The organism is Emticicia fluvialis, assembly GCF_024793945.1.
Lineage (GTDB): Bacteria > Bacteroidota > Bacteroidia > Cytophagales > Spirosomataceae > Emticicia > Emticicia fluvialis.
In genome coordinates, this window is sequence record NZ_JANUSD010000005.1 from 245,245 (window position 1) to 302,915 (window position 57,671).

A 57,671-nucleotide genomic window follows, 5' to 3' on the forward strand; every position below is an offset into this window, starting at 1 on the left:
ACTTTGAATAATCTGGGGAATTTACATAGTGCTAAAAATGAGTTAGAAGACGCTGAGAAGGAATACCAGGAGGCCTTAGAGATAAGAAGAAACTTAGCTAAAACCAATCCACAAGTCTATCAGATTTCTTTGGCTGAAACGCTTAATAATTACGCGTTTTTTTATCTATACAGTAAACCTGAAAAAGAAAAATCATTAGGTTTATCTTCTGAAGGGTTTTTAAATGCTTACTCATACCAAGAGCAAGTACCTTATGCTTTTAATCTTTGCCAGATGTCTATTCAAATCTGGGAAGCATGGGGAGAAGATTTAATAAAATACCTAACTGAAAATCAGAGTACTGAAACTAACTGATAAGTAAATTCATTTCTATATTCCCACAAATTTTCAATAAATTGCTACACGAAAATTTAACAAGTATGATATCCAAACCTGTTATATCATGCCATTCAAAGTCGAAAAGGTAACGCTGGGGGAGATTCTGCCGTATCGCCATTTGTTTTTGCAGGAAATAAACCGGCAGGTAAGATACAATGCCACCCATGAACGCCGCTGGTCAGACGCATACCTGCTTTATGCTGACCATACCATGATTGGCTACGCCTCAGTAAAAGGGCAGGAGATACCCGACCGCGACACCCTCTTTGAGTTTTACCTGCTGCCTATGTATCAGCATCTGGCCAGCAGGGTGTTTCCATACTTATTGTCGGCTTCGGGCGTTCAATATATAGAAACCCAAAGCAATGCGCTGTTGCTTACCACCATGCTGTATGAGTTTGCCGTTAATATACATGCCCTTGTTATTTTGTTTGAAGACGGCCCGCATGCCAATCTGCCAGCACCCGCAGGGGTAACTTTTCAGACCAGACAATCATTTGAAGCCCTTTACGGCAAACAAACAGAAAGCGACAGCGGTTATGTGCTTGAGAAAGCCGGAGAAGAGGTAGCCAACGGAGATTTTTTATTGCACTATAACAAACCTTTTGCAGATTTGTATATGGAAGTAAAAGAGAGCCACCGCCGGCAAGGCCTGGGGGCGTATCTGATACAGGAACTGAAACGCGTGTGCCATGCGGCAGGTAAAATACCCGCTGCCCGCTGTAATATAGAAAATAAAGCATCGAAGGCAACTTTACTGAAAGGCGGCCTGCAAGTTGTAGGCTTTATGTTGATTGGAGAAGTGAAAAAATGAAAAAGCAATGATTTACCACGTTCTGAATGGAGACTCCCTGGCCTTGATTTTTAAAGAGACCACAATAGAGGGAGATGTTATGATTGCCCGTGAGGCACTGATTGACGGCAGCCTGGCCGGAGATAACCTGCCCGATTTCTGGCAGACCCGCGCGGATTGTCATGGTATTAGTCTGGATGAATATCAGGCCTATTCGGTTTCTGAGTTTGACCAGATAATGAATGCCCCGCACGATGCCACTTTCCATCTGTGGTTTGGGTATGACTTGTTTTGTCAGGTCAATATGTGGTTTGTTATTTCGTTAATTCATAACCAACCCAATAACAGAAAAACGTATGTGGTGTACCCGACTTTTCTGGCTGAGGCCGATATCTGGCAGGAGTTCGGCCATGCCGGGGTAGACGATTTGGAGGCAAGCCTTGCAACCCGCATCAAACTGGAGCCAGAAGATATTCAACTGGCGAATGACCTTTGGCAGGCTTATAAGACACATGACCTCGAGGCTTTGGCTCAATTACCGCAGCGTCAATCGGCCTGTTTTCCGTATTTAAAGCAGGTAATTCAGGCGCATTTAGACCGTTTTCCGGTGGAAGGACAACCGCCCAGGCATGAGCGCGTACTGGCAGAAATTATAGAAAACGGAGAAACCGATTTCCATAACGTGTTCAGGCTATTTACTGAGCAACAAGGTGTTTATGGCTTTGGAGACGCGCAACTGAAACCGGTTTATGATAAACTGATGGCCAGGTAAGACCCAAAACCACTCAAAAATATGTCATGCCTCATGGGGCAATGTGAGGGTTTTTATTAACTTCGTACACAAATATTGAATAGGAATATGTTTAAGACGTTGTTTTTGATTTGTGTTTCAACAGGGGCATTGGCTCAGCAATTAATGAGCAGTGTAGTGGGCGACTGGATAAAAGAAGATATCCGGTTAAAAGATGGCAGCCCTATTTTGGATAAAACTATCAATAATTTACAGTTACGTTATATTTTTAATACAGACGGCACGGTTAGGGCGGTTTATGAGGGGAGATCCGGCGACAGGTCCTATAAGATTAAAAATGATACGCTGATTATCGGGGGCGATACTTTCTATAAAATTGAACAGTTGAGCGACATCAAACTGGTGTTGCAGCAAATTACTGCCGACTCGTCTGCCAATGCTTTGAAAATTATCTTTACCCCGGCGCATTTATATAACATTGGCTATTTACCCGAAAAGTACCGTACCCGTGGTGGTGATACCATTTATGTGCTGAAACCCAACTACCTGGAGCCATTCTTTATGGATGCTGAAATGTCGGCGAGTGCCTATATTTCAGATAATTTTGATTTCCCGGAATACAGGGCTGCAGATTTTTATACGCGGTTTATTATAACCAGTAAAGGCGAGGTAAAAGGCATTGAAATTTTGAGAAGTACCAGCGAAAGGTTTAATAATAAACTGATTGCTGCCATTAAAAAAACAGAGGGCAAATGGAAACCCGCCATTTGGGAAGGCAAACCCGTAAACGTAGAAGTAAAAATGGGCTTTGATATAGGCTGGTCAGAACGCGAGGCAATGAAAAATTCATCAGCAGACCCGGATGCAGCAGAGGCAGATTTGGCGGAGTCGAACGAGTTTCTGTCTGAAGGAAAATACAATCTCTCTTTACGAAATTATAACGAGGCTATCAGAAACTTTACCTGGAGCCTTGAGAAAAACCCTTTGAATGTAGATGCCTATTATGGCAGAGCCAGCGCTTATGCAATTAAAAAAGACACCAAAAGAATGTGCGAAGACCTGCTGCAACTAAAAAACCTGCAACAAGCCAGAGGCACGCAGCTATGGGAGAAGTTCTGCACAAATAGTAATGGCGATAAAAAATAAATCCTGCTCCTTCATGTAAAAGAACAGGATTTATCAGGTTATTTCAATGCAAATGGCTTTTAAGAAGCAATCCAGCTAAATTCGTATTCCAGATTCGGTACTTTCGTACGCTCGGCAACACGGCGTAACCTGGCAGGTAATGCCATCAGGTAATCGCGGGCGCGTTCACCTGCATCATTCAGATTGGTTATGCCGGCAATTTTCCATTCATCAAGCAAAGATTCCATAATCTCAATGTAGTCTACGGTAGTATATACCCCCAAGCGTTGCGCTGCATCTGAAAAATGCGAGAAAGTCTGCCCGATTTTAACACCTGTTTCTCTTAAAAAATGAGCAGGCATTACAATTTTCTTCTTCATCATATCTTCAAAGGCCAGCATCATTTCAGACGGGTCCACTTCAAAAATATTGCTGATAAAGGTTTTGTAAGCTTTGGCATGGCGCATTTCGTCAGAGGCAATCACTCCACACATTTTAGACAACGTGTTGTTGTTATACTTCTTGGCCAGGGTGGCTGTGCGGCGGTGCGAAATATTGGTGGCCAGCTCCTGAAACGATGTGTACACAAAGTTACGGTAAGGGTCACGGCCGGTGCCAATATCAAAACCATCGGCAATCAGAAATTGCGTTGATGTTTCCATTGCACGCATATTTACACGACCCGACAAATACAAAAACTTATTGAGCAGGTCTCCGTGGCGGTTCTCTTCGGCTGTCCAGTGGCGTACCCATTTGGCCCATCCGTTGGGTTCGTTTACCTGGTCAACACCTACTACATCAATCAGCCAGGACTCATACGTGGGCAGGGCTTCTTCTGTAATGGTGTCACCAATTAATACAGCTATATAGTCGTAAGGCAATTCTCTGGCGTTCTCTTGCAGAAGCTTTACTTCCTGAAAAAAATCTTCTTTTGTAGCGTCTGGGAGAAAGTCTGATGGTTGCCAATTTGTTTCGATGGGTTTCAAAAATTCTTCAACAAAAAAGTCAATTTTTTGTCCTACAAATTTCATCACCTCTAGTCTTAAATTGGATAATTCCATGATAATGTCTTTTAAAGCTCTTTTATTTTATAAAACGCCGCAAGGTACGTTTATTTTATCTGAAAACAGTAAAATATTGGCTTAATTTATGAAAAAGCCCATTTTCTGACTAGTTTTGTACAAAAAAAAACTTCATGAAAAAAGTTCTTGATTACATACTCAGTATTATTTATTTGCTCTATTTTGGACTATTATTAGTTATTTTTCATGTAGTACAGGTTGTGGCTTTTAATGTTTTCGGCAAAAAGGCGCACAAGAAGTCGGTTGATTTCTTCAATCTGATGCTTACAACCAGTTATTATATTACCGGCACTACGGTGCATTTTGAACAACAGGAAGCATATCCAACCGACCGCCCCATTGTTTTTATAGCCAACCACCAGAGTACTTTTGATATCCCGGCAATTATCTGGTTTTTAAGAAAACACCAACCCATTTTTGTTTCAAAAATAGAACTCGCAAAGGGCATACCCAGCATATCATATAACCTCAGAAAAAGCGGTGCCGCGCTCATAGACCGCAAAGATGGCAAGCAGGCGGTGTCTGAAATTCTGAAATTGAGTAAATATATCCACGAAAACAATTTTTCTGCTGTTATATTTCCGGAAGGCACCCGCTCTAAAACAGACGAAATGAAGCCCTTTGCCGAAGGCGGTATATCAGCTCTTCTTAAAAGAGCGCCCAATGCATTGGTAGTGCCGGTAGCCATACAGGGTACAAGAAGGTTCAATCCTACCAATGGCATGTTTCCGCTCACCTCTTTTTCAAAGCTATCATGGACAGCCCTGAAAGCCATAGAACCCAAAGGCAAAACCACCACCGAAATTGCCGAACAAGCCAGAGAAGCCATAGCACAGGTTTTAAATGCAGGCAAGTAAAAATAATTGTATAAAACGAAGAAGAGACGCAGGCCAAGGCCTGCGTCTCTTCTTCGTTAATTGGGTTTAAGTTTTATTACAAACTGGCACCGGCAGTTTCAGCCTCGGGTGATATTTTCTTCACCAGGCCTTGCAACACTTTACCCGGGCCACATTCAATAAATTTAGTGGCGCCATCGGCTACCATATTCTGTACAGACTGTGTCCAGCGTACGGGTGCCGTTAATTGTGCAATCAGATTGGCCTTGATAGTTTCAATATCGGTTGATGGTTGGGCATTTACGTTCTGGTAAATCGGGCAGCTTGGCGTTGAGAAAGTAGTATTTTCAATGGCCTTGGCCAGCTCTTCGCGTGCGGGTTCCATCAGTGGCGAGTGGAACGCACCGCCTACTTGCAGCACCAGTGCTCTTTTGGCTCCGGCAGCTTTCAGTTCTTCGCAGGCTATGTTGATGCCCTCAATGCTACCAGAAATAACCAGCTGGCCGGGGCAGTTATAATTGGCTGCCACCACGATGTTTTCCGGGTTGCGTGCCGATATATCAGCACATATATCTTCAACTTTTTTATCATCCAGGTTCAGAATGGCGGCCATAGTTGAGGGGTTCAGCTCGCAGGCACGTTGCATGGCGGTGGCTCTTTGGGCCACCAGTCTCAGGCCGTCTTCAAAAGACAAAGCTCCGGCAGCAACCAGTGCCGAGAACTCACCCAGTGAGTGTCCGGCTACCATATCAGGTTTAAAATCGGGAATATTTAAAGCCAGAATTACCGAGTGAAGAAAGACAGCAGGTTGGGTAACATTGGTTTGTTTCAGGTCTTCATCTGTGCCCTCAAACATAATTTTGGTGATATCGAAACCCAGAATTTCATTGGCTTTGTCAAAAAGCGTTTTGGCCTGGGGAAAATTCTCGTACAAGTCTTTGCCCATGCCACTGAACTGAGCCCCCTGCCCGGGGAAAACGTAAGCTGTCATAAATAATGAAAATGGTTTGTTGTTAGATAATCAGGCTCGCCTATCGGTTCTGCTGCATGCTTTTACGTACATCTATTCTTTCAGGCACAATCATGGCTGCCGAATAGCGCTGGCGAATGGTGTTATAGTATTTTTCGGCCTCCATGCGGCTCAGAAAATCACCTGCTTTAAGCCGATACGTAGGCTGGCTGAATGAAAGATAAGTATTTAAGTCAGGAAAATTCGAATATATAAATGATTTGGCCTCGTCTACTTCTCTGCGCTCGTTGCCTACATATACCTGTATCCGATACCCTGCCGAATAACGGATGTTCTTGTTCAGGTCTGACATGGCATCAAGAGCCTTATCTACCTGATTGTTAACATTCAGCGGAATCTCATCTTTAGTTGCAGTAGTGGGGTTGTCTCGCACGGTCTTATTGTCGCGGCTGTCAAAATCAGGCTTTTTTTCATACTTCAGCCGCACAGAAGACAAATCTTCGTCGTACTCACCAATTACCGAACCCTTTGAAGGTATGGAAGATCGTTTGCACGAATAAAAAACTCCCGTCAGAAGAAGACAAAATACTATTTTGGTTAAAATCTTCATAGGTTTTTTGTTATTGCTGGGGATTTCTTCTAATGAAATTTTTGTCAAAATTATAAAAATATTCTAAAACCCGGTTAAACTTATTTGGATTACAGAAGAAACGGCGTTCAAGAGATTATATTTTATCAGGGGGCTTAAGGCAAACAAAGGCAGGAAATAAAAAGAGAAAAATGCCCCGCCGTAACGGGGCATTTCTTTAGAAAATATACTTGGTTGAAAGAAAATGTGAACTGTGTTCTTCCACAATTTCATTGAAAATCTTCTTGTTTTCGGGGGTTTCTTTGGTAGCTACCACGGTTCTGATTGAAAAAGCTCTCAGTGCATCTTCAACCGAAAGTGTCCCTTCCGCCGAATCCTTTCTACCTGTGAACGGGAAGGTATCCGGGCCTCTCTGGCATTGGGCGTTAATGTTCACGCGGCTTACCTGGTTCACGAGCGGGTCAATCAGATTGGCTATCTGATCAGGGTTAGTACCAAAGATACTTACCTGCTGCCCGTGCGACGAGTTGAGCAGATATTGTATAGGCTCTTCTACGTCGTCAAATGGTACAATCGGAATCAGCGGCCCGAACTGCTCTTCTGAGTACACTTTCATTTTTTCATTTACCGGATACAACACTGCCGGGTAAAAGAAAGAATGCACCGTTGTGCCACCGCCTTCGTTCATTACCTCGGCGCCGTGTGCTTTGGCATCTTCAATACACTCGGTCAGGTAGGCTGGTTTGTTAGGCTCCGGCAGCGGAGTAAGATTAACGCCGGCCTCCCAGGGCATACCGTATTTCAGCTTTTCAAGTTCTTCGGTAAATCTGTTCAGGAATTTCTTGGCAATAGAACGGTGTACCCAAATAATCTTGATGGCGGTGCAGCGTTGCCCGTTAAAAGATAACGAGCCCAGAATACACTCTTTCACTGATAGTTCAACATCAGCATTTTTCAACACAATACCAGCATTTTTGGCATCAAGCCCCAAAACTGCTCTTAAGCGGTTAAGCTTGGGGTGCATTTTTTTCAGGTCGTTGGCTACTTTACTAGACCCAATCAGGGTGAGAATATTGATTTTGCCGCTTTGCATAATAGGCGGTATCACATTGGCGCCACGGCCATATATGGTATTGACAACCCCTTTCGGGAAACACTCTTTAAAGGCCTCAAGCATGGGGTAATGCAAAAGCGTGCCATGCTTAGGTGGCTTGAAAAGAATAGTATTACCCATTAGAATGGCCGGTATCAACGTGGTATAGGTTTCGTTAAGGGGATAATTAAATGGCCCCATACAAAGTACCACACCAAAGGGCGAACGGCGAATTTGCCCGATAATGCCCTGCTCAATCTTAAAGCGCGACGACGCACGGTCAATGTCTTTCAGGCAGTCAATGGTATCATATATGTATTCTACAGTACGGTCAAATTCTTTAATTGAATCAGCCAGAGACTTGCCAATCTCAAACATCAGCAGATTTACAATCTCTGTTTTCTTTTCCAGCATCTTCTTAATGAAGTTCTCCATGCACGCAATGCGTTCGCTTACACTCATGGTGGGCCATTCGCCGCGGCCGTTGTCAAAGGCTTTCAGGGCGGCATCAAGCGCCTCCATGGCTTGGGGTACATCAGTAATCGGGAAACTGCCTATGTGCTTGCTGACAAACTTGCCGTTTTCATCTTTTACATAAACCGGCGAGTAGACGTCCTGCGTGGCGCCGCTCCACTGGCGCATTTCTCCTCCTACCAGGTATTCACGCTGATGCAGGGGCGGAATCTGATAAGCTTCGGGAATTTGGTCGGCACTTGGAAAAATGGCCGTGATTTTCTCTTTTAGATTGCTCATAATTGTTTCTTTGGCTTAGGACGATTCATGGAGCCGTATCTTACAGCAATAAGAAAAACGCTGTTTAAACCAGCTCCGGTGGCGTTTTGTTGTAAATACGGTGCCAAATTACTTACACCTGTATGAAAACCAAAGAGAATTAGTTTTTTATAATATATTGAGCAAAAAACTACAACAAAATGTTAAACAAATACTAATTGACCCAATTATTTGCAGATAAACGTATTTCTTCTGAATTTTGAGGGTTAAACCGCGGTATTTAGCATTGTTTTTGGTCTTTTTGAGCCTTTTATGAAATCATCAATCAAAAAATATTAGCTGAATCCGGGTGCATGGTTATTTTTGTACTACCTAAACTTATCATACTTTGCTATATTACGTTTTAAGACCTTTCGTCTGGTTTCTTTTAAAATTTTTTACCAAGCGCATTCATATAAGTGGCCTAGAAAACATCCCTAAAACGGGTGCAGTGTTGCTGGCGTCAAATCATTCCAATTCTTTTCTTGATGCCGTATTATTATGTACGCATTTCGATCGCCGGATATGGTCGCTGGCACGGGGTGATGTTTTTAAAAAACCGGCGGCAAAAAAAGCGCTGAACAGCCTTTTTATGATGCCGATGTACCGCTTGTCTGAAGGCAAAGAGTATCTGGGAGAAAATGATGAAACTTTTAGAAAATGTATTGAGCTTTTCAGAGAAGGAGAAATAGTGTTGATTTTCTCAGAGGGCCTTTGCATACACCAGAAAGAGCTACTTCCTTTAAAGAAGGGTACTGGTCGCCTGGCGCAAAAAGCCTGGAACGATGGCATAGAGGTAATTATAGTGCCGGTGGGTATCAGCTATAATAATTTTGATAAATTCGGCAAAGTAGTGAATATACAGATTGGCGAACCTACTTACCGCGACGATCTGCCACAGGATACCTCAGAGGGCTTGTTTCTGAAAGAGTTTAACCGCTCTTTAACCGACAAACTGAAAGACCTGCTGAACAGGGGGTTGCCTGCTACCGGTTTCTTTAAAAATCCGTTTTATTATATCGGGTCGCTGGTTAATTTTCCTGTCAACTGGCTTAGCGTAACGTTGTCAAGAAAAGTTACCAGGGGCAGTGTGTTTTTTGATTCCATTGCACTGGGAATTTTCATTGTTCTGATACCCGTTTACTGGCTTTTACTGGCGCTGTTGGTTTATTTTCTCGTCTGATTTGCCTAACTTTGTTCTTAACTATTTAATCAAGGCTGATGACTGAAAACGATGTAAAGAGTCTTAAAAATATTCTTTTTATTGATATTGAAACGGTTTCTCAGGAGCCTGACTTCGATTTGCTAAATGAACCGCTCAAAAGCCTTTGGCTAAAAAAGGCCGGGTATCTGCAAAGCAAAGAAAAGGAAGAAATGCCAGACCATCTCTTCTATTTAAACCGCGCATCTATTTATTCAGAATTTGGCAAAATAATCTGCATTGGTGTAGGTGGTATTGTGTTTGATGAGAACCTTGAGCCTTCGCTTCGCGTTAAGATGATAAGCGGGGAGCCGGAAGCCGAAATACTTAAGCAGTTTAAGGGTATTGTTGAAAAACATAAGGCAGGTAAAAACCTGCTGCTTTGTGCGCATAACGGAAAGGAGTTCGACTTTCCATATATCTGTCGCCGGATGCTTGTAAATGGTATTTCGCTGCCTGCAGTATTGCAGATTTCCGGCAAAAAGCCCTGGGAAATAAAGCATATTGACACGCTGGACCTCTGGAAATTCGGAGACCATAAGCACTATGTTTCATTAGAGTTGCTTATCACAATTTTTGGTATTCCGGATGGTGAAACAGGAGTAAGCGGCGACCAGATAAACGAGCTTTATTACAAAGAAAAAAATTTATTGAAGATTGCCCGATATTGCGCCGACGACGTTATTCTTTTAACCCAGCTTTATATGAAAATGAATGATTGGGCCTTAATTAATGAAAACAATATAGAAGTATTATTAAAGTAGTAATCAATAGCAACATGAGAAAAATCCTTTTTATCGTATTATTTGCTTCTTCTCTGGCAGCATCTGCCCAGATTCTTAAACCAGCCAAGTGGACGTTTACTCCGTCTAAAACTTCGGCCAAGGTAGGTGAAACCATTGATCTGGTTTTTACAGCTAAAATTGATGACAACTGGTATATGTATTCGTCTGAACTGAAAGTAGAAGGCCCACTGCCCACCACTGCCAATTTTACCAAAAATGACACTTACGCATTAGTAGGCAAGCTGGTGCCAGTAAAACCAAAAGAAAAGTATGACGATATATGGGGAGGCAAAGTACATTACTTTGAGCATGAAGCCAAATTTATTCAGAAAGTGAAAATCACAAAGGCGAATCCGGTAATTGAAGGCAAAATAGAAAGCCAGACCTGCACCAACAAAGATGGTAAGTGCATACCCGGTAAAGATAAATTTAAGTTTGAGGTAAAAACTATTTAAGGTTTTATTGAACATAAGGCAACAAAAAAGCGGTTTGATAACTCAAACCGCTTTTTTGTTTATAGATCTGGTTGAATTTATCAGAACTTCCAACGTACAAAAGCTTCCATAGCCTCATATTCTGCCAGGCCGAGCTTGTTATACAAACCTGCAGTACCTCTGTTACGCTCTTCAGCACGTTGCCAGAACTCGCGCGCATCGCTACCCTGAAACACCACGCCGTCTTTCTGAGACTGGTGCTTAAAGATACCCATACGTTTCTGCAACACCTGGTCTGGCGACATAGGTACGGCCATTTCAATTTCGTGGATATCCCACTCTGCCCATGCACCACGATACAGCCACAACCAGCAGTCTTTCATAAAGTTTTTATGCTTGATGTTTTCAATGGCAGCAAAGATAGCATCCAGACAAACTTTGTGTGTGCCATGTGGGTCGGCCAGGTCGCCGGCGGCATATATCTGATGCGGTTTTATTTCTTCTATCAAATCGGCCACCACCTTTACATCGTCCGGCCCTAATGGTTTTTTCTCTATTCGGCCGGTTTCATAGAAAGGCATATCAAGAAAATGGACGTTTTCTTCAGGTATACCTACAAATCGGCAGGTAGCTTTGGCCTCTCCGCGGCGAATCAGACCTTTTACGTATCTTACAGCCGGGCTGTCGATATCGCTGCCTTTTTTGTTTTTCAAAAACTCTTTGGCTTCACTGAAAAGAGCCCGGGTCTCTTTGTTTTCAATACCGAATTTGTGGTTGAAATCTACCACGAAATCAATGAAACGAATGGCTTCATCATCTGCTACCGCAATGTTGCCCGATGTCTGATACCCCACGTGTACATCGTGTCCCTGGTCAACCAGACGTTGGAAAGTACCACCCATTGAAATAATATCGTCATCCGGGTGAGGGCTGAAAATAATTACACGTTTTTTTGCAGGCAATGCTCTTTCTGGGCGGTTGGTGTCGTCGGCATTAGGTTTGCCACCCGGCCAGCCAGAAATAGTATGTTGTAATTGATTGAAAACATCAATGTTGATCTCATAAGCCTGCCCGTGACGCGCCAACAGGTCGCTCAAACCGTTGTCGTTATAGTCCTTATTGGTTAGCTTCAGGATAGGCTTGCTCAAAGAAAGTGAAAGCGTTGTGACCGCCTTTTTCACCATTTTGCTGGTCCACTCCACGTCTTCAACCAACCAAGGGGTTTTCATGCGGGTAAGGTCAGAAGCCGCTCTTTCGTCAATTACAAAAAGCGTGTTGGCATGCGTTTGTAAATAAGAAGCCGGAACCGACTCTGTTACGCGTCCTTCTACCGCCTCGGCTATTACCGGAGCTTTTCTTTCGCCCCATGCCAGCAAAACTACTCTTTTGGCATTTAGTATTTTTGAAACACCCAGCGTAATGGCTTTTTTAGGAACATTCACCAGACTGCCACCGAAGTCAGAAGCTGCCGCTACGCGTGTAGAGTGGTCAAGCATCATCAGTCGGGTTCTTGAATTAACCAGCGAGCCGGGCTCGTTGAAACCAATATGCCCATTGGCGCCAATACCCAGCAACTGAAAGTCAAGGCCGCCCATGGCATCTATTTTTCTTTCATACTCTTCGCAGAATTCTTTTATCCTGTTGGCAGGAATGGTGCCGTCCGGAATAAAATAGTTTTCCTTTGGCATATCTACCCTGTCAAAAAGCTGCTCCTTCATAAACAAAACATAACTTTGCAGCGAGTCAGGCTCCATTGGGTAATACTCATCAAGGTTGAAAGAAACCACGTTTTTAAAACTGAGGCCTTCTTCATTGTGCATGCGTACCAGCTCTGCGTAAACTGATTTGGGCGATGAACCCGTAGCCAGGCCTAGTATACATGGTTTCCCTTGTTTTTGTTTTTCGCGAATCAAATCAGCAATTTCCTGAGCAACTGCTTTTGAGGCATCTTTTGAGTCTTTAAAAATCTTGGTAGGAATCTTCTCGTAAGCAATAGGTTCATTCGTTATAATCTGCTGTTCCATTATAATGTAGTTTTGTTATTAGAGGCAATAGCATGTAGTAAGATTCGGCAAATTTAAGGCTTTTCTTATTACCAAAGTATTTTTTTGTTGTTCAAAAAAACTAATTTTTAAATTTTTTTAAAAATGTAAAACACACACTTAATTTAGGAATCTGATTTTCTGAACATAGAGCTGGTTTATTTAGTAGGGAAACCACTGCTCTTCAGCTGGTCAAAAAACAGGCGGGTCTTCTCTAAATTCTGCTCACTATTAATGGCAAAATACCAGAAAGTTTCCAGTTCGCCCTTATGCATGGCCGAGTTCATGTCTCCGCTTTGCGACTTATGGCAGGCTTTCACCCAATCGGCCACTATCATGTAGCTGTGTTTGTTGTTTTCACCAAAGCCGTATGCCCTGTCAAAATAAAACACCGGCGCCGATTCCAGAATCTTTGTTTCAGGATAATTATCTAAGCCGCTGAACTTAAACGTGTAGTCACGCGTGGTTGCCAGGCCACCCAGAACAATCGGTTTTTTTCCGCCTTTCATGCGTTGGGCTGCACGCAATGCCATAATTGTGGCCGATTTGTGGTGTGCATGCTGGCCCGCATCAGGAACCAGACAAAAAATGTAATCGTACTGGCCCTGTTCCAGAATCTTATCCAGTTTTCTTTCAATAAATGCTATCTCCCAGCGCTCGCCCGATAAAAACGGTTCGGGGTTCAGTTGATAAAAATCATCAATCTGGTCGAAGAAATAAAAATTCCGGATGCCCATCACCTCGCCTGAACACATAAGTTCTTTTTTCCGGATGAGCGGCAGGTAGGTGCGTCCGGTTGCCGAGTCGGTCATGTTTTTGCCATAATAGCTCGATGCAACCAGCCCGTTATAACCACCTGAGCCATCGGTTATCAATGCCAGGTCGGCGGTGCCTTTCATTTCATGGGTTATTTTGAAAACCGTAACCGGAAACATGGTTTCGTCGTCCGGATGTGCCGTTACTATCAATACTTTTGGCCCCTGGCTGAAAGCGTTCAAGGTTAAAAAAGCAAGCACAAAGAAAATGAGCTGGGTCTGAATGGCGTTTTTCATAGGTTAATAAAATCAGGTTTAAAGTTTTTGCGGTATTGCTATCCAGAAAACGTATGTAGAGTAAAAATATTCTTTCGGCTATTTTATACCAATACGTTAACGAACCTTGCAAATTGCAAAAACAGTTAATTTTAACCCAATAATATCAGAAAATCGCAAAACATTTTAAAAATTAATGTTACCTGGTATAAACATTACTCTGCTTAGTAAAAAAGTACTATCACTGGCGTTTATTATTACAGAATATAGGCTGATTGACAAGCAGAAGTGTTTAATTTTTATATTTTTGTGAAAAACTACCCAATGCTTGTAAGATACGTAAGAATGACTTTCCAGGAAGAAAAAGTGCCGGAGTTCCTGCATATTTTCAATGGCTCAAAAGAGCAGATTAGAGCAATGCCCGGGTGTAGTTATCTTGAACTGATGCAAGACCTGAACCAGCCTAACATTTTTATGACCCACAGCCATTGGGAGTGTGAAGAAGCCCTGAATAATTACAGGCAGACGGCGCTCTTTAAAACCGTATGGGCCCATACAAAAGCACTTTTTGCCGATAGCCCGCTGGCTTTTTCTGTTGAAAGTGTAATGGTAGTGTAATTTTGTCGGAATCGGTTCGTTCCAATTGAAACAGACTCAATCAATGAAAAAACTGATAATACTATTTATTGCCGGGGTTTTAACCGTAATTCCTGAGTTTTCGCAAGCCGCTAGTGCAGCCACCCCAAGCACAGCGAACGTAAAAGAAGAACTCGGCAAAGGCCGCAGAAAGAAAAGTGGACGCTACAAAAAGAAAAAGGGTTTTATGTGGGGCTTGTTTAAAAGCAAAAACCAATGCGACTGCCCCAGGCACTAGGCTACTCCAGAAACTTGGTGCGGTAGTTGAGCGGTGTTATCTTCTTTATAGCTTTAAACTGCCTGTTAAAGTTAGACAAGTTGTTAAACCCGCTTTCAAAAGATATTTCGGCCACACTCATTTTGTCGGCCATCAATAATTTGCAGGCATGTTCAATGCGTATTTCGGCAAGAAACTGAGAGAACGTACGTCTGGTTCTTTTCTTAAAATATCTGCTGAAGGCAGACTCGCTCATGTTGGCCAGTTCAGCTACGTCACTCAATTGAATCTCTTCCTGGTATTTCAGCATTACATATTCAAATACCTTGTTCATTCTGGCCGAATCTACTTCATTTCTAAGCGATATCGGGTTTGTTGTTAAATCCTGTTTGTCTTCACTCTCGCTCAGAATAATCAGTATGGCAATCATTTCCAGCAGGCGGCTCATACCACTCAGATTCGGCAGATTCTTGAACCTGGGTTCTACCTTCTGAACAGTTTTAGCCCCAAATGTTAGCCCTCTTTTAGAGCGCTCAAGCAATGCCTTTATGGCCTGGCTTTCGGGTATCTCCAGAAACTTTTCGCCAAGAAAATCTTCCAGAAAATGAATCACCAGCGACCTCGCCTTCAGGCCGGAGTTTTTGGCATAAAACTCATCATCATTTCTGTAATAGTGCGGCAGGTACGAGCCAATCATGCACAGGTCTCCGGGGCCGTAGTCAGTGATACTGCTGCCTATAAATTTCTTGCCGGTGCTTTCAAGAATCAATACGATTTCGTATTCGGGATGATAGTGCCAGGGGGTTGGAAAGAACGGACACTCCTGCACATACAGATTAAAAGAATAGTCAGCAGGATTAGATATTTTCAGTAATTGGGGCTTCATTATTTGGTCGCTATTAATGCCGGTTCAGTCTACGCTCTAAGTCTTTTTATAGCAATTTTTAAAAAACATGTAAATATAGTATCAAAATCTGTTAACCTGATGTTCCATGGCTTAAATGTTTGCATTAAAGGTCAAAAAAATATTAGAAAATGACTAAATTTTAGTGGTAAAAGCCTATACTGATTTGTAGTTTTGTAACTATTCCAATAATAAATTTTCATATTTTTAGCGGAAGCCTAATTTTATATTAACCTTATAAATTTTGTATGAAACAATTACTACAAAAAATGTTGCTGGTATTTACTATATGCCTTAGCATACAGTATGTACATGCCCAAGGCCGGAGTGTGTCAGGAAAAGTATCTGATGCAGGCGGTATGGCCCTCCCGGGTGTTAGTGTTACAGTAAAAGGTACTACGCAAGGTTCAATTACTGATTCTGATGGTAAGTTTACGGTGCAGGCTGCTAACAATGCCGTTCTGGTATTTAGCTACATTGGTTACAAAGCATTAGAAATCAATGTAAGTGGCAAAACCACATTAAATGTTACTTTAGAAGAAGATGCCGCGGCCTTGAGCGAAGTAATTGTGGTTGGTTATGGTTCTCAGAAAAAAAGCCAGACCACGGGCGCTATCTCGCAGGTAAGTGCCAAGCAGATTCAGGAAATGCCCATCACCAGCTTAGGCCAGGCCATGCAGGGCCGTGTGGCAGGGGTTGATGTTTCGCAGTCTGGCTCTAAACCAGGCTCAGTGCCAAAAATCCTTATCCGTGGCCGTCGTTCGTTCAATGCCGGTAACGACCCTCTTTATGTAGTAGATGGTATTCCGCTTTCTGCCGGCTATGAAGACCTTAACCCTAGCGATGTTCAGTCTATGGAAGTACTGAAAGACGCTACTGCTACCGCCATTTACGGGGCGCGTGGCGCCAACGGTGTGGTATTGGTTACTACCAAAAGAGGTGCAGTAAAAGGAAAAACCACTGTAAGTTTTGATACTTACGGCGGCGTATCTACCCCTTTAGACAAGATTAAGCTGTTTAGTGGCCCTGAGTTTCTTGAATATGTCCGTGAGGCGTATCGTGCCACTAACCTGTATAAAGATGCTAACGGCAACCCTGTACCAACCGGTGTGGGCGACGCCGCCGCAGATGCCAAAGTTGCAGTTCTTGGGGGTGACCCGGCCGTGGCCAAAGGTATTGCTAACGGAACCAATACAGACTGGCAGGATTTGATTCTGCACAACGGTGTTATGCAAAATCACTCGATAGGTATACAGGGAGGAAGTGAAAGAACCCAGTTTTTCATTTCAGGAGGTTATTTTCAGGATAAAGGAATTTCAGACGGGCTTGATTACACCCGTATGTCTCTGCGGGTAAATCTTGACCATAGTATTAACGACCGCCTGAAAGTGGGTATTTCGTCTTACACGATGTATAGCATAAGAAATGGTGAAAACCTGAACCCTTACTCGTTCACAATTCAGCAGAACCCCTTGGCTTCACCTTATGACGACAAAGGAAATATCATTTTCTCGCCAACCAACGATGCCTTGTTAACCAACCCCCTGGCTGAAATTGTACCCGGCGCACAAATAGATCAAACCAGGAAATACCGCCTGTTCAACAGCCTTTATGCAGAAGTTAAAATTATTGAGGGCTTAAAGTATCGTGTAAACTTCGGCCCCGACTTCACAATCTCAAGATGGGGTAGATTTATCGGCGCTGCCACCAATGCCCGTAAAATGGGAGACCCTCAGGCAACAACGCAAAATAACATTGGTTTCAACTGGACACTCGAGAACATTCTGAGCTACAACAAAACCTATAAAGCCAAGCACAATGTTGGTATAACATTGGTTCACTCAATTCAGAAAGACGATTTTCAGACGTACCGAACAGAAGTGCAAGGCGTACCGGCCGAAACGCAACAGTTTTATAATTTAGGTAATGCCAGTTCTGTTTTGGGGGTAGGTAGTAATTTAACACAATGGACTATTAACTCATATATGGCTCGTGTAAATTATGACTTCAATGATAAATATTTATTGACAGCTACTTTACGCCGAGACGGTTCAAGCCGTTTTGGTGCCAATACCAAATATGGTAATTTCCCTGGAGTTGCTCTTGGCTGGAACATAAGCAACGAGCCATTCATGAAACAGATTACCTGGTTAGACTTACTGAAGTTGAGAGTAGGTTGGGGTGTGGTGGGTAACCAGGGGGTAGCACCATATCAGACACAGGGCTTGTTGTCAAGAACGGCATACGCCTGGGGTACTGTGGCAGCCTTTGGTTACAGACCTAACACAATTGGTAACCCTGATTTGAAATGGGAGTCATCATCTACAGCCAATATAGGCTTGGATTTCAGCTTGCTTCGTGGCAGAGTACAAGGGTCATTAGAATTATATGAAACCAACACTACCGATTTGTTATTGTCTGACCAGCTACCAGGCTCAATAGGCTTTAGTGCAGTAACAAGAAACGTAGGCCATACACGTAACAAAGGTATTGAGCTGGGTTTCACTACCATAAACATCAACTCTTCAAACGGATTTAAGTGGTCTACCGACTTTACGTTTACCAAAAACAAGGAGGAAATCGTATCTCTTTATAACGGAAAAGTAGATGACCTCGGTAACCGCTGGTTTATTGGCCAGCCGCTGAATTCATACTTTGACCTGAAAAAAATAGGCATCTGGCAAACCGGTGAAGAAAGCCTTGCCAAATCATATGGCAGCGAGGTTGGCCAAATTAAAGTACAGGATACCAATAATGATGGTAAAATCAATGCTGACGACCGCGTGCTTTTGGGTTCTGATATTCCAGATTTCAGTGCCGGGTTCACTACTCGTTTCGAATTTAAAGGTTTTGACTTGTCGGCGTTCTTGTTTGGTCGTTTCGGCAATATGATTGTGAGTGGTTTCCATCAGAATAACAACGCATTGGCAGGTCGCTACCAGCAAATTAAAGTAGATTATTGGACACCCAACAACCCTACCAATGAATTTCCGAGACCAAAGAGCACACAGGAGTTCCCGGTTAATAACACCACCCTTATTTACTTTGATGGCACCTTCGTGAAACTAAGAAATATTAATTTCGGATATACCTTTTCACCTAAAATTGCCAAAAAACTGGGTATGGAGTCACTTAGATTATTCTCAAGTATTCAGCAACCTAAAATCTGGTCAAAATACCGTACCAAATATAATGGCATAGATCCTGAAGCCACCATTACATCATCTGGTAACGGTACTACTAATGTGGGCTCTGGTGTTACACCTGCCACTACGGTTACAACTTTTGGTCTGAATGTCAGATTCTAAGTCGAAAACAATTATTCAGGAATTTTAAAATTTAAATAACATGAAATTAAGAAATATATTAAAACCAATCAAGATATTAGGCATGATGTCTGTAATGCTTGCCTCTCAGTCTTGTGAAGATTTACTGGTTGAAAAGGTAGTTTCTGGTATTGGTAACGACTATATGAATACCCCCAAAGGCTTTGAAGATGCTGTTAAATCTGCTTATTCTTCATTGAGAAACTACTATGGTACGCAACCCGGCCTTACCATTACCGAATACGGTACTGATATCTATGCCACCGGCGCTGATGGTAGCTTTAAGGGTTTCCATTTTTATGATACCCAGTTGCAGGGTGGGGTAGGCTCAGCATCCGGCGACTTGCTTGCGGCACTTTGGGACGAGCTATACAGAGGAGTTAACACCTGTAATGCCATTATAGAAAGAGCACCCAAAGTTACGCTTTCGGAGGCCGTTCTTAAGCAAAGAGTGGCAGAAGCAAAATTTCTGAGAGCCCACTACTACTATTTGTTGCATCAGCAATTTGGTGGGGTAGATTTACGCCTCACAGAAACCCTTGTGCCAACTAAGGATACCAAAAGAGCTACGGATGCAGAAATGTTTAATGCCATTATCAAAGACCTAACCGAGGCAATACCTAATCTTGAAGCAAAGTCGCAGTCAACCGACTACGGCCGTGCCACTAAGCCTGCCGCTGAAACGCTTCTGGCTAAAGTATATCTGGTTAAGGCTTACTCAGCCCAGAAGGCTGCCGATGATTTCACCAAAGCAGCACAGTTGTGTAGCGGTGTTATTAACAATTACACCTTTAAATTGTTGGATGATTTTGCTCAGGTACATGACGAAAACAACCAGGTTAACTCTGAAGTTGTATTTGCAGTGCAGTATACATCAGACCCATTGACAAACCTTACCAACAACACCGGTGCCGTAAATGGCGGTAATAACCTGCACCTTTTGTTTGGTATGCAGTATGACGTACAGCCGGGTATGAAACGTGACGTTTTCTACGGCCGGCCGTTCAAGCGTCTACGTCCGACTTCGTATTTCTTAAATACCGTTTTTGCAGACAGAACCAATGATTCTCGTTATAAGAAGACTTTCAGAGATACCTGGTTGAGCAATAACCCGGGTACTAACCTGAATGCATCTTTTGACGACTCTAAATCAAAATTGACATTTGCAGCCGGCGACACCGCCATCTTTATTCCGGGCTATGAAATGAGTAAGGCAGACCGCGCCAAGAAGAAATATCAGGTATTGGTACCAAGCGCTTATAACGAAGCCTTGTTTCCGACTCTGATGAAATTCTTTGATACCAAACGCCCTGATTTGACTTATGAAGCAGGTAGCCGCGATTTCTTCGTGTTCCGTCTGGCTGATGTTTACCTAATGCTGGCCGAGGCTCAGTTGCAGTCTGGCAATATATCAGAAGCCACCAAAGCAATGAATGCGGTGCGTTACAGAGCCGGATGGCCGGGCAAAAAAGACGCCATGTTGATTACCGACGCCCAAATGAACTTTGAATTGATTATAGAGGAAAGAGCAAGAGAGCTGGCCGGAGAACAAATGCGCTGGCTAGACCTGAAGCGTTGGGGATTATTGGTAGACAGAGTGAAAAAATATAACCCTCAGGCTGCTCCAAATGTTGCAGACAAACACTATTTGCGCCCAATTCCTCAGACCCAGATAGACAGGTCAACCAAAGGGGCTTTTGCGCAAAACCCGGGATACTAATTAGTTTTGTTTCATCATAGTAGAATATCAAAAAGCTCTTCTCTTGGAGAGCTTTTTATTTAAATTTTAAGACAAATGTTACAGGTTTTATCCTGCAAAATAAAACCTGTAACTTCTTAAAATTATATATCAACAATTGTTATATTTGTACATATCCAATTGTAAACTGTACTTTTTTATAATTCACTAAATTTTTGCCGTGATTAAGAGACCAATGTTTGGTACCTCCCAAGACAATACAATTGCAGTACTGTCTGAATTGCTAAGAGTGATAAATGTTTCTGTGACAAATGCTACCCTGACCGAAACACTAAGGAGCCATCCGGGGTATCCTGGAATCGGAAGTTTAAGCGATGCCCTTAGCGAATTTAATGTTGAAAATGGCGTTTTCAGGCTAAGCAGGCAGCAATTGGCTGAAATAGAAAATCCGTTTATTGCGCACACCACCGTCAATAACGGGTATTTTGTTCTGGTTATTTCGCAGAATAGTAATAGCATATCTCTTTACAACCCGGCCAAGGGATTTTATAACCAGACACCTGAAGAGTTTTACCGGGTCTGGTCTGGCTATGTGCTGATTGCCGAGCCTGATGAGAATTCAGGCGAGAAAGATTACAGATTAAAACGCCGGGTGTCTTTACTTAATACCTTACGTATACCTACCATAGTTATTCTTGCGCTTTTGGTACTGGTAACAGGCATTGCCAGCTTTGAAGGTAGCCTGCCCTGGCTTTTTTATGCATACACCTTTACTAAAACAGCAGGAACATTCGTAAGTGTTTTGCTAGTCATTAATCAATATGGAAAGGTAAGTGCGTTTCTGAATAAAATTTGCCATATTAACCAAAAGTCAGATTGCGCCTCGGTTATTTTTTCTCCATCTGCCACAATCTTCAGGGTTTTCACCTGGTCTGAGGTTGGCCTGCTGTATTTTGCAGGGGGGCTTTTTACGATAGCTATTACAAAGCATATTTCAGAAAGTTTACCATATCTCCAGATGCTCACCGTAGTAGCCTTACCTTTTACCTTCTGGTCAATCTATACCCAATGGCGGGTAATCAGGCAGTGGTGTACTCTTTGCCTGATTACCCAGGCTTTACTATTGATAGAGTTTCTGCTGGTTTTATCAATGAACCACCAGGCATTAATTCATGTAAGTGTAAAGGGTTTGTCTGCCATTTTTTCTGGCTTTGGGTCTGTTTTGCTTGTATGGTTAGTTGTTAAGCCTATATTAATAAATGCCACGCGGGGCGGTAAATTGGCAGCTGAATTAAGCATTTTTAAAAGAAACTCTGAAATTTTCAGGGTTTTACTTCACCAGCAACCCAGAATAGCAGAAATGCCGGAAGATATCGGAGCCATTCATTTGGGCAATCCGGATGCCGTACATACGGTTACGCTTGTAGCAAATCTTTTCTGCAAAGCCTGCGGTAGTAAGTTTCTTGAGTTAGAAAAAATAGCTCGCAGCTCAGCAGACATTAATTTCAGGATTATATTTTTAACCTCTTTTCAAAGCCCCGAACAACAGCATTTAGCGCTTTATGTTTTGCACTTACCGGCTAACGGGCAAATGGAAGCTATTAAAAGCTGGTATGAAAAAGATAATACCGACCCCGTTGACTTCGGACGGTCTCTATCAGCATCAAAAACTGAAAAGGCACGTATGTACCTGGAAAGACAAAATGTGTGGTGCGAAATAAACCGGGTAAAAACAACACCAACGCTTTTTTTTGATAACTACCTGGTGCCTGAAATGTACACCCTGAAAGACCTGAAACTTTTGACTGCACAAAGGCAAAATAAACCTGCCTAGCACACGACAGCGATAGATTTCAATACTTTATTTTTAGACTTAATGTTGTGACTGAATGAGAAACGTAGTTTTTATAATGTTGCCGTATCCCAGCCATTATACCAACAGCTTTAGTTATGCGCAAGCCTGGCAAAACAAGGGGTATAATGTGGTTTACGCCGGATTGGCGCCCCAGAAAGACCTGGTTCAAAAACAGGGCTTTCAGTTTCAGGAAATAAGCTATTCTGTAGAACATCCGGTTAAAACAGTCAGAGCCTTTGCAGGAATTTTACTGAAGTCAATCTTCTCTAAAGAAAATGCAGAAATTCGCTTTAATGCCTGGCAATCAAGTATAAAATCTGCATTAAGCTTTATAGAAAAGTATCAGCCTTATGCTACATTTATAGATGCCCATCTAACGTATCTTTATTTTTACCTGTCGCCGGTTACCCCAAATATTGCCATACTCAACACAAAACTATCTACTCAGAAGTCGGCCGGTATTCCTCCGCTGAACTCATCGTTTATACCATCCGGGTCTGTGTTTTCAAGATGTTATTGTGAAGTGTTGTGGGCCAGCCACTTGTTCAGAAGAAGAGCACAGGCGTTTATAAAAGCAGCAGCATACCTGAGAAAAGACCGGAACAGGTTTTTATACAACTGGGCCAGAGAAACGGGCACCCTGAAATTAATAGATAAAAAGAACGGCCTGTTTAACAGTGTCAGCGAAATTCCAAGAGTGATACTGGGTCTTCAGCATTTAGAATTTGCGCACAAACGCACTTTCAGTAATGAATACTACGTAAATCTGCCGGTTAAAAGAGACGAATCAAGGGCTATTTCAGACCACTATATGGCATTACGCCAGCAGGTTATTGATTTAAAAAAACAGAGTAGTACCAGAGTAATTTATGTTTCATTTGGCACAATCGGGCAAAGTGAGATTAAACACATTGCAACATTTTTAAACAGTTTATTCATGATAGGCAAAAAGTACCCGCAATGGTTTTTCATGATTTCTCTGGTAGGTATCAGAACTAGTCCGCCAGCACTTGAAAATGTAAAAATATTGCCTTTTGTGCCGCAGCTGGATTTTTTAAAATATGCCGATGCCATGATAACCCATGGAGGAATGGGCAGCATTAAAGAGTGTGTTCAGTCAGGTGTGCCAATGTTGGTGTATCCGTTAGACAAAAAAATGGACCAGCCCGGCAATGGCGCCCGTGTTCAGGCTAAAGGCCTGGGCTTAGCAGGCAATATAGCAAAAGATACCATGCCGGTAATTGAGCTGAAACTCAAAAAAGTATTTGAAATGAAGTATAAACCCATCATTAGTTCTACTGATGTAGAGGTTGATATTTTCAGTTAAGCATCTGAGCCGATGGCCCGGCTGTGTTTAAGTGGGTTTCTTTTCTAAAGGATTTGATCAGATCACATAAATTAATTTTCAACCGTTTAAACAGTACAAAAATGAAAAAATTAATGTTAAAATTTGCAGACAATTTGCTTTCAAAAGAGCAAATGAAAGGTGTAGTTGGTGGAGACTGGTGGGAAGATTACAATGCCATTACCTATGGTTGCCACGATTGTTCTGGCGGGTCGTCAACGCCTCCCACACCGGCTAGCCCCGGGCACCCAGGCGGTGGCTGCACAAAAATAACTACTAAAAGCTATACCGACCCAGCTACCGGCTCTACCTACTATACCGAATACTACGACTGGGCTCCTTGTGGCACACCGGGCTATCACTGATAATGCTCATAAATCTAAAACCTTGTTTTGCTTGGCGGTACCCGGCTTGTCATGGTTCAGACAAGTAAGCTATGAGTAGAATCGGTTTTATCTAAAGGCACCCTGAACTTTTGCCGAAGCATAGGGTGCCTTTTTTTATTTTTATGCGCATAACCACGCATAAACAAATGTGGCGACTTTGTTCTTTTAAGTGATTTTGTTGTATCTGAATCCCATACATTATAAAGCAATTGCAAAATTATGGTGGCCGATAGGTTCCTGATTGACTTTTTATTGCTATTTTTATAAATTAAAGTTTTACATATTTAACCCTATAAACCATGAACCGTAGAGATTTCCTGACTCAGGCATCATTACTCACAGCATCTTCACTTATTTCATTTGACAGCCTGGCGGCAAAAGGCAAGCATAAAATGGCCTATTCAGCAATTACCTGGAACGGCAACGACCTCGTAGCTATCAAAGATATTGCCGCTTTAGGTTTTAAGGGTATACAACTGAGAGCCAACAGCTACGCTCCTTTTAAAGACAAACCCCAAGACCTTAAAGACCTGCTAGACCAGAATGGCCTGACACTGGCCATGTTCTCAAGCGGAAATGTGGGAATACAGGATGATATTTCGAAAGATATAGAGACCCATCTTAACCATGCCCGGTTTGTAAAGGCATTAGGCGGGAAATCGCTACAGATAACCAACAATTCTCGTCCGAAAGACAGAGTACCCACAACTGAAGAGTTGATTAAATATGCCAAAAATATGTCGGAGGTAGCCAAAGTGGTATTGCAGGAAACGGGCGTACAGCCAGCATGGCACAACCACATGAACCAATTGGGTGAAACACCAGAAGAAGTAGAAATTATAGCTACAAAAATGGACACTAAATATATTAAGCTGGAACTGGATGTAGCACATTATACACAAGGAGGAGGAAACCCAGCCGAGGCTGTAATTAAATATAAACACATTTTGCATGCCACACACATAAAAGACACCAAACCTGTAGAGAGCAAATCGGGCTACCAATTTGTAGAATTAGGGCAGGGGCGTGTTGATTTTCCGGCTATCTTTAAAGCCTTAGAGAAGATTAAATTTAAGGGCTGGAATATAATTGAATTAGACTCTGTACCTGTGAAAGGCCGCACTGCTTTAGAAAGCGGGCAAACCAGCAAAAAGTATCTGGAGACAATAAATGTGAAATTTTGACCTATAAAGGTTGAATGTTTGTCAAATTTTATGAATTTTTCGCTAAATAGATATTAGACAGATTGATACTTAGCACTTAATTTTGATAGAAATTATTCAACTCTATTTTATTAAATGAAAAAAGTAATTATTGGATTCTTACTTGTGCATTCGTTTCTGTTTTCAGCAACTGCACAGAAATGGACAAGCCTGTTTAACGGCAAAGATCTGAAGGGCTGGAAACAACTCAATGGCAAGGCCAGATATACCATAGAAAACGGCGAAATTGTTGGTACTACGGTGGCAGACACCCCCAATTCTTTTCTGGCAACCGGGCAAGACTACGGCGATTTCATTCTGGAATTAGAATTGAAGGTAGATAACTCTATGAACTCGGGTATACAGTTCCGTAGTTTATCAAAACCCGACTACAAAGATGGCCGTGTGCATGGCTATCAGATGGAAGTTGACCCTTCAGACCGTGCATGGTCTGGTGGTATATACGACGAAGCCCGCCGCGACTGGCTCTACATCCCCAATGCAAACCCTGAAAGCAAAAAAGCATTTAAAAAAGGCGAGTGGAACAAATACCGCATAGAGGCTATCGGAAACATTATTCGTACCTGGGTAAATGGTGTGCCGGTGGCTTATCTGGTAGACGACCTAACCCCTAAAGGCTTTATCGCGCTGCAAGTACATGCTATTGGCAAGGATGATAAACCGGGCAAGCAGATTCGCTGGAGAAATATCAGAATCCAGACTGAAAACCTGAAACCCAGCCCGACAGACAATACGCCGGTAGTAAATCTGTTGTTAAATAACCTGTCGCCGCAAGAAAAAGCCCAGGGATTCAAGTTGCTTTTCAACGGCAAAGACTTTACCGGTTGGAGAGGGGTACACCAAACCAAAATGCCCGATAAGCACTGGGCCGTAATAGATGGCACCATTAACGTAAGCCCATCTGACGGCTCAGAAACCGGCAATGATATTGTAACAGACGAACAGTTTGGCGCTTTTGAACTGACCTTTGAGTTTAAACTGACAGAAGGGGCAAACTCCGGCTTGAAATACTTTGTAAATGAAGCCTTTGATTCAGGCGGTAAATCGGGCATTGGCCTTGAGTATCAGGTATTAGATGATGAGCGCCACCCGGATGCCAAAATGGGTGTAGTAGGTAACCGAACACTGGCAAGTTTGTATGATTTGATACCATCTTATAAGTTAGACAGACGTTTCCAACGTAAAATCGGCGACTGGAATCAGGCACGTCTGGTGGTGTACCCTAACAACATTGTTCAGCACTGGCTGAATGGCTTCAAAGTATTGGAGTACGAAAGAAAAAGTAATATTTACAATGCTTTAGTAGCCCGAAGTAAATATGCCAAGTATAATAACTTTGGAGCAGGTGATAAAGGCAACATTCTGTTGCAGGACCACGGCAATAATGTGTCGTTTAAGAATCTGAAGATTAGAGAATTAAAATAATAACCTGAATAAAAACATGAGATTAACATACTTAATTATTCTGATGTTTATGGGCGCAGGAGCTGACTCCTTCGCCCAAAAGGTTAAACAGGCCGATCTGGGTTACCGTTCGGTTAAAATTCTGAAAGAAGGTAATCTTGAGTTTAAAGACCTCAACAAGAATAACAAGCTAGATAAATATGAAGACTGGCGGCTACCTGTTGATGTTAGAGTAAAAGACCTTTTGGCTCAAATGACGCTTAAGGAGAAGATTGGCTTTATGCTAATCAGCACTACCCGGCTGGCAGGAGATAATTCGTTTCAGGCCAATGCGCCGAGAGGCGAAATTTCCTCAGGCTTTAATGAAGAAGACCTGATGCAGCCCATTAATATGTTTACCCGCAAACCATTGCCCGTACCTATGATGTCGGCAGCGGGTACAACAAAAGGGGTAATGGTATATAACCTGCGTCATTTTATTCTGAGAGCTAATACCAATGCAAAGATTTTAGCCGAATGGTCTAACAATCTGCAGGCTTTGTGCGAAAGTTCGCGTCTTGGTATTCCGGCAATCGTTGCTTCAAATCCGCGAAATCATATCACCGTTGATGCGGCCATTGGTTTGAGCGTAGGAACAACGGTTTTTTCAAGATGGCCCGGCGAACTAGGCATGGCAGCCATGAGAGACCTGAAGTTGACACGTGAATTTGCTGAAATAGCAGCAAAAGAGTGGTCGTCGGTAGGATTAAGAAAAGGCTATATGTATATGGCCGATTTGGCAACCGAGCCCCGATGGCAACGCATTGAAGGTACCTTTGGCGAAGATGCCGATTTAGCTTCCAATATGATTCGTGAAATTGTACTGGGTTTTCAAGGACCGAAGTTAAACAGGAATTCGGTGGCAATGACTACGAAGCACTTCCCCGGGGGTGGTCCGCAGGTAGGTGGGCAGGATTCCCATTTTGACTGGGGCAAATATGCGCATTATCCTGGAGGTATGTTCGATTATCATGTAAAGCCTTTTATAGCTGCCATTAAAGCGGGTACCTCATCTATCATGCCTTATTATTCGGCTCCGAAAGATAAAAATATGGAAGAGGTGGGTTTCTCATACAATAAAGCAGTAATTCAGGATTTATTGCGTAAAAAACTAGGCTTTAATGGTATCATCAATTCTGACACAGGCCCTATTGATATGATGCCCTGGGGCGTCGAAAGCCTGACAATTGTGCAGCGTTACCAAAAGGCATTAGATGCAGGTGTAGATTTGTTCTCTGGTGGTGCAGACCCGGCTCTTTTACTGGAAACTGTTAAGCAGGGATTGGTTTCTGAAGCCAGAATAAACGAATCTATTACAAGGCTCCTGAAAGAAAAGTTTGAATTGGGCTTGTTCGAAAACCCTTTTGTTGATGTGGATGTAGCAGTAAAAACTGTCGGCAATGCAGAATTTCAGAAAAAGGCGGATATTGCTTTCAGAAAATCAATTGTTTTATTGAGAAACGATGCCCAATTGCTGCCGTTAACACAAAAGAAAAAAGTCTATTTTGAAACGTACTATGAAAGGGGAGGCGCCCCTAATACGCAGGCGCCCAATCCTGTTTCTGTAAGTGTTCCTAAGGATAATAAATGGAACATTGAGTTTGTAACAAACAAGGACGACGCAGATGTTAACCTGGTATGGCTGATTCCTACCGGTGGGGGATTGTTTAGCTCTCAAGGCAAACCAATAGATTTGAGTTTATCAAAAAACAAAATCAATGTGGCCCATGTAAATGCGCTTATCAACGCCAAACCAACCATTGTGGTTATTAATTATACCAATCCCTGGGTAATTGATGAGATTGATAAAGGAAATGCAAAAACAATTCTGGCCACTTTTGGTACCACACAAGATGCCCTTTTAGATGTCATTAGTGGCGTGTTTGGTCCTGTGGGTAAAATGCCCTTTTCAACGCCTGTTTCTCAGAAAGCAGCAGATGAAAACAAATCAGATGTTCCGGGATTCATGGAGCCCAATTATGCCCTGTTTAAATTTGGCGACGGGCTCAATTACAATAAACCTAATAGAAAATAACTATCGGAAGTATTTCACCATATTTTAATAAAAGTTAAAGTAAGTATTATTCAATCCAAATAAAACTATGACAACCCGCAGAGATTTTATTATTAAATCAGTTCTGGCTACAGCAGCCACTGGTTTTTCGGCAAAGAGTTATGGCAAAATCATAGGAGCAAACGACCGCGTACGCGTAGCTTGTGTGGGGTTCTCTGACCGCCACCGTTCTTCACATGTTGGCCCGTTCAAAGCTTTACAAAAACAGATGAATTTTGAAATGGTTGCCCTTTCAGACATCTGGAACCGCCGCCGTGAAGAAGGAAAAGCCTATTTAGATAAGCAATTGGGAAGCGACGTAAAAGTTTTCCGTAACAATGATGAGCTTTATGCTTCTAAAATGGTAGACGCGGTGTTTATCTCTACTGCTGATTTCCAGCACGCTTTACATACCATTGAGGCCGTAAAAGCAGGTTGCGACACCTATACCGAGAAACCATTGGCCGAAACCATGGAAGACAACCGCGCCGTATTGAAAGCCGTGAAAGCCTCAGGTAAAATAGTACAGATTGGCTCGCAACGCCGTAGTGGTGAAAACTATTTTGCAGCAGAAGACTTCATCAAATCTGGCAAGTTCGGCCCGATTGTAATGGTTGAACTGATGTGGAACGTAAACCAACCCGGCCGTTGGAGAAGAGCTGAATTGACTAAAGATTTGAAAGAGTCTGACGTTGACTGGAAACGTTATCTGATGAACCGTCCGATGGTTCCGTTTGACCCTCGTAAATATCTTGAGTATCGTTTATTCTGGCCTTATTCTTCTGGTATTCCGGGGCAATGGATGAGCCACCAGATTGATACCGTACACTGGTTCTCTGGCTTGCCGCATCCTCGTTCGGTAGTTGCCAACGGAGGTATCTACCAATGGAAAGACGGCAGAACCAACGCCGATACACTTACCGTAGTGTTTGATTACGGCCCATTGAACGATAAATCATCTGGCTTCCAGGTGCAGTTTACTTCTCGTTTCTCAAATTCAGCCGGTGATACCAAAGAATTATACTACTCTAACGGTGGTATGATTAACCTTGATACCAACGAAATTACTCCAACCGGAGGGCTTCGCGAGCGTGAAGCCGCTGCAATGGGCTTAAAAGCCAATCTTTTACCAACAGTTAAGCTTGAAGGCACAAAGGTTGAAGCTGGCGCCAACACAGGTGGAGACTCACTTACATTTGCGCACATTAAAAACTGGATGGAGTGTGTACGCAGCCGTAAAACCCCTCATGCCCCAATTGAAGCAGGTTATTCGCACTCAATTGCTACTATCATGTCGAACGCGGCATACCGTACTGGTCTGAAAGTTACTTTCGACGAGAAAACGCAGGAAGTATTGGCCGGCGGCAAACCATTTAAATATTGATAGTTTAAGTCTTATAGTTTAGGAGGCATAACAGAGATAATCTATTATGCCTCTTTTATTTTTTGATTCTACTTTCATAGTTAGTGATACTTATCATGGTTCTGTAGAAAAGAGTATGCCCGGAGACTATTTCTCTTTATTGATTGTTTGATTTTACGTATATTGCCCCCTAACACTAGATGCCTTGTGACTTTAATCTTTATTTATCTACTAAAACAGGATAAATTCTACTTAGTATTATATGCGCAACAGCTCTTTTGACAATTCGCTTAGTTTTAATTAATCATTGCACATATTATCTTACATTTTATTGACCTGTATATGAAATTAAAATTTTTCATCTTTTTCTTTTTCATTTTTAATGCAGCATTTTCTCAAAAGAAACTTGTTGATGGTTACATTATACTGAAGGGTACAAGTGATACACTGAAAGGCAAAATAGATGACCTTGACTGGAAGTATAACCCTGTCTCTGTAAATTTTGTAAGTGTTTCTACCGGTGAGAAAACATATAAAACCAATGAATTAAAAGCTTTTGGTATTTATAATAAAGAGTATTATGAAGTTAAGACAATTGATTTGGACATCACCCCATCTCAGTTAGAATTATTGTTAAAAACGCCACAGATTATTATAAAAAAAGATACAACTATCGCTTTGATGGTTTTAGTTAAAGCTGACCATCAACTATCTTATTTAGCTGACAGAGAGGGTAAGACTCACTTCTTCTATCAGAATAAATCTGAGACCAAAGAGCTAATTGATCATAAATTTTTACAGCCTGTAAATTGGGATACTTATTTTGTTCATAATAAGGTTTATCTGAATCAGTTAGATACACTCTTTCGAGCTTGTTCAAAGAAACTAAAGACTAAATCGGTAAGATATATAATAGAAGATATGGTGGATGTTTTTACGCAATTTAATGATTGTCTCGGATGCACCTCAACCTGTTATGTCAAGAAAACAGATGATAAAAATACGGTTGCATTAAATTTGATTGCGGGTTTTGATTTAAACACGGTAAATCAAAATTTAATGGAGAAAGATACTAAGGTATTTGAAGACAAATCGTTGCAAACTAGTTTAACGTTTGGCATAGGTGCATCTGTTTCATCGAAGCGTTCAAGGGGTTCTAACATTTTTTATACTGAGCTTTTAATAAAAAAGACTGATGTAGAAAATAAATACTATCAGACCGGATTTCTGAATTTTACACTATCAGAACTCTACCGTAAATACTTTATAAGCTATTCAAGATTCAAACTATTTGGTGGTGTCGGGATGGGTCTCAGTTATAGACATTCAACAGGCCTTAAATTTACAGACTTAACAGCTCCTAATGGTAAATGGTATGTAATTAATTATACCAAGATGTCCGTTGATGGTTTGGTAGAGGTAGGTTTTGAATTAAACAGATTTCAGCTATATAACCGATTACGGTATAAGTTTTTTAATCCTTCAGAGACACACGCTTTACTTTTGCACCAGAATACTGTAAGCGTAAGCAGATTTACCAACGAACTTTGCATATCTTACCAATTCTTAAGAAAAAAGAAAAGTATATAACATAAGAGCAAGTAAATCTTTTATTTCAGCCACTTTAGTTGTTTCGCTAAAGTGGCTGAAATATAACACTTAGATTTACTTATCTGGCTCTCAGCTCCCGCTTCAATATCTTACCCGAGGCCCCCATGGGCAGGCTGCTCATAAATTCTATAATGCGCGGATATTTGTAGGAAGCAATGCGGTCTTTGGTCCAGCTTATCAGTTCCTTGTCTGTTACCTCTGCGCCGGGTTTCAGCACCACACAAGCTTTTATTTCTTCGCCATATTCATTATTAGGTACACCAATTACTGCTACCATTGATATAGCCGGATGCTGTATCATCAGTTCTTCTACCTCACGCGGATATACATTATAACCCCCTCTGATAATCATGTCTTTGGTACGGTCTACAATGTAGTAATAGCCTTCTTCGTCCCGGTAACCTACATCGCCAGAGTGTAGCCAGCCATTTATTATTGATTCTGCAGTGGCGTCAGGGCGTTTATAATAACCTTTCATTACGTTATGGCCCCGGTAGCAAACTTCGCCTTTTTCATTTGCACCCAGCTGATTCCCGTTTTCATCCATTATACAAACTTCAACGCCCCATACCGGCCAGCCTATTGAGCCGGGTTTGCGTGGCCTTCCTTTCTGGTTAAATGTAACAACCGGCGACCCTTCAGACATACCATATCCTTCCAGAATCGGCACATCAAACTTTTGCTCAAAATCATGTAATACCTGTACCGGTAAAGCCGCTCCACCCGACATGCAGATTTTCAGATTATCCTTGATAGCGGCCATATCAAACTTATGTGTGTCGGGGTAGCTTAGTAACCCCCAATACATGGTAGGCACGCCGGCAAAATGTGTTATTTTCTCATTTTGCATAAGGGTAAGTACCATTTCTGCGTCAAAGCGGGGTACAAGCACAGCGGTGGTTCCTTTATATATACTTGCCAGCATGCAGACCGTCTGGCCAAAAATATGGAACAATGGTAACACCAGCATCGATTTATCGTCAGCGCCTAAGTCCTGAAGGTCTTTGCTCAGTATGGCATTAAGCAGCAAATTAGAATGAGTCAGTTCAGCGCCTTTGGGCCTGCCTGTGGTGCCTGATGTATAGATGATTACTGCCGTATCGTCTGGCGAGGTAAAATAACTTTGAAACACCGGCGATTGTTCTGCCATGAGCATGCCCAGTGTTTGGGTTCCTTCAATAGGAGAGGCATCAGTAAAAGCCGGGGTAATCATAAAAAAATCTTTACAGGTTTCTGTCATTTCAAAACCGGCAAAGCCTTCCTGCCCCATGGGCATTTCGGGTGTTCCTGTAAAGCAAAAATAGGCTTTGGCGTCTGAGTCCTGCAAGTGAAAAGCAATTTCCTGACGCTTGAGCAACACGCTCAGAGGCACTACGGTCGCCCCTGTTTTCAGAATGCCGAAGTATATCATCGGGAAATAGGGGAGGTTAGGGCAAGTAAGTGCTACCTTATCGCCATGCCCCACCCCCAAAGCAGCCAAACCATTGGCAATTTGGTTGCTGGCTCCATCAAATTGGGCAAAAGTTATCCGTTTATCGGCAAAAATAAGAGCTTCTTTGCTGGGTGTTGAGCGGGCGTGATGTTCAAGAATGGTTGATAGGTTAAACATAGTGTAACAGGGTTTATTGATTGTGCAATTTATAGATTATATAGTACTCTGAAAAGAATTGTTTGGCTATAAATTGAACCATTTTTAGATAATGTATTTTGATTATATGAGTGTTGTACCCTCATTATTTAGTAGTAGTACTAAAAAACTATTCAAAAAGCACATTCCAAAGGAAGATAAATCTTAACTTCGCACTCTAATATCAGATACAAAAGACAATGAAACATTTTAACTTAAAGCTATTCATTATTTTCATAGCTGTTTCTATTTCAGGCTTTGCACAAATCAATACACCACCAGCCAGCCCTTCGGCAACCATTACGCAAGGGGTGGGTCTTACTAAAGTAACGATTGATTACAGCCGCCCGTCGGTAAAGGGACGTAAAATATTTGGCGATTTAGTGCCATTTGGTAAAGTCTGGAGAACCGGTGCAAACAAAATTACTTCTATAAAGTTTGATGATGAGGTAATAGTAAACGGAACACCCATCAAGGCGGGTAGTTATGGCTTGTATACGATACCTAACGCCACAGAATGGACTGTCATTCTGAATACTGACGACAAGCAGTGGGGCTCTTATGGCTACGATGAAAAAAAAGACGTGTATCGTTTCAAAGTAAAGCCGGCAAAGACTAAATATTTTGTAGAGCAGATGGCCATTGAAATAGAGGGCAAAAACCCTACTACTGCCCATATTGTAATTAAATGGGAAAACACCGAGGCCAGATTTAAAGTTGAGCAAGAGGTTGATGCCAGAATTATGGCTGAAATAGCAGAAAAGACATCAAAACCAGACGTAAGTATTGACACCTATTTTGCAGCCGCAGACTATTACTATCAGAAAGGTGTTTATTTAGATAAGGCTTTGGTTTGGGCCAATAAAGTAATTGAACAAAATAAAGAATACTGGGCGTATCAGCTGGTGGCTCGTGTAGCTGCAAAACAGGGTAATTGTGCAGTTGCATTGCCCAATGCCGAGAAATCGATGGAGTTGGCAAAGAAAGCCGGTGATGACGCTTACATTAAGTTGAATCAGGCTGTTTTTGCACAATGCAAAAAATAATTTCAGGCCGAAAGGCAATGCTCAGCAATAGAGTTTTATAATAGTGTAATAAACGTATGTTAGAACAGTTAGAGGCCATAAAAGAAAGGTTTGAAGAGGTATCTCAACAGATTACGATGCCCGAGGTGGTGTCAGACATGGCAAAATTTAAGCGTCTGAGCAAAGAGTATAAAGACCTGGAGAAGATTGTCAGTCAGTTTAATGCCTATAAGAATATCTTGTCTAATATTGACGGCGCAAAAGACATTATTGCCAACGAAAAGGACGAAGAAATGCGCGATATGGCAAAAGAGGAACTGGATATTCTATTGCCACAAAGAGAAGAGGCAGAGGCTATTCTGAAAGAAATGCTGATACCCAAAGACCCGAACGACAGCAAGAACGTGATTCTTGAAATACGTGCGGGTACCGGTGGCGATGAAGCCTCTATTTTTGCCGGCGACCTATTCAGAATGTATCAACGCTATATTGAACGCCAGGAAGGCTGGACGATGACTCTGCTAGACCATAATGAGGGCACGGCAGGAGGGTATAAAGAGATTATATTACAGGTTGAAGGCGAAGACGTATACGGTAAACTGAAATTTGAGTCAGGAGTACATCGGGTACAGCGTGTGCCTGCCACTGAGTCGCAGGGGCGTGTGCACACGTCTGCGGCTTCTGTTGCAGCTATGCCAGAGGCCGACGAAGTTGATATACAGCTGAACATGAATGATATACGAATCGATACCTTTAACTCTTCAGGCGCTGGCGGGCAGTCGGTAAATACAACTTATTCTGCCGTACGGATGACCCACATTCCTTCGGGCATTGTGGTGTCTTGTCAGGACGAGCGATCACAGATAAAGAACCGCGAAAAGGCGCTTTCGGTGTTACGTTCCAGACTTTACGAAATGGAACTGGCCAAGCACAACGCCGCCATAGCAGATGCCCGCAAGTCTTTAGTAGGTACCGGCGACCGTTCAGATAAGATACGTACCTATAATTATCCGCAAAGCCGTGTGACTGATCATAGAATCGGTTATACAGTCTATAACCTGCCCAGTGTGATGGACGGCGAGATAGACGGTTTTATTGAACAACTCCGGATTGCAGACAACGCAGAAAAAATGAAAGAAGGCTACGCTTAAAGAAAACCAGGAGCGGAACAAAGCTAAATGATATCAAAGTATTGCATCTGCTTTGTTCTGCTCTCCGTTTTGGTATTCATCCAATTGATACATTTTCCTTTCTCTATAACTATGATACTTTGTCTCGCAACTAACAATCAGCATAAAGTAGAAGAATTGCAGACCATGCTAGGTAGCAGGTATGAGCTGAAGACGCTGGCTGATATCGGCTGCTCCGATGAGATACCTGAAACAGAAAATACTTTTCAGGGTAATTCGCGTCAGAAAGCATTATTTATCAGAGAAAGGTTTGGTGTTAACTGTATCGCCGATGACTCCGGACTGGAAGTTGAGGCTTTAAATGGAGAACCGGGTGTGTTTTCGGCCCGCTATGCCGGAGAACACGGCAATCATGCCAGAAATAATGAGCTTCTTCTGAAAAATCTGGAGGGCATAACCAATCGGGCTGCTCAGTTCAGATGTGTAATTACACTCATTCTGGGCGATGACATCCACCAGTTTGATGGCATCATTCGCGGCACCATTGCTCAGGAGCCTAAAGGCATCAAGGGGTTTGGCTACGATCCTCTGTTTATTCCGGAAGGCTACAATCAGAGTTTTGCAGAAATGACACCCGAACAAAAGAATCCAATCAGTCATCGCGGTGTGGCTGTGGCAAAGCTGATAGAATTTTTAGAGGCATTATCAGTTCTTTAGAGCTATAAATAAGGCATTAGAGGGCATTGATTATGCAAGGTGTACCCTAAAACAAAAAAAGCGAAGCATAGGCCTCGCTGATTTAATTATCATAGGTAAAGTATATTTGTCTGTAGAAAGGCAAATGCCCTGAGGCATTACAGGTACAAAATTGGGCTATTTTTCTGCAATAAACTATTCCATCATTATCAAATACTTGTACTTTATTAACATATTATATAATTTTGTTTTACTTATAATGATAATAAAGTATGAAAGTTGAATACGAGAAAATCTCTCCTGATACGGGCAGTTCTTTCCGTTTCATTCATTGGAAATCACAAAACGACCGCTTTTTCTGGCATTATCATCCCGAATATGAAATAGTCTTTGTCCGTAAGGGTTCAGGAAAACTGCATATCGGGAACCACCTTACCAACTACGAGGAGGGAGAACTTGTATTCATTGGGCCTAACTTACCGCATACTGGCTTTGGCTATGGTGTAATAGGGCAGCATGAAGAAATTGTAGTGCAACTAAGGGCTGACTTTCTGGGTGAACGATTTATGGAAACCCCCGAAATGCAACAGATAAAGGTTTTGTTTGAGAGAGCCCGTCAGGGACTCTCGTTTTATGGCAAAGCTCAGAAGCAGGTAGCTGCCAAACTACAACGAATGCTCCATTTATCTCATTTTGACAGGCTGGTTGAGCTATTGAACATTTTTCAGGTATTGGCCACTACTACCGAGTATTCTTTGCTTAATTCATCTGATCTCTCGTTCGACTTCAGCCATAAAGATGAAGACCGGATTAACAAGGTTTATGAATTTGTTGAGCATAACTACCAACAGCCCATTGATATACAAGCCGTTGCCGATTTAATCAGCCTTACTGTGCCTTCATTTTGCAGGTATTTTAAGAAAATTACGCATATTACCTATACTGACTTCGTAAACGAATACAGGGTTAATCAGGCCTGCAGGTTGCTGATTCAAAATTATTCTATTGCGGATATCTGCTTTGAAGTCGGCTTCAATAATATTTCTCATTTTAATAAAACGTTTAAACAACTGAAGGGTAAGAGCCCTCGTGAATACAGACTGACACTTGCAAAATGATTGAACTAGATAAAATATTTATACAGAAAGGAGACCGGATGGTCTTGCATGATATCAGCTGGCGGGTGGCAGCAAATGAAAACTGGGTAATTACAGGCGGAAACGGCGCCGGTAAAAGCACCTTGCTGGAAGTGCTGGCCGGAAAGATTTTCCCCTTCACAGGCCGTGCAGTTATACCACACTATTCTAACATTGCCTTTGTGGCCAGAGATTATAGCTTTAACCGCATTGTGCAGTCGGCTACACTTTATTATCAGCAAAGATTTAACTCAATAGATGCTGAAATTGCTCCAACGGTAATGGAGATTCTCCAGAACAGAATCAAGCCGGTAGGAACCGTCGACGAGGCGTCGGTACAATTACCCCCGCCTGAGTTTACCCAGGAAGAAATAATTCATACAGCCAGCCTTTTAAATATCAACCATCTGCTCAACCGTAGCATTGCTACGTTGTCAAATGGTGAAACCCGCAGAACGCTTATTGTATTAGCGTTATTAAAAAAACCGCAGTACCTGGTTTTAGATAACCCATTTGTAGGGATGGATATTGAAAGCCGTAAAATACTACATGAGGTACTGAACCAGATAGCGCAAACGGGCATTCAGCTAATTCTGGTTAGTTCTGCCAAAGAAATACCCGATTGCATAACCCATCTGCTTGAATTGAACGAAGGCACAATAGTGCGTTCGCAAAAAAGGCCTTTCGTTTTTCAGGATGCGGGCAAAGGCTCTGGCCAGCTATTGTACCCTGCCATGTTGGAAAAGCTCAAACAGCACCCGCCCGAAAGTAACTTTGAATACGCAGTGAATATGCGCAACATTACAGTTGTCTATAAAGAAAAAAACGTTGTAGATAATGTAAGCTGGAAAGTAAAAAAGGGCGACAAATGGGCTTTAATGGGCCATAACGGCTCAGGTAAAAGCACTTTGCTTAGCCTGATTACGGCTGATAATCCGCAAGGATACCAGAACGATTATGATTTGTTTGACATAAAACGTGGGTCAGGAGAGAGTATCTGGGATATCAAGAAACGAATAGGCTACGTTTCGCCAGAGCTGCATCTGTATTTTAACCGCCATGCCGAAGTCTGGAAAGCAGTAGCTTCAGGGTTGTTTGATTCGGCAGGCCTATTTAAAAAGTTAAGCCCCGAAGAACAAACCGTGGTAGAAGAATACATGGCGTTGCTTCATATTCAACACCTGGCAAAAAGGAAGATAACGCAGCTTTCATCAGGCGAGCAGCGTCAGGTATTTCTGGCCAGAGCCCTGGTTAAAAACCCATCGTTATTATTGCTGGACGAACCCTGCCAGGGCCTTGATTATAATCACATGGTGGATTTCCGCGACATGGTGAATGAACTGGTACAGGAGCTTGATAAAACCCTTATTTACGTAACACATTATACAGACGAGATTCCGGCCTGTGTAGATAAGGTGATCAGACTTGAAAACGGAAAAGCCGTAGAAATAGGCGCCGGAAAATTCTAAAGGCATTTTCTATAAAGAATACCTGCCCGGTTTTAATAGTTGATTTTTGTGGGATACCGTGAACGATTCATTAAAGTGGAATCGTTCAAAAAAAAGTCGGATTAGATTTTAAGCCCCCATTAATTTGGGGTAATTTTAAACCACAATACCAACCATTATGCGGCCAATGAAAAAGGTTCTACTGTTTCTGTCAATACCTGTTATTTATCTTTCCTGCAATCAATCTCCCTCTTCCGGTGCCGACTCCCTGCAGGTAGCTAAGCCTGAACCGGTTTTGCTGAGCTCAACAGACTCGATTTCTGTTGATTTGGTAGAGCTTAAAGAAAAAGGCCTTCTTGAAAATACCCGGCTGATTACACTAAGCAAAGACCCGGTTTATATGAAGAAAAAAAGGTATAACGCAATAGCGCTCAAAGATATATTAGAGAAGTATTCGTCGGCAAAAAAACAAAATGCAGCAGAAACAAAGGTTGTCTTTGAATGCGAAGACGGATACAAACCTGAAATGTCTCTTGAAAAACTATTGGCGTCAAAGGCGTATCTGGCAGTGAGCGATGCAGACGCGCCTGAAGACAAAGAATGGGAGCCGCTGGAAGAAAAAGGAAGAGAAATAAAAATAGCCCCCTTTTATGTAATTTATGAGGGCGTAGCGGGCGATGACGTAAATTACAAATGGCCTTATAATCTGGTAAAGATTCATCTGGCGCCATTGCATGAAAACGATGCCGTTCTTGTACCCAGGTCAGAATTGGCTATGGCCGGGTATGAGCTGTTCAAGAACCGTTGCCAGACCTGCCACAGCATAAACAAAATAGGCGGTAAAATGGGGCCTGAGCTGAATTTTCCGAAAAATGTGACCGAATACTGGAAAATCGAAGACCTGAAAGCTTTTATTCAGAATCCGGAGGCCTATCGCAATGATGTTAAAATGCCTAATTTAGGAATAAAACCGAAAGAAGCAGAAGAAATTATCAGATACCTGGAGTATATGCGTAAGAATAAACTCAACTAAGGCCGAACGCAAGGGGTGTTCCGGCCTTAGTTTAAAATCTGTAATTAAAGCCATAGTTGATGCCAAACATCTGCATTTGCATATTGATATTAACGGCGCTGGTCATGCCCGAAAACAGCGCTCTCTGATACGACGTGCCAATATTAGCCTGCCAGTGTCTGTTAAGCATATAGCTGGCTCTTACACCACCCAGCCCGCTGAAATTAACAGGTTTATAAATGTTATTTTCGCTATTAATAGTGTTTTTCCCTCTTACCAGCCCTTTGTCTGTAAAAATACTGTTCTGCAAAAAGATGTCTGTCGAAAACCCGGCAAGCAGGTTAAGGCTCATTTTTTTGGTAAGCCCAACTTCATAGGCCATTTGCATGGGTATCATCAGGTATTCATATCTGTTGCCAAACTGAGAGGCATCGGCCACAACAGTATTGCTGTTTTTAACCTGAGAATAGTTCTGCGCCGAATTTTGCAACAAATAATTGCCCAGAAAAGTATTTACATATCCGTTATTCTGAAACGCATAAGTATTGGTCTCAAGGGTTGAGTTTCCTCTTAAATACCTGACACCACTTTCTATATGCCATTTTTTAGAAACCCTGACGCCAAAGGCTATACCACTGTTAATGGCCACGCCGTTTTTTACATCATTCCGGGGTCTTGAAACAGACAAAGATCCTTTATCGCTCGGAGAATTGCTGGCGTTGGTCAACTGGGCATAGTCGCTTGCTGCACTATAAGCCATTGAATTCAAATTACCCAGTTTCATGTTTGGATCAAAAGGCGCAACCCCTGATTGCAGCCCAACCCAGAACTTTGATTCATTGGCAGCCAGAGCAGTATTTGGTGATTCTTCATCGGTTTCAGCATCAAAAGCCAGTTTATTTCTCTTCATGGTATACCTGCTGCCAAAATAGCTATACTTTTTGCTGTCCAGCTTTTCAAGACTACCCAAATTATGGGCGCTGGCCAATAGTGGTTCTGCGGTAACTGCTACTGAGTTTTCGTTAGTGTTACGGGCTAATCCGGCAATGCCCGATTTGCCAGCGCCGTCCGTTGGAAGTAAATTAACTGCAACAGAAGTCTCTGGTCGTTTACTTGCCGCTATATTACTATTAGCAGCAATTGTAATTCTGGAATTTTTTAAATCAGGAGTCCCTGTTCCGCTTGTTTTACTTTCTTTTGTGGCTATTAATGATGGATTATTCGTGGTGGCTTTGCCAGTAGGTGATACGCCAAGCCGGTTTTCCGGCATGGTTTCAGAGGCATTTTGGTCTTTTACAATTCTATCGTTACTTTGGGCTATATCAGCTTTGGGGGTCTCATTAAAGAATAGAATACCTCCCAACACTAAAGCTAATGCGGCTGCCAGCCCTGTAGCCATTAGTGACGGTTTAAGGAAAAATAAAAACGGACGCTTCTTCTTCTTATCCAGCTCCGACTCAATGCGTCCCCACAATTCCTCAGAAGGAGTCATTGCGGCGTTTTCAAACGCTTTTCTCCATTCTTCTTCAAAATTGTTTTGTTCTTCAACTTTCATTTTTTTATATCACGTAACTATCGTGTCCGTGTTGTAAGTGTTTACAGTTAAATTTTACTGACAGGAGCTTTACTATCTGTCTTTTTGGTGCCTGCTCCAAGTTTCAGTTGCAATAAACTCCTGGCTCTTGAATACTGAGACTTTGAGGTCCCCTCTGATATACCCAGCAGGGCGGCAATTTCATTATGCTGATACCCTTCAATAGCATATAGGTTAAAGATGGTTCTGCAACCGTCAGGCAGGCTGTTTACCATTTCCATCAGCTGAGAAAACTGAAAGTTCGAAAGCGTAAAATCGCTGTCTTCAATTTTGTCGCTCACCAGTTCACTGTCTGTATGCTGCATCCAGTTGGGTTGATTCTGCAATTCTTTCAGAGCAGTATTAACCACAATTTTTCTTAACCAGGCCTCAAGAGGGCAATCGAACCGAAAAGTAGGCAGCTTCTGATAAATTTTCATGAACGAATCCTGCAATACGTCTTCGGCATCGGGCTTATTTTTCATGTACCGCATAGCAGTAACAAGTAACTTAGACGCAAACATCTCATAGAGTTGTCGCTGCGCCACTCGTTCTTGCCGAATACAAGCCTGCACTAAATCATATTCGCGGTGCATGAAAAGGGTAAGTTTTTATCCAAACAGTCTGGACAGAAAAGGGTTTTTATTTATAAGATTACTTTTTGTACCAATTGGTTGGAATATCCTGAATTTATTTACTGATGTACTTACAAAATTAGGCCTTAAAAGTTTCAAAAAATAATGTTTAAATGATTGAACATGCCAACCGAATGATGAATGGTAATTTTGTAGTTGAATTTTAATGATAATTGCCAACGGCTATTGTATATTTTGGGGGTGCACATTTTATTACATTAAAACAAACAGTTTTAAGATGACTTTCGGAAAGCTAGAGGATTTGTCAGACGTTGATTTTACGCTGCCTGACGATAATCCGTTAACAACAAATGTGATATCGGCAAGAGACAACGCAATGCCATTACAGGTTTGTATTGGCCTGCCCATTTGGGCAGACAAGACCTGGAAAGGTAAGTTGTATCCACAAAACGCAAAAGATAATGAGTTTCTGTATTATTATGCCCGGCAATTTAATTGTATAGAATTGAATCAGTCGCTCTACAAAATGCCAGATGTAAAAACCATGCGTGAATGGAAAGACAGTTGCCCAGACGGATTTAAGTTTTTTCCGAAGTTTCATCAGAGTATCAGTCATGAAAGAAAACTTATAGGTGCTGCCGAACCCACAGCACAGTTTTGTGAGGCCGTGCTGTCTTTGGGCAATTGCCTTGGCAGGGTATTCCTGCAGCTCTCGCCGGCATACCAACCGGGTCAGCTAAAAAACCTGGAAAAATATCTTAAGTCTTTACCTCCTGAATTGCCTGTTTCGGTAGAGTTACGGCATGAGCAATGGTTTGCCGATGCGGGTATCTGGCAAGAAACCTGCGCCATGCTGCATTCATTGGGTGTAGGGACGGTCATTTCAGATGTGGCCGGCAGAAGAGACGTACTACACATGACCCTTACTACTAACCATCTGATGCTTCGTTTTATGGGAAATGATTTACACCCCACCGATTATACAAGAGCAGATGCCTGGTGCGAAAGAATAGTTGGCTGGATTAACCTGGGGTTGAAAAACATTTATGTTTTCATACACTGCCACAATAACTCTTTTGCACCCGAACTGGCGCTTTACTGGATAAAAAAACTCAATGATTTGGGTAATTTACGTATACAGGAACCCAGACTGAGGCCGCAGAGTGTTCAGGGTAGCCTATTCTGAAAAAAATCTTGCATTATTACTATTAAATCTATATATTGCACAAAGTTTCGCTAAAATTGTAATCAAAATTTATGTATATACGTACATGACACAAGCAAGAAAAGCCATTGAAAATCAAAGATTTTTTTTCCTGACAAATTTAGCGAACAAATAAGCCCAACAACTTGTTGGGTTTTATTTTTTATTAGCTTTACGCATCGTAAAAGTATTTCTTCAAAATCAATGAAAAGCATTTTAGTTTATTGCGGCGCAAACGAGGGAAATAAACCCATATACAAAGAAAAGGCCCGTGCTTTGGGTAGTATATTAGTTAAAAAAAACATCAGGTTGGTTTATGGTGGTGGTAGTGTAGGCCTGATGGGTGTAGTGGCAGACACCATGCTGGAAGCGGGTGGATATGTAATTGGTGTGATTCCTGATTTTCTGATAAGAATGGAGGTAGGGCATAAGGGTTTAACGGAGTTGCACACGGTTGAATCAATGCATGAGCGCAAAGCGTTGATGGAAAAGCTGACCGATGGGATTATGGCCATACCCGGCGGTTTTGGTACCTTTGACGAACTATTTGAGATATTAACCTGGGCGCAACTGGGTTTGCATGAAAAACCCATCGGCATATTAAATGTCAATGGGTTTTATGATCACCTGCTGAAGCAGATTGATGTAATGGTAGAAGAAGGATTCCTGAAACAGGAAAACCGAAGCTTGCTGCTGGTGTCTGACGATATCGACGATTTACTGCAACAAATGGAAAACTTTAAGCCTTTGCCAACCAAAAAGTGGCTCAAAAGAGGCGATACTTAATTGCCTTCCTTTTTTACAGGTAAATCTATAATTAACATAGGTGACTCTTTCACTTCTTTCAGGTAAACGTTCTCGTAGTAATCGTTTGTCATCAGATTTATCTGGTAATAATGCTTGCCATAATTAATGGCGTTTTTGGCTAGTTTGCTAGTAAAGTAATTGGCGATGTCGCTGGCCTTATATTTTGATAGTTGGCTATTGGCAATTCTCTTATTGTTTAGCCAAACGCCATACATTTTAGAGTCTTCCCATTTTTTCATTTGCGCTGTAGTTGGTACTTCTTTTTCAAAATACAGAACTTTCATTGGCATTTTTTTCTCTTCTTCTGTTAGTTCGCTGGGTTTTTTGCGTAGCGGAAACTTTTTTTTCTGGAGGATTAAAATAGTTGCGTTCTGATAATTGACATCATCTTTGGTAAGCAAATAGGGTTTCAGGCTAATTTCAATTGGTGGTGGGCTAAGCTTTAAATTTGCTGGTTTTTGGGCTGTCAATTGAATGTTGGCAAGGCAAATGGCCAACGCAATGAATAGTGGAGCGCAAATAGCTTTTTTAATAAAAGCAGTTGCAGCTGATGTGATTTTGGTCATCATAAGAAAACGTTTTTTAGTTATTTGAAAGTTTAAGTTGCTTGTTAAAGATTTGCCTGTGGCCTGAGTGGCTTTGCTGAGCAATAAGTACTGATAAGATGTAATATTATTGTGAAGGCTATTAACTGCCTCGTCTGCCAGAAACTCATGGTTTAACTGAATGGCCTGCTTGAAAAGGTATAGCATAGGGTTAAACCAGCATACAGCGCGGAGTATTTCTACAACTAGTACATCAAAAGAATGCTTCTGCCGCACATGCGCCAGTTCGTGGCTGAGTAATTCGGGTTCGATATTGGCATTTACATAATGTACTTTGCTGAGAAATATAAAATTAAGAAACGTATAGGGGAGAATGTTTTCTTCCAGTAATATTAATGTTGCACCCTGGTAACTGATGCTTTCGTTTTTCTGTACCTTTTGGTAAATACAAAATAAATTATAAATAAACCGGGTCAGCAGAAAGGCAGAAATCAGGCAGCTTAGTAAAATGACGTATTTTGTCCATGAAGTATCCTGTTGCGCTGAGATTTCCTGCACAGGTTTAATAGTATTTAGAATAGATGGCCGGGCATCTAAGGTTCTGGATATTGCTGCTATTTTACTTTCAGCTGAAGGGGCAATCTCGATGTTTACGAGCGGCGCAATAATTGCAAAAACCAGACTGGCCAGCAAATAAAACCTGTTAAACCGGTGAATTTTCTCGGCCTCTAATAATAATTTGTAAATGCCCCACAGTATGGCCAGGCACATGGTAGATTTAAAAAGATAGAGTATCATTGTTCTTTCTTTTTTTGAATTTCTTTTTCGATAATGGCTTTCAGTTCGTCTAATTCCTTGCCGGATAGATTGGTTTCTGTTGTAAAAAACGAAGCAAACTGAGAGGCAGAGTTGTTAAAGAATGTCTTGATTAAGACATTTACATGCTGGGTGAAATATTGATTTTTACTAATTAATGGATAATATTCTCTCGAATTTCCATATTCTTTGTAGGCAACAAAGCCTTTTTCTGCCATCCGTTTCAAGAGGGTTGCAATAGTGGTGGCAGCAGGTTTAGGCTCCGGATAAGCCTCAAGCAAATCTTTCATAAAGGCTTTTTGGGCCGTCCATAAATGGTGCATCAGTGTTTCTTCGGCTGGCGATAGCTTCATGTTCTACAATTTTAGAGAATGTTCTACAAATGTAGAATTAAAAAATGTAAACAACAAATTTTTATAACTATTTTATTAGTTGTGGTTTTGGTTAGCCGGATATTGGCTGTTAAGTGCTTCTACGACAAAAGATTATACGTTCATCATTGAAAACTTCTGGTTTATCAATTAAAACTTTCTAAGGTGTGCCGTCGTTAATAGCTTTGCAGCCAACTTAGTTTTGTTTTATAATTTTTGCGTAAATCATTTACTACTAACGGTAATTGCTTGAAAAAATCCAATTTATGAAAAAAATACTCTTATTTGTTTTGAGTTTGTTTTATTTTGCCAACCTACATGCCCAGGAGAAATTCACTATTAGCGGCTATATAAAAGATGCCTCAAACGGCGAAGGCCTTATTGGTGTTTCAGTATATGTTCAGGAAATAAAATCTGGTACCCAAACCAATGCCTATGGTTTTTATTCTTTAACACTGCCCAAAGGAAAGTATAACATGATACTTACCTATGTGGGCTATGAAAAAATAACCAGAGCCATTGATCTGGAAACCCAGGATTTGAAACTGGATATTGAAATGAAAGATGATTCGAAAGTGCTGCAAGAGGTGGTTGTTACCACCAAAAAAGCCGACGAAAACGTTAAAAGTCTTGAGATGTCGGTCAATAAAGTGGATATCAAGACTATCCAGAAAATGCCGGCTTTACTGGGCGAGGTAGACATCATTAAAAGCATTCAATATCTGCCCGGTGTAACTTCTGTGGGCGAAGGTACCTCAGGCTTTAATGTGCGTGGCGGGGGTATTGACCAGAATCTGGTTTTGCTTGATGAGGCTCCCGTATATAACTCGTCGCACTTGTTTGGGTTCTTTTCTGTATTTAACCCTGATGCCGTAAAAGATGTTAAATTAATTAAGGGAGGGATACCTGCACAATACGGAGGCAGGGTTTCATCAATTCTTGATGTTAGAATGAAAGAGGGAAATGCCAAAAAACCGCAGTTTTCAGGCGGGATAGGCAGTATATTTTCAAGATTTACCTATGAGCGTCCGCTTTTTAAAGATAAAGGGTCATTTATAGTGGCTCTTCGCCGCTCTTATATTGATATTCTGGCCAAGCCTTTTCTGAAAGATGATTTGAAGGGTTCCCGCTTCTATTTCTACGATTTCACGGCTAAAGGTAATGTGCGGCTGAACGACAAGAACACCATTTTTCTATCTGGCTATTTTGGCAGAGATACTTTCGGGGCCGACTTTGGCTTCAACTGGGGCAATGCCACCACCAGTTTCAGGTGGAATCACATATTCAATAATAAGTTGTTCCTGAACAATACCGTATTTTACAGTAACTACGACTACTCGCTGCAGTCTGACCTGAAAAAGAAAAATACTCAGGATGCTTTCCGCTGGAAATCAAATATTATTACCTACAGTATCAAGCCTGATTTTACTTATTACCCCAATGCCAACAATACCATTACTTTCGGTGGGCAGCTGACTTATTATTCATTCAATCCGGGGCAGGCAGTAGCCATCTCAGGAGGTGTTGAAAGGGCTATTGGTCTGGACGATAAATTTGCCACCGAATCGGCGTTGTATGTGGGTAATGAACAAAAAGTCAATTCAAAAATTTCATTCCAGTACGGGCTCAGATATTCGTTATATAATTACATAGGTAAAGGCACCGCTGTTGAACTGGGGCAGGCGCCTGCCCCCGGCGAACGCCGCCCGGTGGTAAGCAGCAAAACCTATAGCCGCGGCGAATCTATACAGAAATACGGCAACTTTGAGCCCCGCTTTGCAGCTAACTTCAGTTTAGGAGAAAACAATTCAATTAAACTGAGTTATAACCGCCTGGTACAGTATCTGCACTTGCTGTCAAACACCACTGCTTCTTCGCCGCTGGACGTTTGGACACCGAGCAGCAACAATATTAAACCGCAAATTGCCGATCAGGTGGCATTGGGTTATTTTCAGAACCTGGCCGACAATATGTATGAAGCATCGGTAGAGGTATATTACAAAAAACTATATAACCAGATAGATTATGTGCGCAATGCCGACTTATTGCTGAACCCCAGTGTAGAGGCAGATTTATTATTTGGCGATGGAAGAGCCTATGGTGCCGAGTTTTATGCTAAAAAAACCAGAGGCAAATTAAACGGATGGATTAGCTATACACTGGCAAGAACAGAAAGGAAGATTCCGGGTTTAAATCAGGATGCCTGGTTCCCGAGCAGAATTGATAAATTGCATAATCTGGCCATTGTGGGTATTTATGACCTGAACAGTAGATGGTCGTTTTCAACCAATTTTACCTTCAGTACCGGTACGCCGGCCAGTTTCCCGACCAACAAGTTTGTTTGGCAAGACATAGCACTGCCGCATAACTATTACGACAGCCGCAATTCGTACCGGATTCCGGCCTCTCACCGGCTTGATATTTCGGCTACCCGCCAAAACAAACACGCTTTCTTTAAGAAAGGCACTAGCGAGTGGGTGTTCTCTGTTTATAATGTTTATAATCGTCGAAATCCGTTCTCGGTGTTTGTTCGTCAGAACGAAAACAACCAGACCCAGACAGAAGCTGTACGTTATGCCGTTTTCGGAACGGTGATTCCGGCAGTAACTTACAATTTTAAATTCTGATAAATCCGACACTGAAAATGAAAAAACCAATGAAGAAGATATTTGTAATTGTTTCTTTTGCCTTTGCATCGTTCTCGCTTTTTTCTTGCGAAGACGTAGTAAATCTTGAAGTACAGGAAGGCGTATCGCAGCTGGCAGTTGATGCCCTGGTTACTAATAAAGCCGAAATGCAGACCATAAAGCTGACGTTGTCTCAGGCATATTTTGATAACTCACCAGTTAAGCCTGCACTTGGGGCAACGGTAATTGTTTATGACCAGGATAGTGTTGCCCATGAGTTTATTGACATAAAAAACAATGGTAATTATGTTTACGATGCTTCACAAAAACCCCTGAATAAAATTGGCAAGCAATATGCTTTATATATTAAATATCAGGGAGAAGAATACGTTTCGTTATCTAAACTGAACCGTGTGCCTAAAATAGATTCGATAAACTATAAGGTAGAGCGTTTCCCGATTAAACCTGACAACGGCCCGCAGGATGGATTTCAGCCTCAGTTTTATGCCAGAGATTTTGACGGCGAAGGAGATTGCTACTGGATAAAATCGGCTAAAAACCATAAGTACTTTTCTAAGTCTACACAAATTAGTGTGTCGTACGATGGTGGTTTTAGCCCTGGTTCCAAAACAGACGGATTGCTGTTTATTTTACCTGTGCGGCAGTCGCTGGGGGGAGAGTTGTATTCTGATAAAGACACCCTGACGGTTGATATTTATTCTATTACTCAGGAGCAGTTTTATTATCTGCAGACTGTTCAGCAGGTTTCGTCTAACGGAGGGCTTTTTGCTACGCCGTTGTCTAATCTGCCAACCAATATTATTAACTATCGTTCAAACTCAACAAAAAAGGCAGTGGGTTTCTTTGGTATATCGGCGGTAAGTTCGGCTCAAGCAATAATTGATAAAACCAAAGCCAAGCCGAAAGATTAATGGTTTATACGATACTGGGTGGATGACAGTCTTCCTAACAAAACTATTGTTAGAATATCGGATGGGTTTTCTAACCTACATGATACCAAAAGAGAGAGACCCTTTGGCGAGTCTCTCTCTTTTCATATCTAAAATATTCGGTTTTAATATAAAATCACCATCATACTTCTGGCGCCATGCGCACCAATCACCAACGCCTGCTCAATATCAGCCGTTTTAGAAGGGCCAGCAATGAATGCGCCGTAATTGCCTATCGAGCCTAGCTTTTTATAGGCTTCGTGCATATTGGCCACTACGTTTTGCTTATTAAGCACAAGCACCAGATGCTGCGTTATGAATGGTAAGGCACGGTTTATCATGTTTGCCTCAGGCACCCAGATAGCCCCGTTTTCTGCCACGCCAACTTCGCCCTCTATAACGGCCAGATCAACGCGCTCTAATACCTCTTTAGTGGTATAGGCATCAATCGTTACAGAGCTGCTTACAAGCCTTGAAGCCACGTTTTTAAGGTCTGAATAATGCGTATTTATTATCTCCTGGCAGTCTGTCTTATGGCTTGCTTCTATGGCAAGGCCGCCAATGCCTGCCAAAACAGTTTTAAAGCGCTCTATGCTTCCATCGGCCTCAAAGGCAGGTATTACCGGGGCATCCGTAAATGCTGGCTTGTTGGCTTTTACACTAGCTAAAATTTTATCTCGGCTACTCATGGTCATTACTTCTTGTTTTTGCTATACCACTCCTTAAAGCTATGTTTGGGAGCATCCGGCAGCTCGCGTGCCTTAGCCCAAGGGTTAAGGCTTTCGGCGTGTGTGAGCCCATGCGGCAATACACGCAAAGCGCCTCTGGCCAGCTTACCGCCCAGGTCATAAACCTTTGGCATGGCCAGCATTTTTGCCAGGCCTTTCATTCCCCATTTTTTAGCAGTGGGTAGCTCATTTTCTTTAGCCACTACCTGGCGCCATTTATACAACTGCACGTGGATGTCTATCTTCACAGGGCACACATCAGAACAAGAGCCGCAAAGCGTGCTGGCAAAAGGCAGGGTGCTGTATTTATGTAGGTCAATATTCGGTGATAAAATGGCTCCGATAGGCCCCGGCACAGTAAAGTCATAACTATGTCCTCCACTACGACGGTAAACCGGGCAGGTGTTCATGCAGGCGCCACAGCGGATACATTTCAAGGAGTTACGGAAATCAGCGCGACCTAATTGCTGGGTCCGGCCGTTGTCTACTATTACAATGTGCATCTCTTTGCCCTGCGGAGGCGCCGTAAAATGCGATGTATAGGTGGTAACCGGCTGGCCGGTGGCACTGCGTGCCAGTAAACGGGTAAATACCGATAAATGCTCTACTTTAGGAATCAGTTTTTCCATGCCCATACAGGCAATATGTACTTTAGCCAGATTTACACCTAAATCGGCATTGCCTTCGTTTGTACAAACAACCACGCTGCCGGTTTCGGCAATAGCAAAGTTTACACCCGTAAGGGCAATATCAGCCTCTACAAATTTCTGGCGTAGGTGCTGGCGGGCAGCTTCGGTTAATGCCTGTGGGTCTTTTTCGCCTTTGGGGGTTCCCAGATGTTCGTGGAAAGTCTCACCTACATCTTCTTTTTTCAGGTGTATAGCGGGCATAACTATATGGCTGGGAGGCTCATTTCTGAACTGCACAATGCGTTCGCCCAGGTCTGTATCTACTACCTCAATTCCATTTTTTTGCAGGAAAGGATTCAAATGGCATTCTTCCGTAAGCATTGACTTACTTTTTACCATCTTTACCGGGCCTGTCTTTTCTTTTACCGCGAGCGCATTTTTTATGATGCCAAGCACGATTTCGTTATGTTCATGGGCATCGGCAGCCCAATGTACATGCACGCCATTTTTGAGTGCGTTTTCTTCAAACTCAACCAGATATTTATCCAGATTCCCAAGTGTATGGTCTTTGATTTGCGACGCCAGTTGTCGTAACTCCTGAAATTCAGGAATAGGATAGATGGCCTTGTCTCTTTTCTGACGCACAAACCAGAGGGTCTCGTCATGCCAGGAGGTTCTATTAAAATCTTTATTGAATTTTTCAGCTAATGCAGGGTGGTTCATGGTTGGCTTCCGTTCAGTATTTCTGCAATATGCATTACTTTTATAGGTATTTGCTGGCGTTTTACTATGCCTTCCAGATGCATCAGGCAAGACATATCTCCACCGGTCAGTACCTGCGTGCCGTGTCGTACGTGGTCGGCAATTCTGTCGTGTCCCATTCGGGCTGATACGGCCTCTTCCGACACACAGAAAGCACCCCCGAAACCACAACATTCGTCGTTACGTTCCAGTTGGGTAATTTCAATACCACGTAGTTTCTTAAGCAGGGTAAGAATTTGTCCGTCCCGGTTTCCGGTAATTTCAGAAGCATTGGCTTGCCTTAAACCCCTTTGGCCGTGGCAACTGAGGTGCAAACCAACCTTATGTGGAAAATCAACCGGTATTTCGTCTACTTTCAATATGTTTTCCAGAAAATCTACCAGTTCAAATACACTTTTTCTTACTTTCTGTACTGAGGTAGTCTGGTCAATAATGTCATAATGTTTCCTTACATGATACGTACAACTTCCTGAGGGCGTAACTACGTAGTCGTAGTCTGCAAAGGTGTTTACAAAATGATGATAAACTTCTTTAGAGTCCTGCTCGCATCCACTATTGGCCATGGGTTGGCCACAACAGGTTTGCTGCATGGGGTAATGCACATTTACGCCCAGTTTTTCTAATAATTGCAGAGTATTAATACCTACATTCGGATAGAACTGGTCGACATAACACGGAATAAACAGGGCTACTTTCATTGCTTCCTCACTGATGCACCTTATTTCTTGCGTTTTTTCTTATATACACAAGATTTGTTATCAGACTTTACATAATAAGATTTATAATTGCTGGCCTTAGGGTCTGTACAACCACAAAGATTTAGTATTTCTACCTTGCGGAAGTCAACCGGGTGGCTCTCGCTTTGTAGTGAGATGGTACCTTCTGCCAGTGGTTTGCCTTCAACCAGAAGGCCCGGGTTATGGCCACTCACATTTCCACCGCCTGTTTGGGTTTTGGTATATTCTAACACCTGCTCTCCGTTGATAAAATGACGAATCAACGAATCGCCCAGAACCAGAACTTCTGCACGTACCCATTGGTCGCCATCATAAGTTTTCGAAGTGGAGTTGATGCAATGGCGTTTATCGAGTTTGTCCTGATAAAAAACATTGGTACCCGGTGTGCAAAGGTTACAAGTGGTGCGGTTGCCTTTTCCTAATCCGCCTAATAGCTGAACTTCAATAGAAATCGGGAAGTCCTGGTCTTTTCCCATGGTTTCAGGAGCCTGGCCATGTATCATAATTCCACTGTTACGGGTTGCCCAGCCAGGGCCGTCTTTTGCCTGGTCACCAACGAAACGATACTCAACACCTATTCTGTAATAAGCGTATTTGTCTTTATAAAATATATGGCCGAACTTCTCGGCAAAAGAATCGTAGCCGTCATAACGAACTTTCAAAAGCCCGTCTTCCACTCTGAATGTCTTGGCAAAGTTGTCATCCAGGTCGTAGTTACGGATTTTCACATGCCAGCCGTCAAGGTTTTTTCCGTTAAAGAGTTGCTTCCATTCTTTTGGGTCAATTTGTTGCGATGAAGCCGCAAAAGAAAACAAACAAAATAAAGTTAATGTCAGGATTTTTTTCATTCTAAATAGTCGGGTGCAATTAATGAATAATGATACCATGCAAAATAACACCAAGTTTTGTAAAGAAAGACAAGACTTGGTGAGTATTTTCTATTAAAATGTTAAATGAGAAATTTTACAAACCGGTAGCTACGCTGAATTTGCCTCTTTTTGAGATTAGACCTTCGCGAATCTTACCATTTCTGAAAGTGCCAACCGGGTCGAGCGCACCACCCAACTGGCGGCTTGCTTCAGAAACCAAAGCCCTTACGTCTGTAAAGAAAGTATCTCTCAGTATTTCTTCTGCACGTAGCACATCATTGTTTTCCTGGGCGTCTGCCAGTGCCACTCTGTCTACCAGCAAGGCTTTGGCATAAGTAGCCAGAATGGCGTTGACCGATTGCAGAAGGTCTTCTATGGGGTCTTTGGTGTTATGACTGGCATCAATCATCCAGGCCAGCGGAGGATTTTTTATTGCTTCATCCTGCATACCATCTACCAGTTCATTGAAAATCAGGAAGAACTGATACGGCTTAATGCTGCCTGTGGTAAGGTCGTCATCGCCATACATGGACCCATTGAAATGAAAACCACCCAGGCGCCCGAAATGCATTAATCGGCCTACAATCTGTTCAATATTGGTATTGGGCAGGTGATGCCCCAAATCTACCAGTACCTGAGCGTTTTTACCGATTTGCTGGCAAAGCGAATAGGAGGTACCCCAGTCTGGTATTACCATTGAGTAAAAAAACGGTTCGTAAGGTTTATACTCAATCAGCATGGTCCAGTCAGCAGGCATAGCTTCATAAATAGTTGAAAGGGCACTAGCAGTGCGTTGATAAGCCCGGCGGAAATGCTGTTGCCCCGGAAAATTGGAGCCATCGGCCAGCCAGACCGTAAGTACCTTTGAGTCCAGTTGTTTACCGTATTCAATACAGGCAATATTATGTTCTATGGCCAGGCTTTGGCTGTCTGTTTTGGTGTGCGACAAAGAGCCGAATTTATAAGAATAAGGCTGGTCTTTCTGGTCTTGAAAAGTATTGGAATTAACAGAGTCGATGGTCAGGTGATGCGCCTTTAGTAGTTGTTTGATAGCCTGAGCATCAGAGGGGATATCCCAGGGTATATGTAATGATATAGAATCTGATGAGCCGTTCAGTTGATGAATAAGCCCAACATCTTCAATTTTTTCTTCCAGATTCCGGGGTTCTCCACCATTCGGAAAGCGCCCGAAGCGGGTTCCGCCTGTACCTAAAGCCCAGCTGGGGATAGCTACCTGAAAAGCCTTGATTTTATCAATGATCTCTTGTGGGTCAATACCTTTTCTGCTAAGCAGCTCTGAGATGTAGGTCAGTTTAAACTGGTGGTCTGCTGCTAGGGTTTGATTATGTTTTTGAATAATATCTGTGGTAAGCATTTTTTATAGATTTTAGGTTGAATCTGATTAAAGGCTTTGGCGTCTGATAATATAAAACGGATTTTTTACTTTAATCTGCTTTTTATCAAGGAGCAGGGCTGCGGCCGTACGCCCCATGGTTTCAAAATCGGTAGTTATTACGGTTATTTCCAACAACTCTTTCAGTGTGGTATCGTTGAACGAAACAAGGCCGATGTCCTGGCCTAGTTGATAGTTGGTCTGCCTGGTTTTCTTGATTAAGTCGGCCAGGTCGGTTTCCTCAACCACCACATAAGCCGTTTTAGGTTTGGGAATTTCGTCGATGGCATTTTCTTTAATGCTGAATTCTTTGCCGGAGTTGATACAGAAGAAACGAAAACCCTTGACAATTTCTCTGGGGTAATTACCGTCACTCGGGAAAACCAGAACCAGACGTTCATATTTGGCCAGCAAATCGTTGGCAGAGTCTAGCGCATCAAAAACATCGTTTTCGAAGTCCTGATACACACTTAATATCGGGTGTGGGTATTCCGGAAGGTCTTTGTCTAAAAATACGAGTTCATCGGCAGGTATTTTTTCAAGGGTTTTTAAAGCCAGCGCTTTGTCGGTCTCCGGAAAGAAATGCGGCATTACCACGTAATAGTTGTATTTGCCCAGGTTCTTTTCTATTATTTCTTCAAAAATGCGGGTGTTGTAATGATGTATCTGCAGGTCAACGGTGGCTTTATTGCCTAATGCTCTCAGAAAAGCATAGTAAATCAACTTTTTGTAGGAGCTCAGCTTATTAAATATCAGCAGAATACGCATCTTGCTGTGTTCTTTGCCGTTTACGTAAAAACCTTTGCCCTGCACGGCAGTTATATAGCCGAGTTCTTTTAATTCGCGGTATGCTTTTTCTACGGTGTCACGTGCCAGGTAGTATTCTTCACTTAGTTCGCTGATAGAGGGCAGCTGCTCATTTTTCTTTAAAACGGTTCGCTCAATATCCGCAATGACCGACCGTACAATCTGTTTGTACTTGGGGGTTTTATCATTGGGGTTGAGTTGTAGTTTATACATTTTTCCGAATAATTTTAAAGCATGCGGGAGCGAACCCCCGCTTTAGTATCATCTCACAAAAGCAACAGCTACCCCGCCATCTACATTCAGAATATTTCCGGTCGATTTAGCCAGGCTGCCATCTACAAAAACGCGTACGGCTTTGGCTATGTCTTCTGTCAATATCTCTTCGTTCAGAAGTGTGCGTGCTGCATACATTTTGGGCAGGTCTTCTACTTTAATACCATAAGCCTTGGCACGGCCTTCGGCCCAGTCGCCTTCCCATATTTTGCTACCGCGTAGCACGGCATCGGGGTTAACGGTGTTTACACGTATTTTATCTTTGCCCAGTTCTGCTGCCAATAAGCGGCTCATGTGCGCCTGCGCGGCTTTGGCTGTGCCATAACCTACGTTGTTTGGCCCGGCAAATAAAGCATTTTTGCTGGCAATGTTGACAATGTCTCCATCTAATGCTTGTTTGCGCATTATCTTCACAGACTCCTGCGATACAAGGAACTGGCCTTTCACCAGCACATCCTGCAAGATATTCCAGTCGGCCAATGTATGATCTTCCAACGGCTTAGAGATAGACAAACCGGCGCAGTTAACCACAATATCTACCCCGCCAAATTGTAATACACCCTGTTTAAGGGCTTCGGCAATAGGTTCTGGCTGCGTAACATCAATTTTAACTGTCAATACCACGTCTTTGCCATGCTTTTTGCGTAGTTCGGTTTGAGTTTCTTCCAGCAAATCACGGTCGGCAGCAATAATACAGGCGCCTTCCTTCAGTAGTTCTTCACAAATGGCTTTGCCAATACCCCCGGTACCACCTGTTACAAAGGCTATTTTGCCAGATAATGATTTTGGCTTGGGCATACGCTGTAATTTTGCTTCTTCCAGCAGCCAGTACTCAATGTTAAATGCCTCCTGTTCGCTAAGGCCCACGTATTCTGATATCGCCTCGGCGCCTTTCATTACATTTATGGCGTTGGTATAAAATTCAGCAGCTACGCGTGCGGTTTGCTTGTCTTTAGCAAAAGAAAACATACCAACCCCCGGATACAGAATTACTACCGGGTTGGTATCTCTTATAGCGGGGCTGTCGGCATGTTTGCAACGTTCATAATATGCGGTATAGTCGGCTCTATAGGCCTCAAACTGGGTTTCTATTGCTTCTTTGGTGGTTCCGCTTAGTACCAGCGGACGTATTTTGGTACGCAAGAAGTGGTCGGGGCAGCTTGTGCCTTTTTGTGCCAGTCTTTCGAGGTCGTTTGAGTTCACAAATTCAAGCACGCGGGCATCGTCAGTAAAATGACCCACCATGCGTCTGTAGCTTGATGCCAGCCCTCTTAGCACTGGCATAATTTCTGCCGCTGCAGTTTTTCTGTCTTCTGCTGATTTTGACTCTATTCTGGAGCCACCAAACACGGGGCGTTTTTTGCCGTAATTCTGCTCCAGATACACTGACGCCATTTCGATAACCTCAAGCGTGTTCAGGTATGACTCGTAAGATGTGTTACCCCAGGTAAACAAGCCATGCCCACCAAGAATGACACCTCTCAGGTTCGGATTGCTTTTAACTGTTTCTTCAAGCTGAAGGCCTAAATCAAAGCCAGGGCGTTGCCAGGGCAGCCAGGCTATGGTATCGCCCCATATTTCTTTCATAATCTGCTCACCGTCTTTGCTGGCCGCAATGGCTATCAGGGCATCGGGGTGCAGGTGGTCTATATGTTTAAATGGCAGCAGGCCGTGCAGCGGGGTATCTATAGAGGGGGCGGCACATTTGGGGTCAAAAAGGCAGTGGTCAAACAAGCCCACCATTTCGTCTTCAAACGCCAGGCCTCTGTAACGTTTTTTCAGAGTGTGCAGGCGGTCAACATACAAATTGGCACAGCCTTTTCTGGTAAGGGTGCCTATGTCTCCGCCCGAACCTTTCACCCACATTACTTCTACTGGCTCACCTGAAAGCGGGTCGGCTTCGGTTATTTTGCAGGAAGTGTTGCCACCGGCATAATTGGTCAGGCGTAGGTCGGCTCCGAGCAGGTT

General features: G+C 42.4%; 49 protein-coding genes (1 of these 49 running past the window's edge). 30 read left to right on the forward strand and 19 right to left on the reverse strand.

Annotated features, from left to right (window positions below; translation table 11 throughout):
• The 4 genes from NZ848_RS08005 to NZ848_RS08020 form a co-directional block, all read left to right on the forward strand.
• Nucleotides 1-354: tetratricopeptide repeat protein (locus NZ848_RS08005; RefSeq protein WP_259015060.1), on the forward strand; the 354-nt coding region annotated here is incomplete at its 5' end.
• An 88-nt stretch (nucleotides 355-442) separates the two neighbouring features.
• Complete coding sequence (locus tag NZ848_RS08010; RefSeq protein WP_259015061.1) at nucleotides 443-1,192, forward strand: GNAT family N-acetyltransferase; 750 nt, start codon at nucleotides 443-445, stop codon at nucleotides 1,190-1,192.
• Nucleotides 1,193-1,199: 7 nt separating this feature from the next.
• Nucleotides 1,200-1,943, forward strand: coding sequence for a hypothetical protein (locus NZ848_RS08015; RefSeq protein ID WP_259015062.1), 744 nt, complete (start codon nucleotides 1,200-1,202; stop codon nucleotides 1,941-1,943).
• 87 nt (nucleotides 1,944-2,030) lie between these two features.
• Nucleotides 2,031-3,068, forward strand: coding sequence for an energy transducer TonB (locus NZ848_RS08020; RefSeq protein WP_259015063.1), 1,038 nt, complete (start codon nucleotides 2,031-2,033; stop codon nucleotides 3,066-3,068).
• Between the two features lie 59 nt (nucleotides 3,069-3,127).
• Here the strand turns inward: NZ848_RS08020 and NZ848_RS08025 are convergent, their stop codons facing one another.
• Nucleotides 3,128-4,108 (reverse strand): acyl-ACP desaturase, encoded by a 981-nt coding sequence (locus NZ848_RS08025; RefSeq protein WP_253531448.1) that lies wholly within the window; start codon nucleotides 4,106-4,108, stop codon nucleotides 3,128-3,130.
• A gap of 134 nt (nucleotides 4,109-4,242) precedes the next feature.
• Between NZ848_RS08025 and NZ848_RS08030 the strand changes: the two genes are divergently transcribed.
• The gene (locus NZ848_RS08030; RefSeq protein WP_259015064.1) at nucleotides 4,243-4,986 is read left to right on the forward strand and encodes a lysophospholipid acyltransferase family protein; all 744 of its coding nucleotides are present in this window, start codon (nucleotides 4,243-4,245) and stop codon (nucleotides 4,984-4,986) included.
• A 76-nt stretch (nucleotides 4,987-5,062) separates the two neighbouring features.
• Here the strand turns inward: NZ848_RS08030 and fabD are convergent, their stop codons facing one another.
• The 3 genes from fabD to NZ848_RS08045 form a co-directional block, all read right to left on the reverse strand.
• The gene (fabD, locus tag NZ848_RS08035; protein ID WP_259015065.1) at nucleotides 5,063-5,956 is read right to left on the reverse strand and encodes an ACP S-malonyltransferase; all 894 of its coding nucleotides are present in this window, start codon (nucleotides 5,954-5,956) and stop codon (nucleotides 5,063-5,065) included.
• A gap of 40 nt (nucleotides 5,957-5,996) precedes the next feature.
• On the reverse strand, nucleotides 5,997-6,545 hold the full coding sequence (locus tag NZ848_RS08040; protein WP_253531439.1) for an SPOR domain-containing protein: 549 nt from the start codon (nucleotides 6,543-6,545) through the stop codon (nucleotides 5,997-5,999).
• 196 nt (nucleotides 6,546-6,741) lie between these two features.
• Nucleotides 6,742-8,370, reverse strand: coding sequence for an NADP-dependent glyceraldehyde-3-phosphate dehydrogenase (locus tag NZ848_RS08045; RefSeq protein ID WP_253531436.1), 1,629 nt, complete (start codon nucleotides 8,368-8,370; stop codon nucleotides 6,742-6,744).
• A 367-nt stretch (nucleotides 8,371-8,737) separates the two neighbouring features.
• On the opposite strand from NZ848_RS08045, the gene NZ848_RS08050 reads away from it, so the two are divergent.
• From NZ848_RS08050 to NZ848_RS08060, 3 genes are read left to right on the forward strand one after another with little or no spacing between them, the layout of a single operon-like run.
• On the forward strand, nucleotides 8,738-9,571 hold the full coding sequence (locus NZ848_RS08050) for a 1-acyl-sn-glycerol-3-phosphate acyltransferase (RefSeq protein ID WP_259015066.1): 834 nt from the start codon (nucleotides 8,738-8,740) through the stop codon (nucleotides 9,569-9,571).
• Between the two features lie 38 nt (nucleotides 9,572-9,609).
• Entirely contained in the window at nucleotides 9,610-10,353 is a 744-nt protein-coding gene (locus tag NZ848_RS08055; RefSeq protein ID WP_259015067.1) for a 3'-5' exonuclease, read from the forward strand.
• A 14-nt stretch (nucleotides 10,354-10,367) separates the two neighbouring features.
• Complete coding sequence (locus NZ848_RS08060; protein WP_101724757.1) at nucleotides 10,368-10,829, forward strand: protein-disulfide reductase DsbD domain-containing protein; 462 nt, start codon at nucleotides 10,368-10,370, stop codon at nucleotides 10,827-10,829.
• Between the two features lie 80 nt (nucleotides 10,830-10,909).
• Here the strand turns inward: NZ848_RS08060 and nagB are convergent, their stop codons facing one another.
• On the reverse strand, nucleotides 10,910-12,832 hold the full coding sequence (gene nagB, locus NZ848_RS08065) for a glucosamine-6-phosphate deaminase (protein WP_253531429.1): 1,923 nt from the start codon (nucleotides 12,830-12,832) through the stop codon (nucleotides 10,910-10,912).
• 176 nt (nucleotides 12,833-13,008) lie between these two features.
• Entirely contained in the window at nucleotides 13,009-13,902 is an 894-nt protein-coding gene (locus NZ848_RS08070) for a PIG-L family deacetylase (RefSeq protein WP_253531422.1), read from the reverse strand.
• 303 nt (nucleotides 13,903-14,205) lie between these two features.
• On the opposite strand from NZ848_RS08070, the gene NZ848_RS08075 reads away from it, so the two are divergent.
• Entirely contained in the window at nucleotides 14,206-14,499 is a 294-nt protein-coding gene (locus tag NZ848_RS08075) for a putative quinol monooxygenase (RefSeq protein ID WP_253535644.1), read from the forward strand.
• A gap of 43 nt (nucleotides 14,500-14,542) precedes the next feature.
• Nucleotides 14,543-14,755 carry a hypothetical protein gene (locus NZ848_RS08080; RefSeq protein WP_259015068.1) on the forward strand — a complete coding sequence of 71 codons (213 nt, stop codon included), beginning with the start codon at nucleotides 14,543-14,545 and terminating at the stop codon, nucleotides 14,753-14,755.
• Nucleotide 14,756: 1 nt separating this feature from the next.
• On the opposite strand, the gene NZ848_RS08085 is transcribed toward NZ848_RS08080, so the two are convergent.
• Nucleotides 14,757-15,620: an AraC family transcriptional regulator gene (locus tag NZ848_RS08085; protein ID WP_253531416.1), complete on the reverse strand. Its 864-nt coding sequence runs from the start codon at nucleotides 15,618-15,620 to the stop codon at nucleotides 14,757-14,759.
• A 266-nt stretch (nucleotides 15,621-15,886) separates the two neighbouring features.
• Between NZ848_RS08085 and NZ848_RS08090 the strand changes: the two genes are divergently transcribed.
• From NZ848_RS08090 to NZ848_RS08135, 10 genes are all read left to right on the forward strand, one after another.
• Nucleotides 15,887-18,946 carry a SusC/RagA family TonB-linked outer membrane protein gene (locus tag NZ848_RS08090; protein WP_390890866.1) on the forward strand — a complete coding sequence of 1,020 codons (3,060 nt, stop codon included), beginning with the start codon at nucleotides 15,887-15,889 and terminating at the stop codon, nucleotides 18,944-18,946.
• A 40-nt stretch (nucleotides 18,947-18,986) separates the two neighbouring features.
• Nucleotides 18,987-20,684 (forward strand): RagB/SusD family nutrient uptake outer membrane protein, encoded by a 1,698-nt coding sequence (locus tag NZ848_RS08095; protein WP_259015069.1) that lies wholly within the window; start codon nucleotides 18,987-18,989, stop codon nucleotides 20,682-20,684.
• 214 nt (nucleotides 20,685-20,898) lie between these two features.
• Nucleotides 20,899-22,497 (forward strand): vitamin K epoxide reductase family protein, encoded by a 1,599-nt coding sequence (locus NZ848_RS08100; RefSeq protein WP_259015070.1) that lies wholly within the window; start codon nucleotides 20,899-20,901, stop codon nucleotides 22,495-22,497.
• A gap of 55 nt (nucleotides 22,498-22,552) precedes the next feature.
• On the forward strand, nucleotides 22,553-23,845 hold the full coding sequence (locus NZ848_RS08105) for a glycosyltransferase (RefSeq protein WP_259015071.1): 1,293 nt from the start codon (nucleotides 22,553-22,555) through the stop codon (nucleotides 23,843-23,845).
• A 101-nt stretch (nucleotides 23,846-23,946) separates the two neighbouring features.
• On the forward strand, nucleotides 23,947-24,228 hold the full coding sequence (locus tag NZ848_RS08110; RefSeq protein ID WP_259015072.1) for a hypothetical protein: 282 nt from the start codon (nucleotides 23,947-23,949) through the stop codon (nucleotides 24,226-24,228).
• Between the two features lie 320 nt (nucleotides 24,229-24,548).
• Entirely contained in the window at nucleotides 24,549-25,433 is an 885-nt protein-coding gene (locus tag NZ848_RS08115; RefSeq protein ID WP_259015073.1) for a sugar phosphate isomerase/epimerase family protein, read from the forward strand.
• 114 nt (nucleotides 25,434-25,547) lie between these two features.
• Nucleotides 25,548-26,897, forward strand: coding sequence for a 3-keto-disaccharide hydrolase (locus NZ848_RS08120; RefSeq protein WP_259015074.1), 1,350 nt, complete (start codon nucleotides 25,548-25,550; stop codon nucleotides 26,895-26,897).
• Between the two features lie 16 nt (nucleotides 26,898-26,913).
• Nucleotides 26,914-28,950 (forward strand): glycoside hydrolase family 3 protein, encoded by a 2,037-nt coding sequence (locus NZ848_RS08125; RefSeq protein WP_259015075.1) that lies wholly within the window; start codon nucleotides 26,914-26,916, stop codon nucleotides 28,948-28,950.
• 67 nt (nucleotides 28,951-29,017) lie between these two features.
• Nucleotides 29,018-30,352, forward strand: coding sequence for a Gfo/Idh/MocA family protein (locus NZ848_RS08130; RefSeq protein WP_259015076.1), 1,335 nt, complete (start codon nucleotides 29,018-29,020; stop codon nucleotides 30,350-30,352).
• 321 nt (nucleotides 30,353-30,673) lie between these two features.
• Complete coding sequence (locus NZ848_RS08135) at nucleotides 30,674-31,921, forward strand: hypothetical protein (protein WP_259015077.1); 1,248 nt, start codon at nucleotides 30,674-30,676, stop codon at nucleotides 31,919-31,921.
• A 79-nt stretch (nucleotides 31,922-32,000) separates the two neighbouring features.
• Here NZ848_RS08135 and NZ848_RS08140 read toward each other — a convergent pair whose 3' ends face one another.
• Nucleotides 32,001-33,551: a long-chain-fatty-acid--CoA ligase gene (locus NZ848_RS08140; protein ID WP_259015078.1), complete on the reverse strand. Its 1,551-nt coding sequence runs from the start codon at nucleotides 33,549-33,551 to the stop codon at nucleotides 32,001-32,003.
• A gap of 218 nt (nucleotides 33,552-33,769) precedes the next feature.
• On the opposite strand from NZ848_RS08140, the gene NZ848_RS08145 reads away from it, so the two are divergent.
• The 6 genes from NZ848_RS08145 (at nucleotide 33,770) to NZ848_RS08170 (ending at nucleotide 40,037) form a co-directional block, all read left to right on the forward strand.
• Nucleotides 33,770-34,615, forward strand: a complete 846-nt coding sequence (locus NZ848_RS08145; protein WP_259015079.1) for a DUF2911 domain-containing protein — start codon at nucleotides 33,770-33,772, stop codon at nucleotides 34,613-34,615.
• A 56-nt stretch (nucleotides 34,616-34,671) separates the two neighbouring features.
• Nucleotides 34,672-35,745 (forward strand): peptide chain release factor 1, encoded by a 1,074-nt coding sequence (gene prfA, locus NZ848_RS08150; RefSeq protein ID WP_101724742.1) that lies wholly within the window; start codon nucleotides 34,672-34,674, stop codon nucleotides 35,743-35,745.
• 111 nt (nucleotides 35,746-35,856) lie between these two features.
• Nucleotides 35,857-36,441: an RdgB/HAM1 family non-canonical purine NTP pyrophosphatase gene (gene rdgB, locus NZ848_RS08155; RefSeq protein WP_259015080.1), complete on the forward strand. Its 585-nt coding sequence runs from the start codon at nucleotides 35,857-35,859 to the stop codon at nucleotides 36,439-36,441.
• Between the two features lie 251 nt (nucleotides 36,442-36,692).
• Nucleotides 36,693-37,538: an AraC family transcriptional regulator gene (locus NZ848_RS08160; protein WP_259015081.1), complete on the forward strand. Its 846-nt coding sequence runs from the start codon at nucleotides 36,693-36,695 to the stop codon at nucleotides 37,536-37,538.
• On the forward strand, nucleotides 37,535-39,025 hold the full coding sequence (locus NZ848_RS08165; RefSeq protein ID WP_259015082.1) for an ATP-binding cassette domain-containing protein: 1,491 nt from the start codon (nucleotides 37,535-37,537) through the stop codon (nucleotides 39,023-39,025). The genes NZ848_RS08160 and NZ848_RS08165 overlap by 4 nt, the downstream gene beginning before the upstream one ends.
• A 166-nt stretch (nucleotides 39,026-39,191) precedes the next feature.
• Nucleotides 39,192-40,037, forward strand: coding sequence for a c-type cytochrome (locus NZ848_RS08170; RefSeq protein ID WP_253531343.1), 846 nt, complete (start codon nucleotides 39,192-39,194; stop codon nucleotides 40,035-40,037).
• Nucleotides 40,038-40,068: 31 nt separating this feature from the next.
• On the opposite strand, the gene NZ848_RS08175 is transcribed toward NZ848_RS08170, so the two are convergent.
• Together NZ848_RS08175 and NZ848_RS08180 are read right to left on the reverse strand one after the other, a co-directional pair.
• Nucleotides 40,069-41,571, reverse strand: a complete 1,503-nt coding sequence (locus NZ848_RS08175) for a hypothetical protein (RefSeq protein ID WP_259015083.1) — start codon at nucleotides 41,569-41,571, stop codon at nucleotides 40,069-40,071.
• Between the two features lie 47 nt (nucleotides 41,572-41,618).
• Entirely contained in the window at nucleotides 41,619-42,185 is a 567-nt protein-coding gene (locus NZ848_RS08180) for an RNA polymerase sigma factor (protein WP_101724736.1), read from the reverse strand.
• Between the two features lie 277 nt (nucleotides 42,186-42,462).
• Here NZ848_RS08180 and NZ848_RS08185 point away from each other — a divergent pair, with 277 nt between their 5' ends.
• Entirely contained in the window at nucleotides 42,463-43,371 is a 909-nt protein-coding gene (locus tag NZ848_RS08185; protein ID WP_259015084.1) for a DUF72 domain-containing protein, read from the forward strand.
• A gap of 222 nt (nucleotides 43,372-43,593) precedes the next feature.
• Nucleotides 43,594-44,175: an LOG family protein gene (locus tag NZ848_RS08190; RefSeq protein WP_253531325.1), complete on the forward strand. Its 582-nt coding sequence runs from the start codon at nucleotides 43,594-43,596 to the stop codon at nucleotides 44,173-44,175.
• On the opposite strand, the gene NZ848_RS08195 is transcribed toward NZ848_RS08190, so the two are convergent.
• Nucleotides 44,172-45,539: a M56 family metallopeptidase gene (locus tag NZ848_RS08195; RefSeq protein WP_259015085.1), complete on the reverse strand. Its 1,368-nt coding sequence runs from the start codon at nucleotides 45,537-45,539 to the stop codon at nucleotides 44,172-44,174. The two genes, NZ848_RS08190 and NZ848_RS08195, sit on opposite strands and share 4 nt — an antisense overlap.
• On the reverse strand, nucleotides 45,536-45,910 hold the full coding sequence (locus NZ848_RS08200; RefSeq protein ID WP_259015086.1) for a BlaI/MecI/CopY family transcriptional regulator: 375 nt from the start codon (nucleotides 45,908-45,910) through the stop codon (nucleotides 45,536-45,538). Before NZ848_RS08200 ends, NZ848_RS08195 begins: the two co-directional genes overlap by 4 nt.
• A gap of 284 nt (nucleotides 45,911-46,194) precedes the next feature.
• Here NZ848_RS08200 and NZ848_RS08205 point away from each other — a divergent pair, with 284 nt between their 5' ends.
• Entirely contained in the window at nucleotides 46,195-48,555 is a 2,361-nt protein-coding gene (locus tag NZ848_RS08205; RefSeq protein WP_253531316.1) for a TonB-dependent receptor, read from the forward strand.
• A gap of 29 nt (nucleotides 48,556-48,584) precedes the next feature.
• Nucleotides 48,585-49,487, forward strand: a complete 903-nt coding sequence (locus NZ848_RS08210) for a DUF4249 domain-containing protein (RefSeq protein ID WP_259015087.1) — start codon at nucleotides 48,585-48,587, stop codon at nucleotides 49,485-49,487.
• 143 nt (nucleotides 49,488-49,630) lie between these two features.
• Here NZ848_RS08210 and NZ848_RS08215 read toward each other — a convergent pair whose 3' ends face one another.
• From NZ848_RS08215 to NZ848_RS08245, 7 genes are all read right to left on the reverse strand, one after another.
• Nucleotides 49,631-50,194 carry a LutC/YkgG family protein gene (locus NZ848_RS08215; RefSeq protein ID WP_259015088.1) on the reverse strand — a complete coding sequence of 188 codons (564 nt, stop codon included), beginning with the start codon at nucleotides 50,192-50,194 and terminating at the stop codon, nucleotides 49,631-49,633.
• A 5-nt stretch (nucleotides 50,195-50,199) separates the two neighbouring features.
• Nucleotides 50,200-51,585, reverse strand: coding sequence for a lactate utilization protein B (locus NZ848_RS08220; RefSeq protein WP_259015089.1), 1,386 nt, complete (start codon nucleotides 51,583-51,585; stop codon nucleotides 50,200-50,202).
• Nucleotides 51,582-52,322 carry a (Fe-S)-binding protein gene (locus NZ848_RS08225; protein WP_253531305.1) on the reverse strand — a complete coding sequence of 247 codons (741 nt, stop codon included), beginning with the start codon at nucleotides 52,320-52,322 and terminating at the stop codon, nucleotides 51,582-51,584. The genes NZ848_RS08220 and NZ848_RS08225 overlap by 4 nt, the downstream gene beginning before the upstream one ends.
• Nucleotides 52,323-52,342: 20 nt before the next feature.
• Entirely contained in the window at nucleotides 52,343-53,209 is an 867-nt protein-coding gene (locus tag NZ848_RS08230; RefSeq protein ID WP_253531302.1) for a 3-keto-disaccharide hydrolase, read from the reverse strand.
• Between the two features lie 115 nt (nucleotides 53,210-53,324).
• Nucleotides 53,325-54,605, reverse strand: coding sequence for a TIM barrel protein (locus tag NZ848_RS08235; protein WP_259015090.1), 1,281 nt, complete (start codon nucleotides 54,603-54,605; stop codon nucleotides 53,325-53,327).
• A 27-nt stretch (nucleotides 54,606-54,632) separates the two neighbouring features.
• A complete protein-coding gene (locus tag NZ848_RS08240; protein WP_259015091.1) occupies nucleotides 54,633-55,643 on the reverse strand; it encodes a GntR family transcriptional regulator in 1,011 nt (336 codons plus the stop codon).
• A gap of 48 nt (nucleotides 55,644-55,691) precedes the next feature.
• A protein-coding gene (locus NZ848_RS08245) for a bifunctional aldolase/short-chain dehydrogenase (protein WP_259015092.1) crosses the window boundary here: on the reverse strand, nucleotides 55,692-57,671 show its 3' portion. Its footprint extends 102 nt past the window's final position; the window shows 1,980 of its 2,082 coding nt (coding positions 103-2,082); the start codon falls outside the window, past its right edge; the stop codon is at nucleotides 55,692-55,694.

Excerpts from the sequence above, each read along its gene's own strand:
- NZ848_RS08010 (WP_259015061.1), top strand. The coding sequence starts at position 443 with ATGCCATTCAAAGTCGAAAAGGTAACGCTGGGGGAGATTCTGCCGTAT.
- NZ848_RS08015 (WP_259015062.1), top strand. The coding sequence starts at position 1,200 with ATGATTTACCACGTTCTGAATGGAGACTCCCTGGCCTTGATTTTTAAA.
- NZ848_RS08020 (WP_259015063.1), top strand. The coding sequence starts at position 2,031 with ATGTTTAAGACGTTGTTTTTGATTTGTGTTTCAACAGGGGCATTGGCT.
- NZ848_RS08025 (WP_253531448.1), bottom strand. The coding sequence starts at position 4,108 with ATGGAATTATCCAATTTAAGACTAGAGGTGATGAAATTTGTAGGACAA.
- NZ848_RS08030 (WP_259015064.1), top strand. The coding sequence starts at position 4,243 with ATGAAAAAAGTTCTTGATTACATACTCAGTATTATTTATTTGCTCTAT.
- fabD (WP_259015065.1), bottom strand. The coding sequence starts at position 5,956 with ATGACAGCTTACGTTTTCCCCGGGCAGGGGGCTCAGTTCAGTGGCATG.
- NZ848_RS08040 (WP_253531439.1), bottom strand. The coding sequence starts at position 6,545 with ATGAAGATTTTAACCAAAATAGTATTTTGTCTTCTTCTGACGGGAGTT.
- NZ848_RS08045 (WP_253531436.1), bottom strand. The coding sequence starts at position 8,370 with ATGAGCAATCTAAAAGAGAAAATCACGGCCATTTTTCCAAGTGCCGAC.
- NZ848_RS08055 (WP_259015067.1), top strand. The coding sequence starts at position 9,610 with ATGACTGAAAACGATGTAAAGAGTCTTAAAAATATTCTTTTTATTGAT.
- NZ848_RS08060 (WP_101724757.1), top strand. The coding sequence starts at position 10,368 with ATGAGAAAAATCCTTTTTATCGTATTATTTGCTTCTTCTCTGGCAGCA.
- nagB (WP_253531429.1), bottom strand. The coding sequence starts at position 12,832 with ATGGAACAGCAGATTATAACGAATGAACCTATTGCTTACGAGAAGATT.
- NZ848_RS08070 (WP_253531422.1), bottom strand. The coding sequence starts at position 13,902 with ATGAAAAACGCCATTCAGACCCAGCTCATTTTCTTTGTGCTTGCTTTT.
- NZ848_RS08075 (WP_253535644.1), top strand. The coding sequence starts at position 14,206 with ATGCTTGTAAGATACGTAAGAATGACTTTCCAGGAAGAAAAAGTGCCG.
- NZ848_RS08080 (WP_259015068.1), top strand. The coding sequence starts at position 14,543 with ATGAAAAAACTGATAATACTATTTATTGCCGGGGTTTTAACCGTAATT.
- NZ848_RS08085 (WP_253531416.1), bottom strand. The coding sequence starts at position 15,620 with ATGAAGCCCCAATTACTGAAAATATCTAATCCTGCTGACTATTCTTTT.
- NZ848_RS08090 (WP_390890866.1), top strand. The coding sequence starts at position 15,887 with ATGAAACAATTACTACAAAAAATGTTGCTGGTATTTACTATATGCCTT.
- NZ848_RS08095 (WP_259015069.1), top strand. The coding sequence starts at position 18,987 with ATGAAATTAAGAAATATATTAAAACCAATCAAGATATTAGGCATGATG.
- NZ848_RS08100 (WP_259015070.1), top strand. The coding sequence starts at position 20,899 with ATGTTTGGTACCTCCCAAGACAATACAATTGCAGTACTGTCTGAATTG.
- NZ848_RS08105 (WP_259015071.1), top strand. The coding sequence starts at position 22,553 with ATGAGAAACGTAGTTTTTATAATGTTGCCGTATCCCAGCCATTATACC.
- NZ848_RS08110 (WP_259015072.1), top strand. The coding sequence starts at position 23,947 with ATGAAAAAATTAATGTTAAAATTTGCAGACAATTTGCTTTCAAAAGAG.
- NZ848_RS08115 (WP_259015073.1), top strand. The coding sequence starts at position 24,549 with ATGAACCGTAGAGATTTCCTGACTCAGGCATCATTACTCACAGCATCT.
- NZ848_RS08120 (WP_259015074.1), top strand. The coding sequence starts at position 25,548 with ATGAAAAAAGTAATTATTGGATTCTTACTTGTGCATTCGTTTCTGTTT.
- NZ848_RS08125 (WP_259015075.1), top strand. The coding sequence starts at position 26,914 with ATGAGATTAACATACTTAATTATTCTGATGTTTATGGGCGCAGGAGCT.
- NZ848_RS08130 (WP_259015076.1), top strand. The coding sequence starts at position 29,018 with ATGACAACCCGCAGAGATTTTATTATTAAATCAGTTCTGGCTACAGCA.
- NZ848_RS08135 (WP_259015077.1), top strand. The coding sequence starts at position 30,674 with ATGAAATTAAAATTTTTCATCTTTTTCTTTTTCATTTTTAATGCAGCA.
- NZ848_RS08140 (WP_259015078.1), bottom strand. The coding sequence starts at position 33,551 with ATGTTTAACCTATCAACCATTCTTGAACATCACGCCCGCTCAACACCC.
- NZ848_RS08145 (WP_259015079.1), top strand. The coding sequence starts at position 33,770 with ATGAAACATTTTAACTTAAAGCTATTCATTATTTTCATAGCTGTTTCT.
- prfA (WP_101724742.1), top strand. The coding sequence starts at position 34,672 with ATGTTAGAACAGTTAGAGGCCATAAAAGAAAGGTTTGAAGAGGTATCT.
- rdgB (WP_259015080.1), top strand. The coding sequence starts at position 35,857 with ATGATACTTTGTCTCGCAACTAACAATCAGCATAAAGTAGAAGAATTG.
- NZ848_RS08160 (WP_259015081.1), top strand. The coding sequence starts at position 36,693 with ATGAAAGTTGAATACGAGAAAATCTCTCCTGATACGGGCAGTTCTTTC.
- NZ848_RS08165 (WP_259015082.1), top strand. The coding sequence starts at position 37,535 with ATGATTGAACTAGATAAAATATTTATACAGAAAGGAGACCGGATGGTC.
- NZ848_RS08170 (WP_253531343.1), top strand. The coding sequence starts at position 39,192 with ATGAAAAAGGTTCTACTGTTTCTGTCAATACCTGTTATTTATCTTTCC.
- NZ848_RS08175 (WP_259015083.1), bottom strand. The coding sequence starts at position 41,571 with ATGAAAGTTGAAGAACAAAACAATTTTGAAGAAGAATGGAGAAAAGCG.
- NZ848_RS08180 (WP_101724736.1), bottom strand. The coding sequence starts at position 42,185 with ATGCACCGCGAATATGATTTAGTGCAGGCTTGTATTCGGCAAGAACGA.
- NZ848_RS08185 (WP_259015084.1), top strand. The coding sequence starts at position 42,463 with ATGACTTTCGGAAAGCTAGAGGATTTGTCAGACGTTGATTTTACGCTG.
- NZ848_RS08190 (WP_253531325.1), top strand. The coding sequence starts at position 43,594 with ATGAAAAGCATTTTAGTTTATTGCGGCGCAAACGAGGGAAATAAACCC.
- NZ848_RS08195 (WP_259015085.1), bottom strand. The coding sequence starts at position 45,539 with ATGATACTCTATCTTTTTAAATCTACCATGTGCCTGGCCATACTGTGG.
- NZ848_RS08200 (WP_259015086.1), bottom strand. The coding sequence starts at position 45,910 with ATGAAGCTATCGCCAGCCGAAGAAACACTGATGCACCATTTATGGACG.
- NZ848_RS08205 (WP_253531316.1), top strand. The coding sequence starts at position 46,195 with ATGAAAAAAATACTCTTATTTGTTTTGAGTTTGTTTTATTTTGCCAAC.
- NZ848_RS08210 (WP_259015087.1), top strand. The coding sequence starts at position 48,585 with ATGAAGAAGATATTTGTAATTGTTTCTTTTGCCTTTGCATCGTTCTCG.
- NZ848_RS08215 (WP_259015088.1), bottom strand. The coding sequence starts at position 50,194 with ATGAGTAGCCGAGATAAAATTTTAGCTAGTGTAAAAGCCAACAAGCCA.
- NZ848_RS08220 (WP_259015089.1), bottom strand. The coding sequence starts at position 51,585 with ATGAACCACCCTGCATTAGCTGAAAAATTCAATAAAGATTTTAATAGA.
- NZ848_RS08225 (WP_253531305.1), bottom strand. The coding sequence starts at position 52,322 with ATGAAAGTAGCCCTGTTTATTCCGTGTTATGTCGACCAGTTCTATCCG.
- NZ848_RS08230 (WP_253531302.1), bottom strand. The coding sequence starts at position 53,209 with ATGAAAAAAATCCTGACATTAACTTTATTTTGTTTGTTTTCTTTTGCG.
- NZ848_RS08235 (WP_259015090.1), bottom strand. The coding sequence starts at position 54,605 with ATGCTTACCACAGATATTATTCAAAAACATAATCAAACCCTAGCAGCA.
- NZ848_RS08240 (WP_259015091.1), bottom strand. The coding sequence starts at position 55,643 with ATGTATAAACTACAACTCAACCCCAATGATAAAACCCCCAAGTACAAA.